Below are 56,592 nucleotides of genomic sequence, written 5' to 3'. Positions count from 1 at the left end.
TCGGTCAGCCTGGGGACCACCGCGCCGGCCAGTTCCTGGGCGATCCGGGAGGCGTCCAGCAGGTCACCGACCCGGGAGCCGAACTCGTTGAGCAGGGACAGCCGACGGCGGGCGTGCTCGACCTTGGCCACCGCGCGATAACGCTCGGTCACGTCCATCACGGTGCCGGAGATGCCGAGGATCTTCCCGGAGCGATCGGTCATCCGGCTGTAGGAGATCGAGCGGTAGCCGGAGCGGGCGGTGACCGGCGAGGCGAGGGTGACGTCGATGACCGGCTCTCCGGTGGCCAGCACCTGGCGCTGGATCGCGGTGATCTCGTCGGCGGCGCGCTCGGGCAGGGTCTCGCCGGTGGTGCGGCCGACGTGGTCCTCCGGGGCGGCGCCGTTCATCTCGGCGAGGGTCCGGTTGACGGCCGTGTAGCGCAGCTCGGTGTCGAGGATCGCGATGCCCAGCGGGGACTGCTCGAAGAGCGCGTCCCGCACCGCGAGGTCGCGCTCCACCGCCCGGACGGCCGCCGCCTCGGCCAGGTTGACCTGGAGGAACGGGTTGCCGTCGCCGTCGACGAGGAGTGAGATCCGGGCGTCCACCAGTACCGGGACGCCCTCCCGGTCGCGCAGCTCGGCCGGACCGGACCAGCGGCCGTTCCGCAGGGTGTCCTGGATCGCGGCCCGGATCCGGGCCACCTGCTCCTCGTCGGGGATCAGGTCGTCGATCCGGCGGCCGACCAGGAGTTCGTTGGGCCAGCCGAGCAGTTCCTCGGCGGCCGGACTCCAGAGCGCCACCCGGCCGGCGGTGTCGAGGATCGCGATGGCCACCTTGACCACGTCGAAGAGGCTGCCGCCGGCGGTCCCGCCGGGGCCGGGGCCGACCCGGCCGGGGGCCTCCGGGAGGGCGCGCGGTCCACCGGGGAACGCCCGGCCCGGGCGGCCCCGGACGCCGGCCGGGCCCGCCTCGTCGGACGCCGCCGGGGACTGCGCGGGCCGGACCGCGGGAGGTCCGGCGTCGGCCCGGGTGTCCGCCGCGGCGCGGTCCGCGCCGCGGCGCAGCCGGGCGCGGGCGGCGGCGCTCCCCCCGGTGCCCGCCCGGCGCGCTCCCCCACCGCCGTACCCGCTCCTCGACACCGACGCGGCCTCCGGCTCTGCTCGGGATCGGTGTCGCCGGCTGGGGCGGCTGACCGATGGTGACGAATAGTGCCGAACAGTGACATACCCAGCTGGGCCAAGGCTATCCCGTTCGCCGCGTCGGCCGTTCGGATTGCCGGGGCACCGCGCCACGCGTCGCGGCCCGGCCCGGCCCGGGGTCGGGGACCGGCGGCGGGGCGGAGTGCGGACGGGCTCGTGGAGCGGGGCCCGGGAGGGACCGGGGAGGCGGGCCCGGAAGGCCGGGCCCAGGATGCCGGGCTCAGGATGCCGGGCTCAGGAGGCCGGGCTCAGGAGGCGGGCGACCTCCGGCAGGACCTCGCGGTCGTGGTCGAGCCAGTCGACGTCGGCCAGCTCGGCGGCCCCGAGCCAGCGCAGCTCGTCGTGCTCCTGGAGCGGGAGCGGGTCGCCGGACAGCAGTTCGGCCGCCCAGAGCCGCAGTTCGAGCCCGGGCCGCACCAGCCACGCGCCGGGCAACCGGGTGAGCGCCCGGGCCCGGACGCCCAGCTCCTCCATCAGCTCGCGCTCCAGCGCCTCGGCCTCGGTCTCACCGGGTTCGGCCTTGCCGCCCGGGAACTCCCAGCGCCCCGCCACCTCGGCGGGCCTGCTGCGCCGCGCGGCGAGCACCCGCCCCCGGTGGATCAGCGCGCCGCCGACGACGATCCGGTTCTCCCCCGCGGGGTCCATGGCCTTGTCCATGGGCCCCGACCCTACGGCGCGCGGTTCAGTCGCGCGGCCCCCGTGCCAGGGAGTCCCCGGCGGACTCGGCCTCGACCCAGTACAACTGCTTGTGGCCGCGCGCCTCGAACTCGGCGGCGAGCTGTTCGGCCGCCTCCCGGCCGATCCCCCCGACGATCCGGAAGCGCTGACCGTTGTCGTCCTGCCGCATCACCCGAAAGGTGTCCATGCGCCCAGGCTAGAACGGCCCGCCCGGACGGCGAAGGGCGGACGGGTACCGGGCGGAGGGGGTACCGGGCCGGGGGCGGACGCACGGCGGCCCCGCCCCGGCCCGCGTGGGGGTCGGGTCGGGGCGGGGCTGGTCGGGACACTACGCCCCCTTTGCTACCGGCCGGTACAGGGACTGTTAACAGCCGGTGCGGCGGTGGCGGGACCGGCTTCCGTCCCCGGCCCCGGAGACCGGGCTCAGACCCGGATCTCCGAGGCGCGCTCGCCGGTCGACAGTCCCAGCGCGCGCCGGATCTCCACGGCCAGCCCGTCGCCCTTGCCTGACAGCGCCTGCGCCTTGCCGACCTCCCGCTCCAGGGCGGCCGGGTCCGTCGTCCTGGCCGCGGTGTCCCAGGCGTTGGCGGCGTCCAGCGTGAGCGCGCCCAGCTCGATCAGCTTGGCCCTGGCACCCTCCGGCCAGTCGATCCCGTTGGCCGACAGCTCGGTGACCTCCTTGCGGCTGGCGGTGGCCATCGTCCTCGCCCACTCGCGGTACTTGGCGGGCGCCACGTCGATGTCCAGGTCCGGCTCGGCGAACAGGGCGTTGTTGTAGGCGAGCACCGCGTCCAGGTAGGTGCGCTGGGCCCGGGTGAGCTTGGTCCGGTCGGTACGGACGCTCCCGGAGTGCGGCTGCTTCTCGTCCTGGAAGGTGCAGGTCACCCGGCGGTCGCCGGTCATCCAGCTCCGGACGCCCGGGTAGTAGTAGTACCCCTCCATCCCGTCGGGGACGAGCCAGGAGTCGAGCGCGTAGTCGTCGCGCACCGGGCCGCAGGACCGCGCGGCGCTGCTGCCCATCTCGGACCGGCTGGGGTACTGGTTGTCCAGGCCCCCGGGGAGGGTGACGGTGCCCGCGACCTCGGCGTGGTGCGGCGTACTGCAGGGCACCACCCGGACCCAGTAGACGCTGGCGGACTCGCTGTCCTGGCCGGGGCTGAACGGCGGCTGGTTGAAGCAGTCGCCGACCCGCAGGTCGTTGACGGCGACCGAGCCCTTCGGCCCGAGCCGGGCGTCGCCGTACCGCTCCTCGTCGAAGCCGATCGCGGCCAGCCCGACGAACGCGATCAGGGAGACGATCAGTGAGAGCACGGCGAGGATCAGGCCGCTGACGGCCAGGCCCCGGCCCTTCTCGTTGCGCCGGGGTATCCGGACCAGCGCGACCACCGCGAAGACGAGCGCCAGGGGCCACAGACAGAACAGGGCGGTGACCAGCGAGGCGATCGCGAAGCCGTTGGTGCGGGTGGGGGCGGCCGGGTAGGGGAAGCCGGGCTGGAAACCGCTCTGGGCAGCGGGGGTGACGGCGGCCCAGCCGGTCGGCTGCGGCGCGGCCGGGTCGGCCGGAGGCGGCACGTCGGCGGGGACGGCCCACGGGTCGGCGGCGGGCGGCGGCACCGGTCCGTCGGCGGGAGCGTCGACCGGTGCGGGCGGAGCCGGTGCGGGCGGAGCGACGGGGGCCGGACCGACCGACGGCGCCGGCGCCGGTTCGGGCGCGGGCTCCGGCGCGGGCGCGGGCTCCGGCGCGGGCGCGGGTGCCGGGACGACGGCAGCGTCGGACTCGGGCTTGGACACGTGCGATCTCCCCCGGCCCGCGGACCGCGGGCGGCAACTCGGCAGGACGACCCGAGGTGCCCGCGGACGGAGTCGACGGCCCGTCGGGTACGGGAACAGGCGCGCGACTCTACCGGATCCCGTGGAACACCCGCCCACGCTTTTCCGCCCCACGAACGACCCCCGCGCCGCACCGCCCGCACCGGGTCCGGCGCCGGTGCCGACACCGGTGCCGACACCGGCGTCAGCGCCGGGCCAGGACCTCCCCGTGCAGCATCGCGAACCACCCGTCCCCGGCCGCCGCCCACTCCCGCCACCCGGCCGCGATCCGGGCCAGTTCGGCCTCGTCCGCGAACCCCTGCGCCACGGCCGCCCTGGCGATGCCCGAGTCCGTGATCCGCTCGGCCCACAGCCCGCCCCACCACGCGCGCTGCTCGGGGGTCGCGTACGTCCAGGTGCTCGACGTCGCGGTGACCTCGGTGAATCCGGCCGCCCGGGCCCAGGACAGCAGCCGCCGGCCGGCGTCCGGCTCGCCGCCGTTGTGCCGGGCGATCCGCTCGTACAGCTCCAGCCAGTGGTCCAGCTCCGGCACCTCCGGGTACCAGGTCATGCTGGCGTAGTCGACGTCCCGGACGGCGACCACACCCCCCTCGGCGGTGACCCGGCGCAGCTCCCGCAGCGCCCCCACCGGGTCGGCCACGTGCTGCAGCACCTGATGGGCGTGCACCACGTCGAACTCGCCGTCCGCGTACGCCAGCCGGTGCACATCGGCGACCTCGAACACGACGTTGGACAGGCCCCGCCCGGCGACGTACCGGGCGGCCTCCGCCAGCACCTCGGCCGAGGCGTCCGCGGCCACCACCCGGCCGGTCGGGCCGACCAGTTCGGCCAGGTCGGCGGTGATGGTGCCCGGTCCGCAGCCGATGTCCAGCACGGCCTGCCCGGACCGCAGGCGGTCGCGCAGATAAGCGGCGGAGTTCTCGACCGTCCGGGAGCGGTGCGAGCGCAGTACGGGCTCCTGGTGGCCATGGGTGTAGACGGCGTTCTTCGGTGCGGTCATGGTGGTCTCCCCCTCGGGATCTGCCGTTCCTCGACGCCTCCGACGCTACTCCTTGTCCCGTATTTCGAGAAGATTTGTCTCACATACCGATCGCCCGGCCGGTCGCCGGACACCCCGGGCCGTACCGTGGACGCACCCGACCGAACCGCCCCACGTGAAGGGCTCGCCACCATGCCCGGCCCCCGCCCGTTCGTCCTGCTGAGTGCCGCCATGTCCCTGGACGGCTTCCTCGACGACGCCTCGCCCGAGCGGCTGCTGCTCTCCGGACCGGCCGACTTCGACCGGGTGGACGCCGAGCGGGCCGCCGCCGACGCCGTCCTGGTCGGCGGCAACACCCTGCGCGCGGACAACCCGCGGCTGCTGGTCAACGACCCCGGACGGCGGGACGCACGGACGGCGGCCGGCCGGCCCGCGTACCCGCTGAAGGTGACGCTCAGCGCGAGCGGCCGACTGGACCGCTCACTGCGGTTCTGGCACACCGGTGGCGAACGGCTCGCCTACACCACGGACACCGGCGCCGCCGCGCTGCGCCCCGAGCTGGCCGGGCTGGCCGAGGTGGTCGCGCTCGGCCCGGTCGTGGACCTGGGCGCGGTGCTGGACGACCTCGGCGCGCGCGGGGTGCGGCGGCTGATGGTCGAGGGCGGCGGCGGGGTGCACACCCAGTTCCTGGCCCAGGGACTGGCGGACGAGCTCCAACTGGTCGTGGCGCCGCTGCTGGTCGGACAGCCGGGCGCGCCCCGGTTCGTCGGCCCGGCGGACTTCCCCGGTGGCCCGGCCCGGCGGATGCGACTGCTGGAGGCCCGTACGGTGGGCGATGTCGTCCTGCTCAGGTACGCCCCGAAGGAGTCAGCCCCGTGACCGAGCCGCGTTCCGCGCCCGACGCCGGTCCCACGACCGACGCCGGCCCCACGACCGACGCCGATCTCGCGTTCCTCCGCCGGGCGGTGGAGCTCTCCCGCCGCTGCCCGCCCTCGCGGACGGCGTTCTCGGTCGGCGCGGTGGTGGTCGCCGCCGACGGCGCGGTACTGGCGGAGGGCTTCAGCCGCGAGACGGACGGCCACGACCACGCGGAGGAGGCGGCCCTCGCCAAGCTCCCGGCCGGCGACCCCCGGCTGCGCGGCGCGACCGTCTACAGCTCGCTGGAGCCCTGCGGACAGCGGGCCTCCCGCCCGGTGCCGTGCGCCGAACTGCTGATCACGGCCGGCGTCCCCCGGGTGGTGGTGGCCTGGCGGGAGCCGTCCACCTTCGTCGCCGAGACCAGGGGCGCCTCGCTGCTGGAGGCGGCCGGGATCCAGGTGGTCGAGCTGCCGGAGCTGGCGGAGGAGGCCCGCGCGGTCAACGCGCACCTGCTGGACTGAGGTCCGGCGGCGGCACCCGGGACGATCTTTTGTATCCTTGTTGAACATTAGGCTCGCATTTCGCGCGCCTCTTCATCATCCCGGACGGAGCCGCCCCGTGCCCACGACCTTCACCCCCCGCGCCCTGCTGCTGGACATGGACGGCACCCTGGTCGACTCCGACGCCGTGGTCGAACGCTGCTGGAGCCGGTGGGCCCGGGAGCACGGCCTCGACCCGGCCGAGGTGCTGCACACGGCCCACGGCCGCCAGGGCCACGCCACCATGGCCGTCCTGCTGCCCGACCGCCCGGTGGAGCTCAACCTCGCGGACAACGCGCGGATGCTCGCCGCGGAACGGGCCGACACCGAGGGTGTCGTCCCGGTTCCCGGCGCCCCCGCCTTCCTCGCCGCCCTGGCCGGTCACCCGCACGCCCTGGTGACCTCCGCCGACGCCCCGCTCGCCCGGGTCCGGATGGCCGCCGCCGGCCTCACCCTGCCGTCGGTCCTGATCACCGCCGAGTCCGTGGGCGCCAGCAAGCCCGACCCCGAGGGCTTCCTCAAGGGCGCCGCCGCCCTCGGCTTCGCCCCCGCCGACTGCCTGGCCTTCGAGGACTCCGGGGCCGGCATCGCCGCCGCCCTCGCGGCCGGCGTACCGGTCGTCGGCGTCGGCCCCCGCGCCGCCGCCCACCACCCCGCGGCCCACGCCGCCACCCTGGAGTCCGTCACCGTCACCCCGGGCCCGGACGGCACGCTCACCGTCACCGTCGCCTGACCGCGGCACGGCGGGGCCGGGCGTCGCCCGGCCCCGCCGCGTCCCCCTGGTCAGCCCCGGCCGTGCGCGCGCTCCGCCAGCCAGCCCGCCATCGCCCGCACCCCGACACCGATCGCCCGCTCGTCCGGCTCGAAGGTCTCGTAGTGCGGGTAGCTCGTCTCGATCCCGGCCCCCGGGGTACGCACCCCGAGGAAGCTGTAGGTGCCCGGGACCCGCTCCAGGAACAGCGCGTAGTCCTCCCCGTTGAACGGGAACGCGGTGCGGTTCACCGTCACCGCGTTCGGTCCGAACTCGCACCGCAGCCGCCGGGCCAGCGCGTTCGCCGCGTCCGGCGGGCAGAGCAGCGCCGGGAACGGGTCGCGCGGATACGTGACCACCGCCCCCGGGTACGTCTGCGCCAGCCGGCGGATCTCCTCCCGGACCTCGGCGTCCCGCTCCGGCGGCCAGCACCGGAACTTCGCCTCGACGACCGGCCGCCCCTCGGCGTCCGGCGCCGGCGCCACCCGGGCGCCGGTCACCAGGAACCGGGCCAGCGGCCCGTCCGGCGTCCGCACGTCCCGGACCATGGCCTCCAGGTCCGCGGGCCCCTGCGGCAGCGGCACCGTGCCGAGCGCGGTGATCGCGCCCACCAGCCGGGCCGCCGTCGCGGCCGCGTCCGGACCGCCGATCGCGATGTTCACCCAGTCCTGACCCGGCAGCCCGCTGCCCGGCGTCACGGCGAACCCGCCGACCGGGTACGGCCCGGTGTGCAGGGCGTGGATCTCCTCGACGCCGGTCCGCTCCAGCCACCCCTGCGCGATCATCGCCCGGGCGCCCACCAGACCCTCCTCCCCCGGCTGGAAGAAGAACACCACCGTGCCGCTCAACCGGTGCCGCAGCCGGGCCAGCGTCAGCGCGACGCCCACCCCGACCGCGGTGTGGATGTCGTGCCCGCAGGCGTGCGCCGCCGGCCGGCCCTTCTTCGGCGGCATGATCCCGTCGCCCGGCACCGCGTCCATGTCCGCCCGGTAGGCCACCGTCCGGCCCGGCCGCGCACCGCGCAGCACCGCGACCACGCCGTACCCGGGCACCGCCGTCCCGTCCGGCGAGGTGGTCCCGCCCACCCCGGCGGTCACCTCCAGCCCCGCCGCCCGCAGCCGCTGCGCGACCTCCCCGGCGGCGTACGTCTCCGCGCCCGTGGTCTGCGGGTTCGCGTGCAGCGCCCGCCGCAGCGCGACCAGCTCGCCGTCCAGCCGCGCCGCCACGGCGTCCACCGCCGCCTGGTCGACCGGGTTCCGGCGCCCCGCCGGCTCCGCCGAGGCCGCCCCACCGGAGGCCATCACCACGGCCCCGGCCCCGGCCGCCGCCACCCCACCGAGCACTGCCCGCCGACTCGGCCCGTAACCCGTCACGTTCTCCATCAGTCCCCCGTGATCCGATCGATGTGACAGTCAGTCAATCAGCCGACCACATGCACCGGTCAAGACCCGCCAGCCCCATTGACAACACCGGCCCCACATGGAACGACACCGCCCGGCCCGCTTGTGCAGCGGGTCGGGCGGCATGCGGGAACGGGGCCGGACCGGCCGCCGAGCGCTCAGTAGCGGTAGCGGGCCGCCAGGATGACGATCTCCCGGTCGGTGACCAGATAGACGAGGCGATGCTCGTCGTCGATCCTCCGCGACCAGGCCCCTGGCAGGTGGTACTTCAGCGGCTCGGGCTTGCCGATCCCGGTGAACGGATCGCGCAGGACGTCCTCGACGAGCCTGTTGATCCTCGCGAGCATCTTACGATCGTTCTTGAGCCAGGACGTGCAGTCCTCCCAGCCCTGCTCTCCGAAGACGAGCCTCACTCGACACCCCGCCCGGCATCAGCCGAGTCGGGGTCGATGAGCGTGCGCTCGGAGAGCCCTACGCCGTTCAGCGCGTTGTCGTACGCCTTGAGCAGGCGACGAGCGTTCGCCGGCGAACGCAGGAGGTACGAACCCTCCCGCAGGGCGGCGTAGTCCTCGGCGGAGACGAGTACGGCATTTCCGTGCTTGGACACGATCTCGATGGCGTCGTGGTCCTCGTTGACCTTCTTGATCAACGGAAAGAGATCCCTGCGGGCTTCGCTCGCGGTGATGGGCACGGCACGTACCCCCTTCGGCGAGTGGTACCGAATACGGTACCACTCAAGGGGCTCGCCGGACGGGTCGACGGGAAGAGGGTCGGACTCCGGGGAGTCCGGCCCTCTTCGATCCACGCACGTGCCAGGTCAGACGTTGAAGCGGAACTCCACGACGTCGCCGTCCTGCATGACGTACTCCTTGCCCTCGATGCGGGCCTTGCCCTTGCTGCGGGCCTCGGCGATGGAGCCGCAGGCGACCAGGTCGTCGAAGGAGATGATCTCCGCCTTGATGAAGCCCTTCTGGAAGTCGGTGTGGATCACACCGGCGGCCTCGGGGGCGGTCGCGCCCTTCTTGACGGTCCAGGCCCGGGTCTCCTTGGGGCCCGCCGTGAGGTAGCTCTGCAGGCCGAGGGTCTCGTAGCCGACCCGGCCGAGGGTGGCCATGCCGGTCTCCTCCTGGCCCATGGACTGGAGGAGCTCCAGCGCCTCGTCCTCGTCCATGCCGATCAGCTCGGACTCGATCTTGGCGTTCAGGAAGATCGCCTCGGCGGGGGCGACCAGGGCGCGCTGGGCCTCCTTGAACTCCTCGTCGACCAGCTCGTCCTCGTCGACGTTGAACACGTAGAGGAAGGGCTTGGTGGTGAGCAGGTGCAGCTCGCGCACCGAGGAGGCGTCGAAGCCCGCCTCGAAGAGGGTCTTGCCGGTCTCCAGGATCTTCTGGGCGGCCTCGGCGGCGGCCAGCGTGGCGGCCGACTCCTTCTTCAGTCGGGCCTCCTTCTGGAGCCGCGGCAGCACCTTCTCGATCGACTGGAGGTCGGCGAGGATCAGCTCGGTGTTGATGGTCTCGATGTCGTCCTTCGGCGAGACCTTGCCGTCGACGTGCACCACGTCGGGGTCGACGAAGGCCCGGATGACCTGGCAGATCGCGTCCGACTCACGGATGTTCGCCAGGAACTTGTTGCCCAGGCCCTCACCGACCGAGGCGCCGCGCACGATGCCGGCGATGTCGACGAAGTCGACGGTCGCCGGGAGGATCCGCTGCGAGCCGAAGATCTCGGCGAGCTTGCCCAGCCGGGCGTCCGGGACGCCGACGACGCCGACGTTGGGCTCGATGGTGGCGAACGGGTAGTTGGCCGCCAGCACGTCGTTCTTGGTCAGGGCGTTGAACAGGGTCGACTTGCCGACGTTCGGCAGGCCGACGATTCCGATCGTGAGCGACATGAAGCGCAGTCCCGGGGGCTTGGAGGAGTTGGGCCGGCCCGCTCGCCGGACCGATCCCCCAGTCTACGGGCAGCGGGTCAGGCGTCGGCCGCCGCCGGGGAGGGCTCCAGGAACTCCAGCCGGTTGCCGAGCCGGTCGCTGGAGTGGAACCTTCGGTACCCCGGCAGGTTGTCGTCCCAGACCACCTCGTGGCCGTGCGCGGCCAGCCGCTCGGCGAGGGCGTCCAGGTCTCCGATCCGGAAGCCCGGATGCCCCTTGCGGGACGGCCGGAACTCCGGCACCACCCCGAGGTGCACCTCCACCCCGCCGCCGCGGAACCAGCAGCCGCCGCGCGCGGCCAGCACCGGGGGCTTCACCAGTTCCGTCATACCGAGCACACCGTGCCAGAAGGCGCGGCACTCGTCCTCCGCCCCCGCCGGGATGTCGAGCTGGACGTGGTGCAGCCGTTCGAAGGTGAATCCGCTGGTCATGCGCTCCCCCTGGGGTGATCGGGCATCGGTCACACCAATACTCCGTCCGAAGACACGGAACAAGCCCCGACGGCCCATTACACAGTGTGGCGATGATCGGACCGTACGTTGGGCGGGTGGAGCAGAGCATCCGTACCCAGCCGCCAGGGCCCAGACGCCGACCGCCGAACGGCGCGGCCGGGGCCGCCGTCCCCGGGCCGGGCCGCGCCCCCGGGAGCACGGGCGGGCCGGCCGTCCGCCCCGCCGCCAAGACCCCCGGCAGAGCGGGTGGGAAGGCCGCCGGACGGCCACCGGGGCGGGGCGCCGACCCCGGTTCCCGACTACGCCCCGTGTCCGGCCCGCCCGTGCTGCGGGCCCGGATGGCGGGGCGGCTGTACGGGCGGCGGCGCAGCGGCCGCCCGACCCGGCTGACCGCCGTCGGCACCGGGGTGGCCGCGCTGGCGGCGACGATCACGGTGGCCGGCCTGGACCGGCTGGTACTCGGCGGGCTGGGGCCGCTGTTCGGCATCGGCTTTCTGCTGATCTGTTTCCAGCTCGCCGTCCGGGTCCGGTACGCGGACCTGCTGGCCGCGCCGATCAGCGGGCCGATCGCCTTCGCCGCCGCGCTGCTGCTGTTCGGTCCGGTCACCTCGTCCGGGGTGACGGCCCAGGTGGTGGCGCTGGCGACCAACCTGGCGACCCGGGCGGGCTGGCTGTTCTCCGGCACCGGGCTGGCCGCGGCGATCGTGCTGGCCCGGTTCGTGGCCCAGCGCCGGATCCACCGCGCGCGCTGAGGGGCGGGAGGCCGACCGGAACGGCCTCCGCCCCTCGGCGCCGACGGCGGAGCGGACCGGGAAGGCGAACGGGAAGCCGGCGGGCCGGCGCGAGGACGCGACGGGCTCAGCCCGAGGCCCGGGCGGCCGCCATGGCCGCGCCGACGATGCCGGCGTCGTTGCGCAGCTCCGCCGGGACGACCCGGGCACCGCGCTCGCGCAGCAGCGGCAGGAACTTCTCGTGCTTGCGGCTCACACCGCCGCCGATCACGATCAGCTGCGGCGAGAACAGCATCTCCACCAGGTCCAGGTACTCGTCCACCCGGCCGGCCCACTGCCCCCAGCTCAGATCGTGCCGCTCCTTGGCCGCCGAGGAGGCCCGCCGCTCGGCGTCCTTTCCGCGCAGCTCCAGGTGGCCCAGCTCGGTGTTGGGCACCAGCGTGCCGTCCACGAACAGGGCGCTGCCGATGCCGGTGCCGAAGGTCAGCACCAGCACCACGCCCTCCTGTCCCCGGCCGGCCCCGTGGGTGGTCTCGGCGAGACCGGCCGCGTCGGCGTCGTTGAGCACCACGGCCGGCAGGTCCAGCGCCTCCCGGAACAGTCCGGCCGCGTCCAGGCCGATCCAGCCCTTGTCGACATTGGCGGCGGTCCTGGTGTGCCCGTCGACCACCACGCCGGGGAAGGTCAGACCGACCGGTCCCCGGTGGTCGAAGTGGCGGACCACCTCGCGGACGGCGGCGACCACCGCCTCCGGCGCGGAGGGCTGCGGGGTGAGGACCTTGTGCCGTTCCTGCGCGAGCACGCCCCGGGCCAGGTCGACGGGGGCACCCTTGATGCCCGATCCGCCGATGTCCACACCGAATACCGCCGTCATCTCGACCGCCCTCCGCCCGAACGTTGTCCACAGACCTGTGCATGGCTGTGCACGGCCGTCCACAAAACTTACGAGAGCCCGCCGGGCCCCGCACAGCGGAGGGCCCGGCGACCCCGCGGGGGCCGCCGGGCCCTCCGGCCGGATCCTGACGCGTTACAGCTTGCCCGCGGCCTCGGCCCGCAGGTCGCGGCGGAGCTCCTTGGGCAGCGAGAAGATCAGGTGCTCCTCGGCGGTCTTGACGGTGGAGACCTCGTCGTAGCCGCGCGCGGCCAGCCACTCCAGCACGCCGTCGACCAGGATCTCCGGCACCGAGGCGCCGCTGGTCAGGCCGACCGTGGTGACGCCGGTCAGCCACTCCTCGCTGATCTCCTCGGCGAAGTCGACCAGGTGGGCGGCCTTGGCGCCGTACTCCAGGCCGACCTCGACCAGGCGGACGGAGTTGGAGGAGTTCTTGGAGCCGACCACGATCAGCAGGTCCGTCTCCGGGGCCATCTGCTTGACGGCCACCTGACGGTTCTGGGTGGCGTAGCAGATGTCGTCGCTGGGCGGGCTGACCAGCAGCGGGAAGCGCTGCTTCAGCTCGCCGACGGTGGCCATGGTCTCGTCCACCGACAGGGTGGTCTGGGAGAGCCAGACCACCTTGGACTCGTCGCGGACCTGCACCTTGGCGACGTCCTCGGCGCCGTCGACCAGGTGGATCCGGTCCGGCGCCTCGCCCATGGTGCCGATGACCTCCTCGTGGCCCTCGTGGCCCACCAGCAGGATGTCGTAGCCCTCGTCGGCGAAGCGCACGGCCTCCTTGTGCACCTTGGTCACCAGCGGGCAGGTGGCGTCGACGGTGGCGAGCTTGCCGGCCCGCGCCTCGTCGTGCACCGACGGGGCGACGCCGTGGGCGGAGAAGACCACGATCGAGCCCTCGGGCACCTCCTCCGTCTCGTCGACGAAGATCGCGCCCTTCTTCTCCAGGGTCTGCACCACGTACTTGTTGTGGACGATCTGCTTGCGGACGTAGATGGGCGCCCCGTACTGCTCCAGGGCCTTCTCAACGGCGATCACGGCGCGGTCGACGCCCGCGCAGTAGCCCCGGGGGGCGGCGAGCAGGACACGGCGCTGCGCGGTGTTGGAGGACATGGCTCCATCGTACGGGCGGAGGGGAGCCGCGCCGACGGGAGTCGCGTTCCGGCCGGAACCGGTCCCGGGTGCTCAAATGTGGAAGCTATGAGCGAGCGAGCCGGGCCGGACGGGCCCGACGACGGCGGGCCCCCGGGCGGGCTGCGGCGCAGCCTCGGCGTCCGCGACCTGGTGGTCTACGGACTGCTGTTCATCGCCCCGATGGCCCCGGTGGGCGTGTTCGGGGTGCTCGACGCCAAGAGCCGCGGCGCGGTCGCGGCCGTCTACCTGGTGGCCACCGCGGCCATGGGTTTCACGGCGCTCTCCTACGCGCAGATGGTGCGGGCGGTGCCGCGGACGGGGTCGGTGTACGCCTACGCGCGGGCCGGGCTCGGCGAGGCGGCGGGCTTCCTGGCCGGATGGATGGCGCTGCTGGACTACCTGTTGATCCCGGCGGTCGCGTACCTGTTCTCCGGGATCGCGCTGCACTCGCTGGTCCCGGACGTCCCGCGCTGGGTGTGGACGGCGCTGGCGGTGCTGGTGACCACCGCGCTGAACCTGGCCGGGGTGCGGACGGCGGCGAGGGTGGGTCTGGCGGTGCTGGTGGCGGAGCTCGCGGTACTGGCGGTCTTCGTGGCCGCGGCCGCGGTGGTGCTGGCGCGCGACGGCGCGCAGCGCGGCTGGGCGACGCCGTTCACGGCCGTCGGCGGCTTCTCCGCGTCCGCCGTGCTCTCGGCGGTCTCGGTGGCGGTGCTGTCCTATCTGGGCTTCGACGCGATCGCGACCTTCGTCGAGGAGGCGGTCGGCGCCTCGGCGGCGGTGGCGCGGGCGCTGGTGTGGTGCCTGGTGGTGTCCGGTCTGCTGTTCGTGGCGCAGACCTGGCTGGCGGCGCTGCTGGAGCCGCTCTCCCCGGCGGAGCTGGCGGCGGATCCGGCGGCGCAGGGGTCGGCGTTCTACGACACGGTGGAGGGCTCGGTCGGGCACTGGCTGCATGTGCTGGTCGCGGCGAGCAAGGCGGTCGGCGCGGCCTTCGCCGCCCTGGCCGGGCAGGCGGCGGCCGGGCGGCTGCTGTTCGCGATGGGCCGGGACGGGCGGCTGCCGCGCTTCCTCGGCGCGGTCGACCCGGGATCGGCGGTGCCGCGCCGGGCGCTGCTGGTGTCGGCGGCGATCACCCTGGTGGCGGCGGTCTGGGCGGCGGACCGGGACGACGGGCTCGACCGGCTGACCTCGGTGGTGGACATCGGCGCCCTCACCGCCTTCACCCTGCTGCACGCCTCGGTGGTGGGCTGGTACGTGGTGCGGCACGGCTCGCGCGACTGGGCCCGGCACCTGCTGGTGCCGGTGCTGGGCGTGCTGGTGATCGGCGCGGTGGTGGCCGAGGCGGCCGGCTCGGCGCAGGTGGTGGGGCTGGTCTGGCTGGCGGTCGGCCTGCTGGTGGTGGCCGTCCGGAGCGGTTCCGCTGTCGGCGGGCGTCGCTAACCTCGTACCCATGGCCAACCCCAGCTCCCCCGAAGCGCCGCTCCCGGTCGGCAAGGTCTCCGCCCTGATCGGCGGCTGGATCGACCGGCTCGGCGCGATCTGGGTGGAGGGACAGATCACCCAGCTGAGCCGGCGGCCGGGGGCGGGTGTGGTGTTCCTGACGCTGCGCGACCCGCAGGCGGACGTCTCGCTGACGGTGACGTGCTTCCGCTCCGTCTTCGACCAGGTCGCGGACTCGGTGCAGGAGGGCTCGCGGGTGATCCTGCACGCCAGGCCGGAGTGGTACGCGGCGCGCGGCCAGCTCTCGCTGCGGGCGTCGGAGATCCGGCTGGTCGGTCTGGGCGAGCTGCTGGCCCGGCTGGAGCAGCTGAAGCGGCGGCTGGCCGGCGAGGGGCTGTTCGCGGCGGAGCGCAAGAAGCCGCTGCCGTTCCTGCCGCAGTGCGTCGGGCTGGTGACCGGGCGCGGCTCGGCGGCGGAGCGGGACGTGCTGGAGAACGCCCGGCGGCGCTGGCCCGCCGTCCGCTTCGAGATCCGCAACGTCCCGGTGCAGGGTGTCAGCGCGGTGGAGCGGGTGAGCGAGGCCGTCCGGGAGCTGGACGAGCACCCCGAGGTGGACGTGATCGTGGTGGCCCGGGGCGGCGGCAGCGTCGAGGACCTGCTGCCGTTCTCGGACGAGGGCCTGATCCGCTTGGTCGCGGCCGCGCGGACGCCGGTGGTGAGCGCGATCGGGCACGAGCCGGACCAGCCGCTGCTGGACTTCGTCGCCGACCTGCGCGCCTCCACGCCCACCGACGCCGCCAAACGGGTGGTTCCGGACGTCGGCGAGGAGCTGGTCAAGGTCCGTCAGCTGCGGGACCGGGCGCGGCGGCACGTGCTGGCCCGGGTGGAGCGGGAGCGGCACGGGCTGGACGGGGTGCGCAGCCGGCCGGTGCTGGCGGCGCCGCAGCGGATGCTGGACGGGCGGGGTCAGGAGGTGGCCGGGCTGCTGGAGCGGTCCCGGCGCACCCTGGGCCACCGGCTGGAGCACGCGCAGAGCGATCTCGGGCACACCCTGGCCCGGGTAGTGGCGCTGTCCCCGGCGGCCACCCTGGAGCGCGGGTACGCGGTGCTGCAGCGGCGGGACGGCACGGTGGTGACCGATCCGGCGCAGGTCGCGGCCGGCGAGGGACTGCACGCCCGGGTGGCGGGCGGCGGCTTCGACGTCACCGCGGACGGCACGGCGGCGGACGGCGGGCCGGACGGCGGCGCGGCGGGCCGGTAGCGGCGGGCGGGGCGCGGTGACGGTCCGGCCCCCTACGCTGGCTCCCATGGCAGACGAGGAGCAGAGCACGGCGGCAGCGGCCGTGGAGACGCCGACCGCGGACGACGCGCTGGGGTACGAGCACGCGCGGGACGCGCTGCTGGAGGTGGTCCGACAGCTGGAGAACGGCGGCACCTCACTGGAGGAGTCGCTGGCGCTGTGGGAGCGCGGCGAGCAGCTGGCGAAGGTCTGCCAGCGCTGGCTGGACGGCGCGCGGGCCCGGCTGGACGCCGCGCTGGCCGCCGAGGAGGACGCTCCGCCGCGGGGGTGACCCAGCTCACACGCACTCCGGGGAACAGTTGAATGTTCACCCATGTTGGGAACGTCTGACCGGCTGCGGCCGGTCACCGCTCCACAGACGACCCCCCAGCTTCTTCCTCCCCCGAGGTGCACAGACATGACCACCGACACTCTGGTTCTCGACGCCGCCGCCCAGGACCTGCTGTTCCGCGAGGCCCGGACGGCCAACTCCTTCACCGACGAGCCGGTTTCCGACGAGCAGATCCAGGCGATCTACGAGCTGGTCAAGTTCGGCCCGACGGCGATGAACCAGCAGCCGCTGCGCGTCGTCCTGGTCCGCTCGGCCGAGGGCCGCGAGCGCCTGGTCCAGCACCTCGGCGAGGGCAACAAGGCGAAGACCGCCGCCGCCCCGCTGACCGCGATCCTCGCCGTGGACAACGAGTTCCACGAGGAGCTGCCGACCGTCTTCCCGCACTTCCCGGCCGCCAAGGGCTACTTCTCCGAGCGCCCGGTCCGCGAAGCCTCGGCCGCGATGAACGGCGCCCTGCAGGCCGGCTACTTCATCATCGGCGTGCGCGCCGCCGGCCTGGCCGCCGGCCCGATGACCGGCTACGACGCCGAGGGCATCAACAAGGAGTTCTTCACCGACGGCGAGCACTCGGTGCTGGCCGTGGTGAACATCGGCAAGCCGGGCGAGAACGCCTGGTACCCGCGCTCGCCGCGGCTGGCCTACGACGAGGTCGTCACCACCGTCTGAGCCACCACCGTCCGCGCCCTCGGCCGATTCACCACCGGCCGAAGGCGCGACCGGCCCCGCCGGACCGGGAACCCCCGGTCCGGCGGGGACAGCGCGAGGGCCCCGCACGCACCGCGTGCGGGGCCCTTCCGCGTCCCGGTCGACCGGCCGCCCCCGGAACGGAGATCTCCGCTCCGGGGGCGGGAACCGGACTACTTCAACGACCGCGCCAGCTCCGCCAGCTCCTCGTAGGAGGCGGTGCCGGTCAGCACGGTGGTGGCGCTGCCGGTCTGCGTGGTGATCGCCCGCGCCTTCGGCCCCTGCACCCGCTCCCACGCCTGCCCGGCGACGTCCTCGGTGCCGTCCGGCTTGCCGTCGGCCACGGTGGCCTTGAGCACGTCGTCACGCGCGATGTCGCTCTGCTCCACGGCCGCGTACTGGCCCGACGGAGTGACGAAGCCCAGGTGCCAGGCATTGCCCTTGCCGTTGTTCATCGCCGCCGCGTTGTACGTCACCGAGGTGGCCCGCCACTTCGGCGACAGGCCGTCCGGGACCAGCAGCGGGTACGGCGCGGCGCGCTTCGCGGTGGCCGCGGCCACCCGGTAGTCGACCGGGCGCACCCCGTCGCCGTCCGCGTCGTGCGGCAGGAACAGGTACCCGACCCAGACCACGACGCCGACGGCCAGCATCGACAGGACCATGTCCCGTACGCTCTGCCGGCCCCTCATGCCCTTGCTCTCTCCAGCCACCCCCACATGGTGACTCATGCCGACGCGGCCGCCCGCACCCGGGGTGGCCGCGTCGGCGCGCCGAGGGGCCGAAGCCGCCCCCTCCGGGCCGTGGAGGGACCCGCGCCACAGACAGTCATGTCGTGGGCAGATACGATCGCAACACCCTCACCACGGCGTTCGACCAGGCAGTAGTCGGGCGCTCACTGGCCGTCGCGTACAGAGAGGTAACGACGATGACCACGCAGTACCCGCACCACCTCCCCAGCTCCCTCGAGGTCGCGCCCGAGGCTCCGGACCGGAACCTCGCGCTCGAACTCGTCCGGGTCACCGAGGCCGCCGCGCTCGCGGCCGGCCGCTGGGTCGGCCGTGGCGACAAGAACGGCGCCGACGGCGCCGCGGTCCGCGCCATGCGCACCCTCGTCTCCACCGTCTCGATGAACGGCGTCGTCGTCATCGGCGAAGGGGAGAAGGACGAAGCCCCGATGCTCTACAACGGCGAGCGGGTCGGCGACGGCACCGGCGCCGAGTGCGATGTCGCGGTGGACCCCGTCGACGGCACCACCCTCACGGCCAAGGGCATGAACAACGCGGTCGCCGTCCTCGCCGTCGCCGACCGCGGCACCATGTTCGACCCGAGCGCCGTGTTCTACATGGACAAGCTGGTCACCGGGCCGGAGGCTGCCGACTTCGTCGACATCACCGCCCCGCCGGCCGTCAACATCCGCCGGGTCGCCAAGGCCAAGGGCATCGCCGTCGAGGACGTCACCGTCGTCGTCCTGGACCGCCCCCGCCACGAGGGTCTGATCCGGGACATCCGCGACGCCGGCGCCCGGATCAAGTACATCTCCGACGGCGACGTCGCCGGCGCCATCATGGCCGCCCGCGAGGGCACCGGCGTCGACCTGCTCATGGGCATCGGCGGCACCCCCGAGGGCATCATCGCCGCCTGCGCGATGAAGTGCATGGGCGGCGTGATCCAGGGCCGGCTCTGGCCCAAGGACGACGCCGAGCGGCAGAAGGCCATCGACGCCGGGCACGACCTCGACCGGGTGCTCAGCACCGACGACCTGGTCAGCGGCGAGAACGTGTTCTTCGTCGCCACCGGCATCACCGACGGCGAGCTGCTGCGCGGGGTGCACTACCGCCAGGAGACCGCCACCACCAGCTCGCTGGTCATGCGTTCCAAGAGCGGCACCATCCGGGAGGTCCACGCGACCCACCGGCTGTCCAAGCTCCGGGCCTACAGCGCGATCGACTTCGACCGCGCCAACTGAGCGACCCCGTGACCGGGCCGCCCACCGGCGGCCCGGTCCACGGAACGGTCACGGCGAAACCCGCGGCCTCGGCGAAATCCCCCTTCGCCGAGGCCGCGGGCGTGTGCGGCGGGCGCGTGCCGACGCCCCGGGCCCGGCGCCGGGGATCAGCCCGCGATCCGGCCCCTCGCCCCCGGCACCCGGACCGGCTCGCACAGCTCGACGTCCCGCCGCCGGCGGCGCGCCAGCACCACCCGGCGCTCGGCCGCCGTCAGCCCGCCCCAGACCCCGTAGGGCTCCGGCTGCGCCAGCGCGTGCTCCCGGCAGTCCAGCAGCACCGGGCAGCGGGCGCACACCTGCTTCGCCTGCTCCTCGCGCGACAGCCGGGCCGCGGTCGGCTCCTTGGACGGTGCGAAGAAGAGGCCCACCTCGTCCCGCCGGCAGGCCGCGGCGGTGTGCCACGGACTGTCCTCGCCCGCCGGCTGCGCCGGGGGCCGCTCCAGCAGCTGCGCCGCGGCCACCGGCGAGGCGGCGGCCGACGGCCGGCCGACCGGCGACGGGGCGGCCGGCGAAGGGGCGGCGGACGGGGTGGTGCGGGACTCGATCGGATGCAGCACGGCCGTACTCCTGACGAGGCTCTCGGACACGGGGAAGCTCGCTCCCCTGCCCGGCTGCGGGGTCCCCGTTCACACCCGGGCCGGCCTCAGGCCGCCTCCGGTACGCAGCCGTACAAGAAGCGATGTGCCAGAGGAACTACCCCACGCCGCCGGGATTCATGCACACTGCACGCAACCGACTACAGCGTGCACCCGACACAACGACGAGTGCCCGGCCGGGAGTTGCCCCCGACCGGGCACCGGACCGACCGCCGGGCGGCGGAGTCCGTTGTTCCGGATGTCGACCCGCGGTCGGCCGGGACGTCCCGGCCGACCGCGGCACGCCCGCTCAGTCGGTACCGAGCTGCTTGCGCACCCACTCCTTGAGCTTCTTGCCCCGGCGCGGCTTGGCCTCGCAACCGCCGAACACCGCGGTGCCCTTGACCCGCACCACCGGCGCGTAGGGGTCCGCCGCGGTCTGCTCCTTGACGTCGAAGCCGCCGAAGATCCCGACGCCGCCCCCGTGCAGGCTGACGTTCTCCGGCACCTTGATCTCCACTCCGCCGAAGATCGCCACCACGTCGATCACCACCTCGGGCGACTCGAACACGGCGTCCGTCAGATCGATCTCGACCCCGCCGAAGATCGCCACCGCGCGCAGGTTCGACCCCACCCGCCACCGGCCCTTGCGGGACGAGCCGCCGAAGACCGCCAGCATGGTCGGCGCCTCGTTACGGGCCGGCAGCCGCACCGGGCCGTCCGGACGCGGGGCCGCCGACGGGTCGCCCAGCGGCGGCTTCTCGAAGGAGATTTCGCGGTGCACCGGAAGGTCCCGGGTCAGCGGCACGAGGTCGCCCAGGGTCTTGGCCGCGTACGCCGCCTCGATCCGCTCGGCGTGCTCCTCGACGTCCAACCGCCCCTCGGCGTAGGCGTCGCGCAGCAGCTCCGCCACCCGTTCGCGGTCGGCGTCCGAAGCCCTCAGTTCGGCCTCCGCCACCGGGGCGTGCGCGGGTCGGACGGGCGGCGTCGCCCCCGGCTTGGTCATCGGTACGGCCCCCCGGCCCTGATCGTCCAACTGCTGGTCCTGCGGGTCCTTCGACGGCGAGTTCTCCACGGGGCCAGCCTAGTCAACCGGGCAAGCCCCGTCCCCACCGCGGGTGACCCCGGTCACGCAGGCTGACCTTCCCGCGTGCGCGATTCCCGCGCGTCCTACCCTTGAGGGTGCTTTCGCCCCTCCAGGGTGCTTCGCCGACGCAGCCGGAACACTGGCAACACTGGACACCTAAGGACCGCCCCCATGGCTCCCACGCCGGACTTCGAGTACAGCGACCTTCTCCCCCTGGGCGCTGACCCGACCCCTTACCGCAAGCTCACCTCCGAGGGTGTCTCCACCTTCGAGGCCGGCGGCCGGACCTTCCTCCGGGTCGAGCCCGAGGCCCTGCGGCTGCTCACCGCCGAGGCGATGCACGACATCTCGCACTACCTGCGCCCGGCCCACCTCGCCCAGCTGCGCCGCATCCTGGACGACCCCGAGGCCAGCCCCAACGACCGCTTCGTCGCGCTGGACCTGCTGAAGAACGTCAACATCTCCGCCGGCGGCATCCTGCCGATGTGCCAGGACACCGGCACCGCGATCGTCATGGGCAAGCGCGGCCAGAACGTGCTGACCGAGGGCGGCGACGAGTCCGCGATCGCGCGCGGCGTCTTCGACGCGTACACCAAGCTCAACCTGCGCTACTCCCAGATGGCCCCGGTCACCATGTGGGAAGAGAAGAACACCGGCAACAACCTGCCGGCCCAGATCGAGCTGTACGCCACCGACGGCGACGCCTACAAGTTCCTCTTCATGGCCAAGGGCGGCGGCTCGGCCAACAAGTCGTACCTGTACCAGGAGACCAAGGCCGTCCTGAACGAGGCCAGCATGCTCGCGTTCCTGGAGCAGAAGATCCGCTCGCTGGGCACCGCCGCCTGCCCGCCGTACCACCTGGCCATCGTGATCGGCGGCACCAGCGCCGAGTTCGCCCTGAAGACCGCCAAGTACGCGTCCGCGCACTACCTGGACCAGCTGCCGACCTCCGGCGACGCGAAGACCGGCCACGGCTTCCGGGACCTGGACCTGGAGGCCAAGGTCACCGAGCTGACCCAGAAGATCGGCATCGGCGCCCAGTTCGGCGGCAAGTACTTCTGCCACGACGTGCGCGTGGTCCGCCTGCCCCGCCACGGCGCCTCGCTGCCCGTCGCGATGGCCGTCTCCTGCTCCGCCGACCGCCAGGCCCTGGGCAGGATCACCGCCGAGGGCGTCTTCCTGGAGCAGTTGGAGACCGACCCGGCGAAGTACCTGCCGGACACCACCGACGACCACCTCGACGACGACGTGGTGCGGATCGACCTCGACCAGCCGATGTCCGCGATCCGCGCCGAGCTCTCCAAGTACCCGGTGAAGACCCGGCTCTCGCTCACCGGCACCCTGGTCGTCGCGCGCGACATCGCGCACGCCAAGATCAAGGAACGGCTGGACGCCGGCGAGGGCATGCCCAAGTACCTCCAGGACCACCCGGTCTACTACGCGGGCCCGGCCAAGACCCCCGAGGGCTTCGCCTCCGGCTCCTTCGGCCCCACCACGGCCGGCCGGATGGACTCCTACGTCGACCAGTTCCAGGCCGCCGGCGGTTCCATGGTGATGCTCGCCAAGGGCAACCGCTCCAAGCAGGTCACCGACGCCTGCGCCGCGCACGGCGGCTTCTACCTCGGCTCCATCGGCGGCCCGGCCGCCCGCCTCGCCCAGGACTGCATCAAGAAGGTCGAGGTGCTGGAGTACGCCGAGCTGGGCATGGAGGCGGTCTGGCGGATCGAGGTCGAGGACTTCCCGGCCTTCATCGTGGTCGACGACAAGGGCAACGACTTCTTCCGCGAGACCACCGAGGGACCGCTCATCACCAGCCTGCGGGTCCGCTCCAAGGAGTAGCGCCCGCGGGGGCGGTCGGCCGCTCGCCGGTCGTTCCCCCGTCCTCGTTCCCCGCGGTTCCCCGCGACCCACCGCCCCGGCCGCCGCCCGCGTCCGGGGCGGTGGCACGTCCTGGCGTCGGCGCGTCAGGCGTGCGGTCAGGCGTCGAAGTCGTATTCGAGGACGTACGAAGCCGCGTCCAGGATCATCTCGTTCAGCTCGACGACCTGGCCCTCGTCGGCGAACGCGGTCCGGCAGATGAGGATCACCGGAGTGCCGGCGGAGAGTTCCAGCCGGAGGGTCTCCTCGGCGGCCGGCATCCGGGAGCGGACCTCCTCGCGGAAGTGCACCGGCTTGGCGCCGATCTCGGCCAGCCGCGCGTAGGTGCCGCCCGGGCCGGTGTCCTCCCGGGTGATGGCCGTGCCGGCCACGAGTCCGGCCGGCAGGTAGGAGGTCGACAGCAGCACCGGCTTGCCGTCCAGCACGAAACGCCGGTGCCGCACGCACATCGGCTCGCCCGGGTCGACGCCCAGCACCCGGGCCACGTGCTCGGGCGCGCCCTGCTCGGTGACCGACACCTGGTCGACGACCAGGGTGCGGTTGTCGATGTCGGCCGACCATATGGACCGGCCCGAGCCCCACTGCCCCTGGGCGAGCCGCTGGATGCCGCGCCGGCGCAGCGGCCGGAAGTCCCGGACGAAGACACCGGCCCCGCGGCGGGCCTCGGCGATGCCCTCGCTCTGCAGCACGCCGAGTGCCTGGCGGGCGGTCATCCTGGCCACGCCGTAGGCGTCCATGAGGTCGTTCTCGCCGGGCAGCCGGTCGCCCGCCCGGTACTCGCCGGCGTCGATGGCCGCCTTCAGGGTGTCGGCGATCCGTTGGTACTTGGGCTGCTTCTCGCCGCTGCTGCTGCCGACCATCGCCTTCTCCCTCGTCCTCTCGGAAATCGTAGGCGCGCCCGCGGCCGCCGGTAAGCCGATAGGACCGGCTGGACCGTTGACATCTCTAGAGATATTAGCTTCTCTAGAGATGCTGGGTAGTCGCCGAGCAGAGCCGAACCACAAAGCCAAGCCACGACAGCGACCAGGGCCGGCCACCACCGTCGCCGCGCCCGCACCGGAGCAGCAAGGAGCAGCGCGGTGAGCATCCGAAAGCGCGCCGCCGCGGCCTACCGGCCGCGCGTGGGGGAATCCGTCCTCGACACCAGGACCGGACGGACCGGCATCTACATGGACACCATCGGCGGGGAGCACTACATCCGCCCGCCCGAGGGCGGTTGCGAGTGGACCGCCCGCCCCGAACACGTCGGCCCGGCCGGACCCACCGGACCCACCGGACCCACCGAGGACGGGGGCCCCGGCGCCGCCGACGCCGACCCGGACCGCCCCGCCCGACCCACCGCACCGGCCGGACCCGGCAGACCCGCCGACCCGGCACCGGCCGGCCCCGCCCGGGCGGCCTGACCCCTCGCCCGGCAGGGCAACCACGACGGCGAATTCCGGCCACCGGGTCACCCGCGCGGGCCGCTCGCCGCCGCGGCGGACGGCCCGCGGGAGGATCGTGCGGACATGTGCCGGAGGCAATTGCCGACATTCTCGGCAAAGGCTCCGGCGGCCGCGGCCGTACAACTCGTGAACGCGACAACGGGGAGATCGACTCGTATACACATGGGCGATTTCCGCCGATATCAGTACCGAATTGGCGCCGGGAATCCCGCCCCGCGAAGCGAAGGGCCGCCGGCGGCCCGACACGCGAACGCCCCGCACCGCCGGTGGCGGGATGCGGGGCGCTCGGGTGGCGTGTGGGACTACGGGTGGCCGGCAATGATTCCGGCAGCGGCGCCGGTGGCGGTCACGAGGTAGCCGGTGGTCACCACGATCGTCGAGACGGCGACGACCGCGAGGCGACGGAAGTGCTTCACGGATGTTCCCCCCGGAACTACTGATCGACGCGCTTACGGGTGCGCGGCGATGATGCCCTGCGGCTCGCGCTTCTGGCCGGGCTCGGCACCGTCGGCCTGCTGGGCCTCCACGATGTACTGGCCTTCGTCGCCGAACTCGTCGTCCAGCAGGTCGGCCTTGTGCTCGGCGGTGGGCTCGGCGTACTCGGCCGGGTCCGAGGTCGCCGCGATCGCGCCCTCGACGGCCTGGCCGGCGACGGCCTCGACGGCCGGCTCGGTCGACACGGGGGTCTCGCTCTCGTTGTTGGCCATGGGCGGGCCGCCTTTCGGTCATCAAATGTCGTGTGCCCCACCGGCTCGGCGCGGGCACGGAGTCAGTATCGTAGGGTTGATTAAATGTCCGATAAACATCGTGCGACCGACCGTGCCGTCCGGCAGAGTCGGCCCCCCGCCTAAGCTGAAGCCACCACAACGGCGGAACCGCCGAGCGCCCTACCGGGAAATCGACACCAGGCCATCGGGGGACTACATGGAGTTTCGGGAGACGCCGCCTGCTCCGGCGCTGCGCTTCCAGGTACTCGGTCCGGTCCAAGCCTGGCTCGACGGCAGGCAGCTCGCCCTCGGCTCCCCGCAGCAGCAGGCCGTCCTGACCATGCTCCTGCTCCACGCCGGCCGCCCCGTCACCACCCAGGACCTCGTCGACGGACTCTGGGGCGACCGGCCGCCCACCCAGGCGGTCGCCGCGCTGCGGACCTACGTCTCCCGGCTGCGCACGGTCATCGAACCCCGCCGCGAGGTGCGCCGACCCGCCGAGTTCCTGGTCTCGGTCGCCGACGGCTACGCCCTGCACATCCCCGGCGAGTCCCTCGACATGACCGTCTTCGAGCAGCTCGCGGTCGAGGCCGCGACCGCCCGCGGCGCCGGGGACCTCGACAACGCCCACCACCTGCTGGTGCGTTCGCTGGCCCTGTTCAGCGGCCGGCCGCTCACCGGCGTCCCCGGACCGTACGCGGACTCCCAGCGGCTGCGGCTCGCCGAGCGCCAGGTGTCGGTGGCCGAGGAACGCTGCGCGGTCGCGCTCGACATCGGCCTGCACGCCGAGGTGGTCGGCGAGCTGAACACGCTCACCGCCGAGCACCCGCTGCGCGAGCGGCTGCGCGAACTGCTGATGCTCGCGCTGTACCGCTGCGGCCGGCAGGCGGAGGCGCTCGGGGTCTACACCGACACCCGGAAGCTGCTGATCGACGAGCTGGGCGTCGAACCGGGCACCGGCCTCTCCACGATGCACTCCCGGATCCTCGCCGCGGACCCGGCGCTGGTGCTCCCGGCCGTCCCCGCGCCGATGCCCGCCGCCCGGGAGGAGAACCCGGCGCCCCCGCCGGCCCCGGCCCAACTCCCGGCCGACGTTTCCGACTTCAGCGGCCGGGCGGAGATGGTGGCCGACCTCTCGGCCGTCCTGATGAGCGCCACCGGCCAGGCCGTGGTGGTCACTTCGCTGGCCGGTATCGGCGGCGTCGGCAAGACGACCCTGGCCGTGCACGTCGCCCACCGGGTCCGCACGGAGTTCCCGGACGGACAGCTCTACGTCGACCTGCGTGGCGCGGGCGCCTCGCCGTCCGACCCCGCCGTGGTGCTCGGCGACTTCCTGCACGCGCTCGGCGTCACCGAGAACCCCGACTCGCTGGAGCAGCGCGCCGCTCTCTACCGGTCGCTGCTCGCCAGCCGACGGATGCTGATCCTGCTCGACAACGCCCAGGACGCCGAGCAGATCCGCCCGCTGATCCCCGGGGTCTCCAGCTGCGCGGTGCTCGCCACCAGCCGCTCCCGGCTGGCCGGCATCCCCGGCGCGCACCTGGTGGACGTCGAGGAGCTGACCCCGGAGGAGGCGCTGGCACTCTTCTCCACGATCGTCGGCGAGCAGCGGGTCGCCGCCGAGCCCGAAGCCGCCATGGCCGTGGTGACCGCCTGCGGCTTCCTGCCGCTCGCGGTCCGGATCGCCGCCGCCCGGCTCGCCAGCCGCCCCCGGTGGAGCGTCTCGGACCTGGCCCGTCGGTTAGCCGATCAACGGCGGCGCCTGGACGAGCTCCAGCTCGGCAACCTCGCCGTGGAGACCACCATCGGGCTCGGGTACGGACAGCTGTCCCCCACCGAGGCCCGGGCCTTTCGGCTGCTCGCACTGATCGACTCGCCCGACTTCCCGCTGGCCGCGGCCGCCGCGCTGCTGGGCACCGACGAGCGGACGGCCGAGGATGTCGCCGAGGCGCTCGTCGAGGCCAACATGCTGGAGTGCTTCACTCCGGGTCGCTACCGGTACCACGACCTGCTGCGGCTCTACGCCCAGCGCCAGAACGAACGGGTGGGCGACACGGAGCAGCAGCACGCCGCGGTGCGGCGGCTGCTGAACCTGCTGCTGCCCACCATGTACAACGCCGCCCGGGCGATCGAGCCCGACGACCAGTTGCCCGAGCCGTTGAGCCCGCCGGACGGTCCCGGGCTGCCCCTGCCGACGAGCGACGCCGCCCGGGAGTGGCTCCGGTCCGAGAACGCCGTCCTGCTCAGCTCGGTGGAGACCGCGGTCGGCGGGCCGAGCGAGCTGCGACGGCCCGCGGTGGACCTGTTGATCCTGCTGTACAGCCTCGGCGCCGACCCCACCCAGGGCCCGCGGGTCCGCTCGATCCTGGAAGTGGCGGACCGCAACGCCCAGGTGGCCGACGACACCGCCGGACTCGCGCGGGTGCATTTCGCGATCGGCACCCTGCAGTCCGTCACCAATGACTTCCAGGGCGCCGAACGCTCCCTGCGCCGGAGCCTGGAGTTCCAGACGAGCGGCGACATGACGGTCCTCCGTTCCGCCGCCACCAACACCCTCGGCATCATCCTCAGCATCGGGAACCGCCCCGCCGAGGCCCTTCCGTTCTTCGAGCAGGCGCTCGCGATCAGCCGGGTGGTCGGCGCGCCGATCGGCGAGGCCAGGCTCATCAGCAACATCGCCCGCGTCCAGCAACGCCTGGGGATGACCGAGGTCGCCGTCAGCTCCGCCAGTGAGGCGGTGGCGGCCGCGCGCGCGTCCAAGAACGGGCCGTGCCTGGCCGACACGCTCTACCAACTCGGCGTCGTCCTCGCTTCCGGCGAGGCGGTCGACCATCTGCGGGAAGCGCACAAGCTGTACCAGGCCCAGCAGAACCCGCTCTGGGAGGGCTACACCCTCGCCCGGCTCGCCTCCTCGCTGCTGGCCGCCGGTCAGCAGCCCGAAGCGGCGGAGACGGCCGAGGAGTCACTCGCGATCGGACTGGAGATGGACTCCGCCTACTGCCAGGGCCTGGCGAACGCCGCACTGGGCGAGGCGTTGCTCGGTCTCGCCCAGCCGGCCCGTGGACTGGCGTGCCTGCGCGAGGCGCACGCCGTCTTCACGCGGCTCGGTGTGCCCGAGTCCTCCCCCGTGGCGGAACTCATCTCCCAGCAGCACACCGAGCCCTTCCCTCCCCCCGCGCCGTAGGCCCCCGTTCCCCCGTGCTTCCCCCCTGGAGGCCCTCCCCCGTGAGCGTTCGGTGTTCCCGCAGCCCCCCGGCTGCGGGAACACCTTCAACGCTTCCCCGGCGCTGGACTCCACTGTGCACCGCGCCGATTGACGTTCGATAAACGCCGGCTTGTCGGCCCTCGGAGCGACAGAACCGCAGGTCGGCGGGGTCGAATCGGCCTCCCGAACGGCGTGCGCGCCCCGGACGCACCACCTCCGCCCGCGCCCCGTGCTTCCGGGGAGGGGGATGCCGTCGGCCAACCGCCACGAGTTGGCCGAAAACGGACCCCATGGCGGAGTGATCACGCATATTCTCGGATTCCAGTACACACACAAGTGCACTTCTCCGGTGGAGCATCCGGCAAAAGTCAGCGCGGCGGCGCCCCCGCAGTGCAGAGTGTCCCTGTGCAAAGAGTCTGTGCAAAGTGTCAGAGTGCAGTCAGCGTGGCAATGCAGTCAGTGTGACGCGGGGAGCGTGACGTACCGCCACCGGCAGCGGGCCGGCGGGGCAGCGCGGGCGCCGGGAGGAGACGGCGGTCCTGCCCCGCGCCTCGTCCAGCCGACCGGAGGCCCGGCCGAAAGGTGCCTCTCAATCGTGACGACCGGACAGATATCGGATCCGTTCCCCATCGACGAGGACGCGGGCGGCGGTCCCGACGTCCTGCGCCGCCGGGCCGCGCGCGCCCTCCAGGCGGTCGCCTTCGACACGATCGGCACCGGTTACGCGGAGGCGTTCCCCTCCAAACACGGCCAGCTGGCCTGCGGGCGCCGGCTGCTGGCCCGGCTGGAGCCGGGGGCCACGGTCCTGGACGTCGGCTGCGGCAGCGGCGAACCGACCGTCCGCCAGCTGGTCGCGGCCGGGCTGCGGGTCACCGCCGTGGACCTGTCGGACGTGATGCTGACGCTGGCCCGGGAGGCCCACCACCCCGGCCCGCACCCGCCGGCCCTGCACCGCATCGACATGTACGACCTCGCGGACGAGCGCGCCGACTCGGCCTGGAACCTGCCGCAGCTCGGGCCCGCCGGGCGGGGCACCTTCGACGCCGTCACCGCCTTCTTCTCCCTGATCCTCCTCCCCCAGGACGAGATCCCGACCGTGCTGGCCCGGCTGCGCGCCCTGCTGCGGCCCGACGGACTGCTGGCGCTGGGTATGGTCGAGGCGGACCTGGACCACGTGCCGCTGCCCTTCCTCGGGCGGGAGCTGCGGATCAGCGGGTACCTGCGGGAGGATCTCGAACGGGTCCTGCTGGACGCCGGGTTCGTGATCGAGGAGCAGGAGGGACGTCCCTACGCGCCGGCCAGCACCACGCTGCCGCCGGAGGAGCAGCTCTTCCTCCGCTGTCGGCGGGTCGGCTGACGGCCGGTCGGCACGCGCCGGACCCCGGCGGCACCGACGGACCGGAGCACGACCGCACACCACAGACCAGATACAGGCCCCAGACCGTACCGATCCCAGGACAGGCACCCGTGCGCGACCAGCTCAATCCCGAGGCCGGACAGCCGCCTGCCCTGCCGATCCCGCGCCGTCCGCCGTCGCCCCCGTCCCCACCCCCGGACCCGGCCGGGTCCGCGCCGCAACCCGGGCCCGAGCTCCGGCCGGAGCCGCAGCCCCGGCCGCCGGACCGGGTCGCCGAGCGCCTCGCCTACCTCGACTCCGCGACCCGGCGGATCAACAGCGCGCTCGACCTGGCCGCCACCCTGCGCAACGTCGGCCGGGTGCTCGTCCCCGCGCTCGCCGACGCCGCCGTCGTCCACCTGCGCGACCCGCTGCCCAACGTCGAACGCGAGCCCGGCTTCCCCGAGCAGCTGCGGATCCACCACAGCCAGGGCACCCGGCTGGGCCGGCGCGGCCGCCCGGCCGGCGACGACCAGCGCGACCGCTACGGCGACCGCTACGGAAGCCGGTACGGCGCGCGTTCCACCGCCGACCCCGGCCCGGCCACCCCGGTCACCCGCGGCGGCGCCCTCGCCCACACCCTGCTCAGCCGCCGCCCCGCCGAACCGGTGGTGCTCGGCTCCGCCGAGGACGGCGGCAATGCCCGCACCACCGAGCTGCTGCGCGAGCTGTACGGCGCCCGGGGACTGGCCAGGCTCAGCCCGGGCACCTCGGTGCTCGCCCTGCCGCTGCGCGGCCGCAAGGCCGTGCTCGGACTGCTGGTGCTGATCCGGCGCCCGGAGGAGAAGAGCGGCCGGCCCGGCTTCGACGCCACCGACACCGCGACCGCCACCCACCTCGCCACCCAGGCCGGACTGGCCGTGGACACCGCGCTGCGGTACGCCCGGGAGTGGGAGATAGCCAACGAGCTCCAGCGCAGCATGCTTCCGCTGCGCCTGCCGCAGCCGCACGGCGTCCGGCTCGCCCAGCGCTACCTGCCCGGGGAACGCGGCGCCCAGGTCGGCGGCGACTGGTACGACGCGGTGCCGCTGCCGGGCAACCGGGTCGCGCTGATCGTCGGCGACGTGATGGGCCACTCGCTCACCTCGGCCGCCATCATGGGCCAGCTGCGCACCAGCGCGCAGACCCTGGCGGCCCTCGACCTGCCGCCGCACGAGGTGCTCTACCACCTGGACGAACAGGCCCAGCGGCTCGGCCGCGAACAACATCTGGCAACCTGCGTCTACGCCGTCTACGACCCGATCGCCAACCGGGTGGTGCTCGCCAACGCCGGGCACGTACCGCCGGTGCTCGTCCAACCGGACGGCACCGCCGAGCTGCTCGACCTGGAGGCGGGCGCGCCGATCGGCGTCGGCGGAGTGGACTTCTCCTCCGTCGAACTGCCCGCACCGCCGGGATCGGCCCTGCTGCTGTTCACCGACGGCCTGGTGGAGACCCGCAGCCGACCGCTCAGCGACGGTCTCGAACTGCTCCGCGCCCGGCTCTCGGGCGCCCTGCGGCACGCGCCCGAACACCTCTGCCAGGAGGCGCTGCGGATCCTGCCGCCCGGGGACCGGGGCGACGACATCGCCCTGCTCGCCGCCTGCTTCGACGGCATCCCGGCCGGGGACGTCGCCCACTGGTACCTCCAGCCGCGCAACGAGACGCCGGGGCGGGCGCGCCGGCTGGCCGCGCACACCCTGCGCCGGTGGGGGCTGGAGGAACTGTCCGAGGCCACCGAGCTGATGGTCAGCGAGCTGGTCACCAACGCCGTCCAGCACGCCACCCGCCCGGTGACGCTGAGCCTGGTCCGCACCACCCGGCTGCGCTGCGAGGTCGGGGACGACAGCCCGCTGCTGCCCCGGCCGCGCCGGGCCGGGCCGGACGACGAGCGCGGACGGGGCCTGCAGATCGTGGCCCGGTGCGCCGAACGCTGGGGCGCGACCCGGCTGGGCACCGGCAAGGTGGTCTGGTTCGAGCAGCGGCTGCCGTAGCGGACGAGGGGCCGCCCCGGCACGGTACGCCGGTGCGGCCCCTGGCCCTGGCCCCGCCTCTCAGACCCGCTCCGGCACCTGCCCCCCGGCCCGCTCGGCGTCCGCGCCGGTCGCCGGCTCCAGCCGGGCCATGAGCCGCTCGCCCTCCATGTCGACCCGCGGCACCACCTTGTCCAGGCTCTTCGGGAACCACCAGGCCGCCCGCCCGAACAGCGTCATCGCGGCCGGCACCAGGGCCATCCGCACCACGAAGGCGTCCACCAGCACGCCCACCGCGAGCGCGAAGCCGATCGGCTGGACGATCGGGTCGTGGCCGAAGACGAACGAGCCGAACACCGCGACCATGATCAGCGCGGCCGCCGTGACCACCCGGGCGCCGTTCTTCACCCCGGCCACCACCGCCTCGCGCGGCTCCGCCCCGTGCGCGTGGTGCTCCTTCATCCCCGAGACCAGGAACAGCTCGTAGTCCATCGCGAGCCCGAACAGCACCCCGATCAGCAGGATCGGCACGAAGCTGACCACCGGGCCGACCTTCGGCACGTCGATCAGGCCGTCCAGCCAGCCCCACTGGTAGACCGCGACGACGGCGCCGAGCGAGGCCGTGATGGAGAGCAGGAAGCCCGCCACCGCCTTCAGCGGCACCAGGATCGAGCGGAAGGCGAGCGCCAGCAGCACCAGCGCGATGCCCACGATCACCGCGACGAACGGCGGCAGCGCGTCGCTCAGCTTGGCGGAGACGTCGATGTTGGCGGCCGTGGTGCCGGTGACGTCGATCCGCGCGCCGGTCTCCGTCTCCAGCGCGTCGCGCTGGTCGCGGATGTCGGTGACCAGCTGCCGGGTGTCGGCGTGGTCCGGGCCGGTCTTCGGAATGACCGGGAGGAGCGCGGTGCGGCTCGGACCGTCCAGCTGCGGCGGGAGCAGCGTTTGCACGCCGGGCAGCGCGCCGAGCCGCCCGGCCACGCCCTGGACCGCCTGCTCCGGCTGCGCGGCCCCGGCGGCGTCGACCACCACGACCAGCGGCGCGTTGAAGCCGGGGCCGAAGCCGTGGTCGACGAGGTCGTACGCGGTGCGGGCGTCGGTGCCCTTGGCCTGCGACCCGCCGCCCGGCAGGCCGAGGGTGAGGCTCGCGGCCGGCACGGCGAGCGCGACCAGGGCGGTGAGGCCCACCAGCAGCACGGCGAGCGGACGGCGCACCACGAAGCCCGCCCAGCGCTCGCCGATCGTCGTGCGCCCGGTGGTCCGGCGCCGCCGTACCGGCAGCCGGTCGATGCCCCGGCCGACGAAGCCGAGCACGGCGGGCAGCAGGGTGACCGCCACCAGGACCGCGACCACCACCGCCGCCGAGGCGGCCAGGCCCATGACGGTCAGGAACGGCACCCCGGCGACGGCCAGCCCGGCCAGGGCGGCGACGACGGTGAGGCCGGCGAACACCACCGCGCTGCCGGCGGTCGCGTTGGCGCGGGCGGCGGCCTCCTCCGGCTCCAGGCCCTCGGCGAGGTGACGCCGGTGCCGGGAGAGGATGAACAGGGCGTAGTCGATGCCGACCGCCAGGCCGACCATCAGCGCCAGCACGGGCGCGGTCGAGATGACCTCGAACGAGCCGGCCACGGTGAACACCCCGGCCATCGCGATCCCGACCCCGACCAGCGCGGTGACCAGCGGGAGTCCGGCCGCGACCAGCGAGCCCAGGGTGACCACCAGGACCAGCCCGGCCACGATCAGACCGATCACCTCGCCGCCGTCGACCTGGGCCATCTTGTTGTAGGCGTCACCGCCGAAGGCCACCGTGACGCCCGCCGCGCGGGCCGGGTCGGCCGCCGCCCTGACCGCGTCGCGCTGCTGGTCGGTGATGTCGCCGAGCTTGCTGTCGAAGGAGACCAGTCCGAGCGCGACCGTGCCGTCCGGGGAGAGCGCGCCGGAGGCGTACGGGTCGGGGATGCCCGCGACACCGGGGACGGCGGCGATCCGGGTGACCGCCTCGCCGACCGCCCGGGCGGCCCCGGGGGCGGCGATGCCGCCGGGCGCGTCACTGCGGAAGACCACCTGGGCGGAGCCGTGGCCCTGGGCCGGGAAGGTGTCCTTGATCCGGTCCAGGGTGGCCTGGGCCTCGGTCCCGGGGACCTTGAACTCCTCGGTGGTCCCGCCCCCGAAGGCCGCCGCGCCGCCGCCGATCGCGATCAGCAGGGCGAGCCAGACGGCGAGGACGGTTCGTCTCCGGCGGAAGCAGAGGCGGCCCAGGCGGTACAGGTACGTGGCCATGCGTGCACCTTCGATCGGGTCGTTCGGGCAGGCGGACGTGCGGTGCGCGATCGTCCCGCCCACCGTACGCGCAACCTTGTCACCTGACAAAGTCGAGCGACGCGAACATGCGACGAGATCATTCGATCCGGTTGTCCGAACATGGCGATACCCTGGCCCAATGGCTCATGTCCCGGCCGCCGAACGGCGCCCCCAACTGATCCAGGCCGCGATCGACCTGATGGCCCGCGAGGGGATCGCCGCGGGCAGCACCCGCGCGATCGCGGCCGAGCTGGGCGTGGCACAGGCGACGGTGCACTACACCTTCGGCACCAAGAAGGACCTCTACCGGGCCGTCGTCGAGCAGCTGACCGCCGAGTTCATCGGCCAGGTCCGGGCCTCGGCCCCCGCCGAGGGCCCGTTCGGCGAGCAGGTCCGGACGATGGTCCACGCCCTCTGGAACAGCGCCGTCGGCGAGGACGGCAAGTGCGCGCTGATCACCGAGTTCTCGGCGATGGCGCTGCGCGACCCGGACCTCCAGGAGACCATGCGGGCGCTCCAGCACGAGATCGAGGACACCGCCGCCGCGCTGCTCACCGGGCTCGCCGCGGCACACGGGCTGGCACTGCCGCTGCCCGCCCGGGAGGTCTCGGTGTACTTCCTGGCCGGCTTCAACGGCCTGACCGACCGCTACCTCGTCCTCAAGGCCGCCGGCGAGGACCCCGAGGCGGAGTCCCGCCGGACGCTCGACCTGCTCGTCGCCACCACCGTCGGCCTCTGCCTCGGCGCGGCCGCGCGGCCCTGAGCGGAGCCGGCGACCACAGGGGCGGCCACCGGCCGCAGGGGCGGTCACCGGCTCCGTCAGGGCTGGACGATCCGGACCGGCAGCTCGGCCAGCACCTCGCGCAGCGAGGCCGCGAAGCGGTCGTACTCCGCACTGCGGGCCGAGCCCGGCCGGGCGGCGAGCCCGATCCGGCGCCCGGGCGCGGGCGCGGCGAAGCGCACGGCGGCCAGCCGGTCGGCCCGCCCCGCCTCGACGTCCAGCGCGGTGGCGGGCAGCAGGGTGACCCCGAGACCGCCGGCCACCAGCTGCACCAGGGTGGACAGTCCGGCCGCCCTGGTGGTGGAGCCGCCGGGGTCGGCGCCGACCTCGCGGCAGATGTCGAGGGCCTGGTCGCGCAGGCAGTGGCCCTCCTCCAGCAGCAGCACGTCCAGGTCGAGCAGCACGTCGCGGGCCACGTCCACCTGCCCGGCCAGCTCGTGGTCGGGCGGGGTGACCAGGACGAAGTCCTCGTCGAAGAGCGGGATGTCCCGGGTCGGCGAGGACCCGCCGGCCGGCAGCGCGAGCAGCAGGACGTCCAGCCGTCCGGCCGCCAGCCCCTCCAGCAGCGAGGGCGTCCGTTCCTCGTGGACGTGCAGCTCCAGCTCCGGGTAGCGGCCGCGGACCAGCCGCAGCACGGTCGGCAGCAGGTACGGGGCGACGGTCGGGATGACGCCCAGGTGCAGCGGCCCGGTGAAGGGCCGGCGGCCGGCCTCCACCTCCTCGGTGAGGGCCTGCAGCGAGGCGAGCACCCGGCGTGAATGTTCCAGCACACGCTCACCCAGGGGAGTGATCATCACCCGGCGCGTCGTACGCTCGACGAGCTGCGCGCCCAGCGACTCCTCCAGCGCCGCGACCGCCCCGGAGAGGGCCGGCTGACTCGTACCGGTGGCCGCCGCGGCCTCCCGGAAGTGCCGGTGCTCGGCCACCGCGACGAAGGCCCTGAGCTGGGCCACCGTCGGCGAGCGGGGGGCGCGCGAGGTGGCGTTCCCCACAGCCGCGTCGGGTTTACGGGCGGGAGCCCTGCGCCGGACGGGGCGGGAGGGGGGCGTGGGGCTGTTGATAACTCTCTCCGATCAGTCACATCGAGTGTAGCTATTTCCCTGATCAGTCCACGATGTGGAATGGTGGAGACCGTTCCGCAAACCGGACAAACTCCCCTCAGTCTCACTTCAGGAGAAGCGAACGTGCTCACGATCGGTGACAAGTTCCCCGAGTTCGAACTCAACGCCTGCGTCGACCTGGACGCCGCGAACGCCTTCGCCGAGATCAACCACAAGTCCTACGAGGGCAAGTGGAAGATCGTCTTCTTCTGGCCGATGGACTTCACCTTCGTCTGCCCGACCGAGATCGCCGCGTTCGGCAAGCTGAACGACGAGTTCGCCGACCGCGACGCCCAGATCCTCGGCGTCTCCGGCGACTCCGAGTTCGTGCACCACGCCTGGCGCAAGGACCACAAGGACCTCCGCGACCTGCCGTTCCCGATGCTGGCCGACGTCAAGCACGACCTGATGCGCGCCTGCGGCGTCGAGGCCGCGGACGGCACCGCCCAGCGCGCCGTCTTCATCGTCGACCCGAACAACGAGATCCAGTTCGTCATGGTGACCGCCGGCTCCGTCGGCCGTAACCCGAAGGAGGTCCTGCGGGTGCTGGACGCCCTGCAGACCGACGAGCTGTGCCCCTGCAACTGGACCAAGGGCGAGGACACCCTCGACGCCCAGGCCCTGCTGGCCGGCTGACCCATGGCTCTCGACGACCTGAAGTCCGCCCTCCCGGACTACGCCAAGGACCTCAAGCTCAACCTGGGCTCGGTCATCGGCAACTCCGACCTCCCCGCCCAGCAGCTGTGGGGCACCGTGCTCTCCTGCGCGATGGCCACCCGCAGCCCCGCCGTGCTGCGCGAGCTGGAGCCCGAGGCCAAGGCCAACCTCTCCCCGGAGGCGTACAACGCCGCCAAGGGCGCGGCCGCGGTCATGGGGATGAACAACGTCTACTACCGGACGCTGCACCTGCTCTCCGACAAGGAGTACAGCAGCATGCGGGCCGGTCTGCGGATGAACATCATCGGCACTCCCGGCGTCGAGAAGGTCGACTTCGAGCTCTGGTGCTTCGCGGTCTCCGCGATCAACGGCTGCGGCCAGTGCCTCGACTCGCACGAGGCCGTCCTCCGCAAGGCCGGCGTCGACCGCGAGGTCGTCCAGGCGTCGATGAAGATCGCCGCCGTGCTCCAGGCCGTCGCCGGGGTCCTCGACTCCGAGGCCGCCCTGGCGGGCATCACCGCCTGACCCGCACCACCCTCGAACGGGCCCCGTGCCCCGGACTCACGTCCGGAGCGCGGGGCCCGTCGTGGTAGGTCAGGGGGTGGGGGGATGGGGGCGGGTGGCGGCTTCGCGGGCGGCTTCCAGGGCGGTGAAGACGGCCTGGCCGGCCTCGTTGCGGCGGCGGAGGTGGGTGACCACGGTGTTGGTGACCGCGATCAGGGGGACGGCGACGATGGCGCCGCCGATGCCGCCGATGATCGATCCGGCTGCCACGCCGAGGACCACGCCGAGCGGGTGGACCCGGACGGCGCGGCCGAGGATCAGCGGCTGGAGCACATGGCCCTCGATCTGCTGGACGGCGATCAGCACCACCAGCACCATCAGCGCCGTCCACGGTGTCGTGGTGACGAGCGCGATCAGGACCGCGACGGTGCCGGTGACCAGTGCGCCGACCAGCGGGACGAAGGCGCCGAGGAAGATGATCACGGCGAGCGGCAGTGCCATCGGGACGCCGAGCAACTGGATCCCGACCCCGATGCAGACCGCGTCGATGAACGCCACGCAGACGGTGCCGCGGACGTAGGCGGTGAGCGTGGCCCACGCCTTGGGGCCGGCCCCGGCCATCGCGTACCGGGAGTGCCTGGGCAGGCCGCGCAGGGCCCAGTTCCAGATCCGCTCGCCGTCGTAGAGCAGGAAGAAGGTGGTGAAGAACGCCAGCAGGACGGCGGTCAGCACCTCGACCGCGATCTGCGCGCCGGTGAGGCTGGCGGAGGTGATCTGCTCGCTGTTGGTGCTGATCGCCTTGGTGATCTGGTTGGCGAAGTCGGTGATCTGCTGCTCGGTCAGGTGCAGCGGCCCGGTGATCAGCCAGTCCCGGAGCTGGTCGACACCCGCCTTGACCTTGCTGGTGACGGTCTCCAGGTTGGTGGTCACCTGCCAGACCACGAACCAGCCGACCAGCCCGATGCCGGCCAGTCCGCTCATGAACACACCGCCGGCGGCCAGTGAGCGCGGGACCCCGTGCCGGCGCAGCCAGGAGACGGTGGGCTCCAGCAGCGCCGAGATCAGCAGCGAGGCCAGCACCGCGAAGGCGACCAGCCGCAGCATGTCGACGATGTAGAAGACGACGTAGAGCGCGGCGCCGAGCAGCAGCAGCCGCCAGGTGGACTCGGCGGCGACCCGCAGGCCCCACGGCACCGCCTCGGCGGGGGTGGCGGGCCGGCCGAAGTGGCCGTGCGGGGGCAGCGGGGCGGCGGCGGGGCCGGGGACCGGGGCGGCCGCGGCGACGGGAGCCGCCACCGGCGCGGGGGCGGGCGCGGCGGCCACCGGGACCGGCGCGACGGCACCGCGCGGCCCGGGCAGCGGCCGGTCGGCCGCGGCCGGCGCCGGATCCACCTGGTCGATCCGGTCCTGTTCCAGCCGGTGCGTCCGGTGCGGAGGTTCGTGGAAGTCGGCCGCCATCGCGGCCCGTCGGCGCCGCTCGATGACGGCGGCCGCGCTCGCCACCACGGCCATGCCCTTGGCCACGGCCTTGAATGCCTTTCCGCCCCGCGCCATGCTCGCTACCACTTCTCCCCGCCGGAGCCGCCCGGTGCGGCGGCACGCCGTGGTCACGCCACGGCCGTCAGGGATAGACGCTACCCGGCCGCGGTGCGATGAGTCCGCCGGGTGAGCGGGATCCGCGCGGGTTCTTGCGGCGGGGCGCCGGACGGCCGGGGGGTGGTTCCGGGGCGAACCGGGAGGTTCCGGGTGGTTTCAGGCACGGGACAGTGGGGAGGAGTCGGGCGGGAACCAGGAGCCGCCTGTCGGCGGACCGGCCGGGCGGGGAGTCACCAGGACCCCTCCCCGTCCCCGCGTCCGCACCAGGACCGCACCGCCCGTGGGCGCACTGGTCAGCGCGTCCGGGCGGCGCGGCCCGCCCGGACGAGAGCGGACGAGACCGACCCGACGGCGGCGCTCGGACAACAGCGGTCGGACGGCAGCGACCGAGCACACCGGTCCCCGAAGGCAGCGCCGCACGACAGAACGCCGCGGCCCCCGATGGTGATCGGGGGCCGCGGCGGACGTTCGTGGTACCGGTCGGCCTAGTACCAGTGGTGCGACTGCCAGAACGACCAGGCGCCACAGGGGCTGCCGTAACGGCTGTTCATGTAGCCGAGACCCCACTGGATCTGGGTGGCCGGGTTGGTGCGCCAGTCGGCGCCGGCCGAGGCCATCTTGGAGCCGGGCAGCGCCTGGACCAGGCCGTACGCGCCGGAGCTCTTGTTGGTGGCGGTGTAGTTCCAGCCGCTCTCGCGCTTCACGATCTGGCTGAAGCACTGGAACTGCGCGTCACTGCCGATGATCTGCTGGGCCAGCTCCTGCACCGAACCGGGGCTGACCGAAACCGGCGGCGTCGACGGGGTGCTGTCGGTGGCGGCCATCGCCGAACGCGCCTTGGAGCGGTTGGCGGCGGCCTCGTCGGCCTTCCGCTTCTCCTCGGCGGCCTTCGCGGCCTTCTCCGCCTCTGCCTTGGCGGCCGCGTCGGCGGCCTCCTTGGCGGCGGCGTCGGCCTTCGCCTGCGCCTCGGCGGCGGCCTGCTGGCGCGCTGCCTCTTCGGCGGCCTTCTGCTCGGCGGCGGCCTTGGCGGCGGCGTCGGCAGCGGCCTGCTGGGCGGTCGCCTGCGTGCCGATGTTGTCGCTGATGGTCTGCGCCTGGGCGCCGGAGGGGACTTCGGCAAGCAGCGTCGCGCCGGCGACATCGACCGTCTGCGTCGTCTTTGCCTCGCTGCCCGCGCCCATACCAACCACGGCGCCGACAGCGGTGACGGCGGTGGCGGAGGCGACAGCGACTCCCCGGACCGAGATCCGAGTCACATGGATTCCTTCCAGCATCGCCCACGCGTGACCGTACGGGCGCAACATGCCCCTTGGCGCTGCCCTCCGTACGGTGCTGGTCACGGGAGGTGCTGACCCGGCGTCCGGCCGAGGTGAGGCGGCTGGGCGTTGTGATCGGGCGGCGTACGGCTCAGGTCTTCAATTGTGCGTCCACTGACCGGAGTTGGTGGACCGTCCGGGCCGGACCCCCGGTCTCCCGGAAGCCCTGCCATGCCGTACGCGGGGCCTGACAGAACCCTCACCATGCCGCACCGGGCACTGTCGACGCAATTCCCTGTTGCGTGGCGGATGTCACATTCACCGTACTGGCGTTCACCGGACAGAAAGCACGCGATGTGATGAATGGGACAGGGGCCCGCTCCGTCAGAAGCGGGCCCCGAACCGGGAATTGACTGTTCTGTCACCAATTGCCCAGGAACGTCCGGATAGTCCGGATCAGGGCTGGACGTCCTCCAGCATCTCCGTCACCAGCGCCGCGATCGGCGAGCGCTCCGAGCGGGTCAGCGTGATGTGCGCGAACAGCGGATGCCCCTTCAGCTTCTCCACCACCGCGACCACGCCGTCGTACCGGCCGACCCGGAGGTTGTCCCGCTGCGCCACGTCGTGGGTGAGGACCACCCGCGAGCCCTGGCCGATCCGGGACAGCACCGTCAGCAGGACGTTGCGCTCCAGCGACTGCGCCTCGTCCACGATCACGAAGGCGTCGTGCAGGGAACGCCCTCGGATGTGGGTGAGCGGCAGGACCTCCAGCATCCCGCGGGAGATGACCTCCTCGATCACGTCCGGGGTGGTGACGGCGGACAGGGTGTCGAAGACCGCCTGGGCCCAGGGGCTCATCTTCTCCGACTCGGAGCCCGGCAGGTAGCCGAGCTCCTGGCCGCCGACCGCGTACAGCGGCCGGAACACCATCACCTTGCGGTGCTGCTGGCGCTCCAGCACCGCCTCCAGGCCGGCGCACAGCGCCAGCGCGGACTTGCCGGTACCGGCCCGGCCGCCCAGCGAGACGATGCCGACCTCCGGGTCGAGCAGCAGGTCCAGCGCCACCCGCTGCTCGGCGCTGCGCCCGCGCAGGCCGAACGCCTCGCGCTCGCCGCGCACCAGCCGGACCCGGCCGTCGCCGGTGACCCGGCCGAGCGCCTTGCCGCGCTCGGAGGTGAGCACCAGTCCGGTGTGCACCGGCAGCTCGTCGACGCCCGCGACGTCCACCCCGGCGTCGTGGCCGGCCGCGAACAGCGCGTCCACGTCGTCGGCGGGGACGTGCAGCTCGGCCATGCCGGTCCACCCGGAGGTGATCGCGAGCTCGGCCCGGTACTCCTCGGCGAGCAGGCCCACCGAGGACGCCTTGATCCGCAGCGGGAGGTCCTTGGAGACGACGGTGACGTCGTACCCCTCGGCCTGGAGGTTGCGGGCCACCGCCAGGATCCGGGTGTCGGCCTCGCCGCCACCGACCCGGTAACCGGCCGGCAGTATCGAGGTGTCCGAGTGGTTGAGCTCGACCCGGATCGAGCCGCCGAGCTCGCCGACCGGGATCGGCTCGTCGAGGCGCCCGAACCGGATCCGGTAGTCGTCGAGCAGCCGCAGCGCCTGGCGGGCGAAATAGCCCAGCTCCGGGTGGTGCCGCTTGGCCTCCAGCTCGGTGACCACGACCACGGGGAGGACGACCTCGTGCTCCTCGAAGCGGGTCATGGCGAGCGGGTCCGCCAGCAGCACGCTGGTGTCGAGAACGTACGTGCGCCGGTCTGGTGTCCGGCGGCTCTTGGAACTGACCACTAGGCCTCCAGGGCGGATGACCCTGCGTCATCCGCGGCAAGCCGGCCCCGCTGCCCCGGTGGCCTCGGAGCCGGTCTGATCGGAGTATTCCCAGGCGGGGGGCGGTGCATTCGCGCCCCCGGAGAACTGACGGATCATTGCGGATGAACGTTTGGCCTCGCCCTGCCACCGGGTAGGCCAGCTCTTACGGCGGTCAATCCCGGGCACCCCCCGCGGCGCCGTTCCCCGCAGCGAGGAGCACCGCTCCCGCCACCCGCCCGCGCCCTCCGTCAGAGGCCGAGCCGCCGGTTGCGCTGCTCGAAGGCGCGCAGCGCCCGCAGGAAGTCCACCTTGCGGAAGGCCGGCCAGTACGCCTCGCAGAAGTAGAACTCGCTGTGCGCGCTCTGCCAGAGCAGGAAGCCGGACAAGCGCTGCTCGCCCGAGGTGCGGATGACCAGGTCCGGGTCGGGCTGCCCCTTGGTGTACAGGTGTTCGGCGATGTGCTCGACGTCCAGGACCTCGGCCAGCTCCTCGATCGAGGTGCCCCGGCCGGCGTGCTCCTGGAGCAGCGAGCGGACGGCGTCGGCGATCTCGTGCCGGCCCCCGTAGCCGACGGCCACGTTGACCGTGATGCCCTCGATGGCCGCGGTCTCGTCGGCGGCGCGCTTCAGGACGTCGGCGGTGTGCTGCGGCAGCAGATCCAGCGCTCCGACCGGGTTGACCCGCCAGCGGCGGGCGGCGGCCAGGCCGGTGACGGCGTCCTCGATGATGCCGAGCAGCGGGACCAGCTCGTCGGCCGGACGGGAGAGGTTGTCGGTGGAGAGCATCCACAGGGTGACGACCCTGACGTGGGTCTCGTCGCACCAGCCGAGGAACTCGCTGATCTTGTCGGCGCCGCGCTGGTGGCCGTACGCGGTGGAGCCGCCGGTCGCCTTGGCCCAGCGGCGGTTGCCGTCGAGGATCACCCCGATGTGGTGCGGGGTCCGGGCGAGGTGCACCTCGACCCGGCGACCGTAGAGGCCGTACATCCCGTCCAGCAGGACGCGCAGACCCGGCGTGCGTTCGACGACATCGCGCAGACCCATGGTTTTCGGCCCCTCCGTGCTCACTTCAGCGGGTGCTTCAGAACCCCCGGCGCAGCCTACTCCCGCGCTGTGGCGGCAGGGAAAGCCGCAGGTCGCGGGAGGGTCACGGTCATGTGCGGACTCTGTCGCCGCCGGCCCGGCGCGGGTGGCCGGAAGGTACCCGCGCGGCGCCCCGGGGTCGGCCGGGGGAACGCCCGGCGGCCGGATACGGAACGGTCTCTGCTTCCTTAAGGAATCCGTAAGCCGACGGTTCAATGCTTGACGACCCCCAATGGTCTAGTCCAGCTTTTGTGCCAGGGCGGAACGGAGTACCGGAACCGCCCCTCCCAGGCAGTACTGCGGACCTCCCCTCCCCCACACGCGGCCGCCGCGCCCCCCACCGCGGCGGCCGCTCCTCCCCCACAGGAGCGCACCTCCATGGCCCGTACGCTGAACCGCCCCGCGTCGCACAAGCGCCGCCGCGGCCCCGTCCCGGCCCTCGCGGCCGGCGCCACCGCCCTGGCCCTGGCCGGCACCGGCCTCGCCCTCTTCGCCGGTGGTGCCAACGCGGCCGCCGGGAACCTCGTCGCCAACGGCGGCTTCGACGGCTCGCTGGGCGGCTGGACCTGTACCGGCTCCGCGAGCGCCGTCACCACGCCGGTCCACTCCGGCTCGGGCGCGCTGCAGGCCACCCCGGGTGCGGCGGACACCGCCGAGTGCACGCAGACCATCAGCGTGCTGCCCAACACCAGCTACACCCTGAGCGCCTGGGTCCAGGGCCCCTACGTCTACCTCGGCGCCCGCGGCACCGGCGGCACCGACCCGAGCAGCTGGTCCAACCAGAACAGCTGGAACCAGCTCTCCTCCACCTTCACCACGGGCGCGAGCGCCCGCAGCGTCACCGTCTACCTGCACGGCTGGTACGGGCAGAGCGCCTACCTCGCCGACGACGTGGTGCTGAGCGGCCCGGGCGGTACCCCGAGCCCGACCGCCACCCCCACGGTCACCCCCACGCCGACGCCCACGGCGACCGCCACCCCCACGGCGACCACGACCCCGACCGCGACCGCCACCCCCACGGCGACCGCCACCCCGACCCAGACCGCCACGCCGACCGCGACCCCCACCGCGACCAGCACCGGCAACCCCACCACCGGTCTGCCCAAGCACGTCGTCACCGGTTACTGGCACAACTTCGACAACAAGGGCAACAACCTCCAGAAGCTGAGCGACGTCCAGAGCGCCTACGACATCATCGCGGTGTCCTTCGCCGACTCGGTCGCCAACCGCCCCGGCGCCATCACCTTCAAGCTGGACGCCGAGCTCTCGACCGGTCTCGGCGGCTACACCGACGCCCAGTTCCGCGCCGACGTGAAGGCCAAGCAGGCGGCCGGCAAGAAGGTCATCCTCTCCATCGGCGGCCAGAACGGCGCGATCTCGGTCAACGACGCGGCGGCCGCCCAGTCCTTCACCGACACCGCCTACGCGGTGATCAAGGACTACGGCTTCGACGGCATCGACATCGACCTGGAGAACGGGGTCAACGCGACCCACATGGGCAACGCCCTGCACAGCCTCCAGTCCAAGGTCGGCCCCGGCTTCGTCCTGACGATGGCCCCGGAGACCATCGGGATGTACTCGACCGCGGGCGCCTACTTCCAGCTGGCGCTGAACACCAAGGACATCCTGACCGTCGTCAACACCCAGTTCTACAACTCGGGCGGCATGAACGGCTGCGACGGCAAGGTCTACACCCAGGGCACCATCGACTTCATCACCTCGCAGGTCTGCACCCAGATCCAGGGCGGCCTGCGGCCCGACCAGGTCGGCATCGGCGTCCCGGCCTCCAGCAAGGCGGCCGGCGGCGGCTACGTCGCGCCGAGCGTCGTCAACAACGCGCTGGACTGCCTGGCCACCGGCAAGAACTGCGGCAGCTTCGTCCCGCCGGCCAAGTGGCCGACCATCCGCGGCGCGATGACCTGGTCCACCAACTGGGACTCCGTCAACGGGAACTCCTTCTCCAACACGGTCGGCCCGTTCGTCCACCAGATGCCGTAACCCCGAGGACCTCCCCCCACGGCGCGCCTCCCCTTGAGGGTGGGGCCGGCGCGCCGCGCCGGGCCCGCCGTACCCGACCGGTACGGCGGGCCCGTCCGCTTTCCTCCGATGGGCCCGGCCGCTCTCCTCCGGCGGGGACGGACGGGCCCGCCCCTCGCCTCAGCCCGAGTACCCGAGCACCGCCACCAGGGTGCCGAGCAGCAGGAACGGACCCAGCGGGACCTCCCGGCCGCGCACCGGCCGGCGCCGCACCAGGGCCACCAGCAGGACGCCGACCGACCAGAGCCCGGCCAGCAGCACGAAGGCGGCCAGCCCGGCCAGCGCGGCGGACCAGCCGTAGCGGCCGAGCAGCGCCCCGAGGCCGAGCGCGAGCACGGTGTCCCCGGGGCCCATTCGCCCCAGCTGCACCGGGATTTCGAACAGCGCCCCGGCGGCGAGCGCCACCAGCAGACAGCGCAGCAGCGTCCCCGGGCTGCCGTCGGCCAGCTCCAGCACCGTCAGCAGCAGCGCCAGGCCCGCCGCCAGCGTCCAGGTCAGCGGGTAGGGGAGCCGGTGCACCCGGGCGTCGGTGAAGCCGAGCACCACACCGGGACCGGCCAGCCAGAGCAGCAGCACCGCGTCCGCCGGGTGGGCCGCGGTGAGGGCGGCGGCGGCCGCCGCGGCGGTGACCGCCTCCACCCGCCAGGGGCCGGGGCCGAGTCCGGTCCGGCAGCCCGGGCAGCCGCCGGTCGGGGGCAGACCGCGCAGGGCCCGCCCGCAGGCCGGACAGGCCAGGCACCACGGCTGCTCCTCGGGCACGGCGTACCGCACCACGAGCCCGCGCAGGGCCGGTGCGACCAGCACCCCGGCCAGGACCGCCCCCAGCACGATCGCGATCACGGCTTGCCCCCTCCTCCTCCGGTGACGGTACGATCCGGCAGGTTCCGCTCCGGAACCGGCCGGACACCGTCCGCGTCCGACACTGACGGCGGCTCGGATCCTCGGTTCCGCGGCGCCGCACCGACCACATCATCCACGGGGGAGATACACCATGACGAAGCTTCGGCACACTCTGCGCGCGGCCGTTCCGGTGGCCGCGCTCGCGCTCGCGCTGACCGCCTGCGGTCCGGAGAACAGCGACCCGGCGGTCACCGCCGCCCCGACCGGCGCCCCGGCGGGCGGCGGCACCGCCGCTCCCACCGGTGCCGCTCCCACCTCGGCCCCGGCCGGCGGGATCACCGCGGCCCCGACGGCCGCCGCCCCGACCTCGGCCCCCGCGGGCGCCGCGGCCGGCGGCGCGACCGGCGGCGCGACCGGCGGCGGCAGCCCGACCGCGGGCGGCCTGCCCTCGGCCGCGACCAGCGGCAACCCGATCGGCGGGGCGAGCGGCGGCGGCAGCAAGATCACCTTCGACAACCCGCTCGCGCTCACGGCCACCGGCAGCTACCTCGGCAAGACCAAGGCCGACGTCACCCCGGTCTCGGTGGTCAAGGGCACCGCGGCCGAGATCGCGTCGTACAACTGGAAGCCGGCCGACACCGCGGGGAAGACCCCCTACTACGTGACGGTCAACTTCACCAACAAGACCGGCGCCCCGCTGCAGGACGAGTACTTCATGATGCGGTTCAAGGTGCAGACCGAGCCCAAGGGCACCGGCATCCTGTCCGCCCCGACCATCCTGCGGTCGATCCCGCAGTGCGACAGCGGCAAGAAGCCGGGCACCCTGGCCGACGGCGAGACCCAGCAGCAGTGTGCCGTCTATCTCGTTCCGGACGGCACCCCGCCGCAGTTCCTCGTCTTCGGGAGCGTTCTGGACACCCAGCCGCTGATCTGGAAGGCCAGCTGACATCTCCGCCTCCCGATCGAAGGGGTAGCGGAACCGCGACGTCCGGGCGGTCCGGCGGGTGTCCCACGACACGCGCCGGGCCGCCCGTTCGTGCCCCTAAAGTAGGCAGGCATGCAGGTCATCCAGTCCAGCAAGCTCGCCAATGTCTGCTACGACATCCGCGGTCCGGTGCTCGACGAGGCGATGCGGCTGGAGGAACAGGGCCACCGCATCCTGAAGCTGAACACCGGCAATCCCGCGCTGTTCGGCTTCGACGCACCGCCGGAGATCCTCCAGGACATCCTGCGCAACCTCTCCTCGGCGCACGGGTACGGAGACTCCAAGGGCCTGCTCTCCGCCCGCCGCGCCGTGGTGATGCAGTACGAGGAGCGCGGGCTGCACGGCCTGACGGTCGAGGACGTCTTCCTCGGCAACGGCGTCTCCGAGCTGATCCAGCTCGCGATGACCGCCCTGCTGGACGACGGTGACGAGGTGCTCGTCCCCGCGCCGGACTACCCGTTGTGGACGGCGTCCGTCTCGCTGGCCGGCGGCACCGCCGTCCACTACCGCTGCGACGAGCAGTCCGACTGGTACCCGGACCTCGCCGACGTCGAGGCCAAGGTCACCGACCGGACCAGGGCACTGGTGGTGATCAACCCGAACAACCCCACCGGCGCGGTCTACCCGCGCGAGGTGCTGGAGGGACTGGTCGGGATCGCCCGCCGGCACCAACTGGTGATCTACGCGGACGAGATCTACGACAAGATCCTCTACGACGACGCCGAGCACGTCCCGCTGGCCACCCTGGCCCCCGATCTGTTCTGCGTCACCTTCAACGGCATGTCCAAGGCGTACCGGGTGGCGGGCTTCCGCTCGGGCTGGATGGTGCTCTCCGGGGACCGCTCCCGGGCCCGCAGCTACATCGAGGGCCTCACCGTGCTGGCCTCGATGCGGCTGTGCGCCAACATGCCGGCCCAGCACGCGGTGGCCGCGGCGCTCGGCGGGCGGCAGTCGATCAAGGACCTGGTGCTGCCCGGCGGGCGGCTGCTGGAGTCCCGGGACGCCGCGTACCGACTGCTCAACGAGATCCCCGGGGTCAGCTGTGTGAAGCCGAGGGGCGCGCTGTACGCCTTCCCCCGGCTGGATCCGAAGGTGTTCAAGATCAAGGACGACGCCCGGATGGTGCTCGACCTGTTGCGCGCCGAGCGGATCCTGCTGGTCCAGGGCTCCGGCTTCAACTGGCCCGAGCCGGACCACTTCCGGCTGGTGACGCTGCCGCGCGCGGAGGAGATCACCGACGCGGTCACCCGGATCGGCGTCTTCCTGAGCGGCTACACCCAGCCCTGACCGGCTGCACCCGGCCCTGACCCCGCCGCACCCGGCCCTGGTCGGGCCGCGCTCCGGGGTGTCCGGGAAAGGGCTACGGCCGGAGTCCCGGTCGGGCGATCTCCTTGGTCGGGGAAAGATCGTCCGTCGGGGCTCCGGCCGTCCTGTCGCTGACCGGTGCGCTCGTTTCGTGCGGCGCGCCGGTCTCTCTACCGCTCCTGCTGAGGCTCAGGCTCAGCCGAGGCGGGCGACCAGGCTTCGGTACTCGTCCCACAGCTCGGCGGGCGTGTGCTCACCGAACATCTCCAGGTGGGCCGGGACGAGCGCGGCCTCCTGACGCCAGATGTCGGCGTCGACGGTGAAGAGCAGGTCGATGTCCTCCTTCGACAGCTCCAGACCCTCCAGGTCGAAGCCCTCGACGGTCGGCAGCACGCCGATCGGCGTCTCGACGCCCGCGCCGTCGCCCTCCAGCCGCTCGACGATCCACTTGAGCACGCGGCTGTTCTCGCCGTAGCCCGGCCAGACGAACTGTCCGTCGGCGTTCTTGCGGAACCAGTTCACGTAGTAGATCTTCGGCAGCTTGGCGGCGTCCGCCGCGGCGCCGATCTTCAGCCAGTGCGCGAAGTAGTCGCCCATGTTGTAGCCGCAGAACGGCAGCATCGCGAACGGGTCGCGACGCAGCTCGCCGACGGTGCCCTCGGCGGCGGCGGTCTTCTCGGAGGCGATGTTGGCGCCGAGGAAGACACCGTGCTGCCAGTCGAAGGACTCGGTCACCAACGGGACGGCGGTGGCCCGGCGGCCGCCGAACAGGATCGCCGAGATCGGCACACCCGCCGGGTCCTCCCACTCGGGAGCGATGGTCGGGCACTGCGCGGCCGGGACGGCGAAGCGGGCGTTCGGGTGCGCCGCCGGGGTGCCGGACTCCGGCGTCCAGTCGTCGCCCCGCCAGTCGATCAGGTGGGCCGGCTTCTCGTCGGTGAGGCCCTCCCACCACACGTCGCCGTCGTCGGTGAGGGCGACGTTGGTGAAGACGGTGTTGCCCCAGAGGGTGTCGATCGCGTTGGCGTTGGTGTCGACACCGGTGCCCGGCGCGACGCCGAAGAAGCCGGCCTCGGGGTTGATGGCGTACAGGCGGCCGTCGGCGCCGAAGCGCATCCAGGCGATGTCGTCGCCGATCGTCTCGACCTTCCAGCCCGGGACGGTGGGCTGGAGCATCGCCAGGTTGGTCTTGCCACAGGCCGACGGGAAGGCCGCGGCCGCGTACTTGACCTCGCCCGACGGCGGGGTGAGCTTCAGGATGAGCATGTGCTCGGCCAGCCAGCCCTCGTCGCGGGCCATGGTCGAGGCGATGCGCAGCGCGTAGCACTTCTTGCCCAGCAGGGCGTTGCCGCCGTAGCCGGAACCGAAGGACCAGATCTCGCGGCTCTCGGGGAAGTGCGAGATGAACTTGGTGCTGTTGCACGGCCACGGCACGTCCGCCTGGCCCTCGGCCAGCGGGGCGCCGACGGTGTGCACGGCCTTGACGAAGTCGCCGTCCTCGCCGAGCTGGTCCAGCACCGCGCGGCCCATGCGGGTCATCACGCGCATCGACACCGCGACGTAGGCGGAGTCGGTGATCTCGACGCCGTAGGCGGCCAGCGGCGAGCCGACCGGGCCCATCGAGAACGGGACGACGTACATGGTGCGGCCCTTCATGGCGCCGCGGAACAGGCCCTGCTGCCCCTGGAAGATCTCCCGCATCTCGGCGGGGGCCTTCCAGTGGTTGGTCGGGCCGGCGTCCTTCTCCTGCTCGGAGCAGATGAAGGTGCGGTCCTCGACCCGCGCCACGTCCGTGGGGTCGGAGGCGGCGTAGTAGGAGTTGGGTCGCTTGTCCTCGTTGAGCTTCTTGAAAGTGCCCTGGGCGACGAGCAGGTCCGCGAGGCGCTGGTACTCCTCCTCGGAACCGTCGCACCATTCGACGCGGTCCGGCTGGGTGATCTCCGCGATCTCGCGCACCCACGCCAGCAGGCGCTGGTGGCGGGTCGGCGCGGCGCTGAGAGCAGCCGAGTTCTCGTTCGACACGATCGCTCCGTTTCACGCCATCCCGGCGGGGAGACGGCGTAGCGGGGGTTGAGGGTGCTTGCAGCGTAGCTCCGCACCTTGGGCCGGAACGCGGCAAGAAGGCAAAGTTGACGCATCTTTTACTACAGTAAGGATGATTACCAGCCAGTAGCAGGATGCTTCGAAGGGCTTCGGACCCCCTCGACCCCCTCCGCCAATACTCCAAAACGTCCAAGTCGTGATGAGCGCCACTTCCTACGGCCGGGTAACCTACGGATCCGTAGGTAGCGGGTAGCATGCGGCTCATGACTGCTGAGCTCCTGGAGAGCGCGGAGCCTGCGCCGGTCAAGCCGAAATGGCGCGGCTGGCTGCACGCCGGAATGTTCCCCGCCACGGTGGCCGCCGGGATCGTGCTGATCTGCCTGGCCGAACCCGGGCCCGCGAGAGCCGCGTGCGCGATCTACTCGGCCAGCGCCTGGCTGCTCTTCGGGGTCAGCGCGGTCTACCACCGGTTCACCTGGGGCCCGCGCGGCGACGCCGTCCTGCGGCGGCTGGACCACGCGAACATCTTCCTGATCATCGCCGGCACCTACACACCGTTCACCATCCTGCTGCTGGACGGCGCCGCCCGGCAGGTGCTGCTCTGGGCGGTCTGGGGCGGTGCGCTGGCGGGAATCGCGTTCCGGGTCTTCTGGGTCGGCGCGCCGCGCTGGCTGTACACGCCGGTGTACCTCGCGCTGGGCTGGGCCGCCGCGTTCTACCTGCCGGACTTCCTGCACAAGGGCGGCGTCGCGGTCCTGGTGCTGATGATCGTCGGCGGGGTGCTCTACAGCATCGGCGGGGTGGTGTACGGGCTCAAGCGGCCCGACCCGTCACCGCGCTGGTTCGGCTTCCACGAGGTGTTCCACGCCTTCACCCTCGGGGCCTTCATCACCCAGTACATCGGCGTCTCACTGGCGGCCTACAGCGCGGCCGGCTGAACCCGGCGCCCCGTGGCGGGCGGTCGGCCGGTCGTGCGACCGGACGGCCGCCCGTTCCGCCGTCCACTCCCGGACCGGGCGCTCGCGCGTCCCGCGGTCGTGCGGCGCCCACTCGTGCGACCCGCGCTCGTGCGGACCCTCGCGCCGGGGCTCGCGCGGCCGGTCATGGCGGTCGTGCGCGCGGGGGGTCCGCGACTGGCGCCCGGCCTGTCGCGCGTCGATCGCCTCCCGGGCCCGGCGGCAGCGCTCGCAGTGCGCGGCGTCCACCAGGCCGTTCGCCGTCCGGTGGGCCTTCGGCGCCGCCCGGCGGTCCGGCGCGGGCGCCTGGCGCAGCAACTGCCAGCGCTGGCCCACGTACACCATCAGCAGCAGCACCTCGACCCCGGCGACCACCAGCACCAGCGCGGCGCCGTTGATCAGATAGGCCGCGACCACGGCCAGCGCCGAGGCCACCACCACTGCGGCGCCCCAGATCTGGGCACCCGACTCCCGATCGGCCATTACGGCTTCCCCTTCCTGCGCCGGGCTCGTGGTCGGCCCGTGCCGCCCCACCCCTTCTCCGCTCTCGGCACGCACCGGCCCGCACTGACCGACGGCCACATGGTATCTACCGACAGTCACCCGTAACCGCACGAAAGCGGCGAACGACAGATCAACGTTGCGTCAATTCCCCGTGCGGAACGCGCACTTCCAGGACACATCACAGAGAGTAGCCGACTCGGCGCCATGGTTCGGCATTGACGGCGGGCATCTTTTGAGAGTTACTGTCATTTGACAGCGACTCCCTTCGCCGGCCTCCGGAGGTACCCGTGTCCACCCCGCCCACCGACCAGGCGGCCCCACCCGGGCCGGACCCGCGGCGCTGGCTCGCCCTGGTCGCGGTCGCCCTCAGCGTTCTGGTCATCAGCTTCGACATGACGGTCCTGAACGTGGCCCTGCCCACGCTCGCCTCGCAGCTCCAGGCCACCACCGGGCAGCAGCAGTGGATCGTCGACTCCTACACCGTGGTGTTCGCCGCCGTGATGCTCCCGGCCGGGCTGATCGGCGACCGCTTCGGCCGCCGCTTCACCCTCACCCTGGGCCTCGCCCTGTTCGGCATCGCCTCGGCCGTCGGCATGCTGGCCGACAGCCCCGGCACACTGATCGCCGCCCGGGCCTCGATGGGCCTCGCCGGCGCACTGGTCATGCCGATGTCCATGGCGGTGATCCCCGGCCTCTTCCCGCCCGCCGAGCAGCGCCGCGCCACCGCGATCCTGGCCGCCGCGCTGGCCGTCGGCACCCCGCTCGGACCGCTGATCGGCGGCTTCCTGCTCCAGCACTTCTGGTGGGGCGCGATCTTCGCGATCAACCTGCCGCTGGTCGTGATCGGCATCACCGCCTGCACGCTGCTGCTGCCGGAGACCCGCAACCCGGCCGCGCCCCGGATCGACCTGCCCGCCACCCTGCTCGGCGCGGCCGGACTGGCCGCGCTCACCTACGGCATCATCGAGAGCCCCGAACGCGGCTGGGGCGACCCGCTGGTGCTCGGCACCGTCGGCGGCGCGCTGGTCGCGCTCACCGCGCTGGTCCTGCGCAGCCGGACCAGGCCGGACCCGATGCTCGATCTGGCCCTGCTCGCCGACGGCGGCTTCCGCTGGTCGACCGTGGCCGCGACGCTGGTGTCCCTGGTCCTGTTCGGCGCCTTCTTCGTCCTCCCGCTGTACTTCCAGAGCGTGCTCGGCGCCGACGCCTTCGGCACCGGCCTGCGGCTGATGCCGATGATGCTCGGCCTGATGGTCGCCGCCCGGCTCAGCGACCGGCTCGTCGCCAGGACCGGCCCCCGGACGGTGATCGTCCTGGGGCTGGCGCTGCTGGCCGGCGCGCTGCTGCTCGGCAGCCGCACCGAGGTCTCGGACGGCTACGGGCTCGCCGCCGTCTGGCTCACCCTGCTCGGGGTCGGCATGGGCCTGTCCCTGATCACCGCGCAGGCCACCGCCCTGCTCACACTGCCGCCCGCCCGGGCCGGTGTCGGCTCCGGGCTGCTGCAGACCTTCCGGCAGGTCGGCGGCGCGATCGGGGTCGCCGTCTTCGGCAGCCTGCTGGCCGACTCCTACCGGGGGGCGCTGGACACCGGCGGGCTCGGGGAGCACCTCGCCGAGCTGGCCGGGCGCTCGGTGGTGGCGGCCGACGCGGTCGCCGCCTCGACCGGGGACTCCGCCCTGGCCGCCTCGGCGCACGGCGCCTACGTGCACGGGATGACGGTCGTGCTGCTGGTCTCCGGGGTGATCGCGGCGCTCTCGGCGGTGCTGGTGGCGCTGCGGATGCCGGCCGCCGAGCCGACCGGGGCCGCCGGGGAGGCCGGGACCGCGGTCGGAGCCGCCGGAGCCGCCGCGTCCGCGCCCGCCGGAGCGCCGGGAGGGCCCGGTGAGCCGTCGGGAGGGCCCGGGGAGGCCGTCGTGCCCGCGACCGATCACGGATAATCGAAGACATGAACGCACCGCAGTCGGCAACGGCACCTCCGACCGGACCGGGCAACCCGATCCAGGCGATGCTGGAGGCGCCGTTGTCGCTGCGCGAGCGGAAGAAGCTGAAGACCCGCCAGACCATTCGCCGCGAGGCTTACCGGCTGATCGCCGAACAGGGCTACGAGAACACCACGGTCGACCAGATCGCGGCCGCCGCCGAGGTCTCCCCGTCCACCTTCTTCCGGTACTTCGCCACCAAGGAGGACCTCGTCCTCACCGACGAGTACGACCCGGCGATGATCGAGGCCCTGCTCGCCCGCCCCGCCGACGAACCGTTCCTGCGGTCCTGCCGGGAGGCAGTCATCGGGCTGATCCGGCAGCTGCTGGAGCACGAGCGCGAGGAACTGCTCGTCCGGATGCGGCTGACCAGGGACGTGCCCGCGCTGCGCGCCCGGATGATCGACACCGGCAACGAGCCGCAGCGGCTCTACCTCACCGCGCTCACCCGGCGGGCCGGAGTGCGGGAGCCCACCTTCGCGATGCGGATCACCGCCGCCGCGATCGGCGCGGCCACCACCGAGACCGTGCTGCAGTGGGCCGAGGGCGGCGGCGCCGAGGACATCGCCGAACTCGTCGACCGCTCCTTCGCGATCCTGGAGGACGGCTTCGCCGGGTCGTGACGCACGGCAGGACCGGCGGCGGGGCTCGATGCCCCACCGCCGGTCCACCGCCCGGGCCGATCCGCAGCCCGGACCGTTCGGCTACCCGCGCCGAGCCGCCACCCGCACCGCGACCCGGCGCCGGAACGCCAGGCCCGCGCCCGCGAGCGCGGTGACGCCCAGGGCCGCGCCCGCCGTCACGGCCGGCAACGCGGTGCCGCCGTCCGCCGGAACGCCGGCGGCCTGCGGGGCGCCCGGCTCGTAGCCGCCGCCCTTGCCCGCCCGGTCGTACGCCGAGCCGGGCAACTTGTCGCCGTACCGCTGCCGGACCAGCCCCTGGTACCCGGCCAGGCTCACCCCGGCCGCGCCCACCGACCGGCGCGCCTCGTCGTCCAGCGGCAGCACCCGGCCGTCCCGCAGCACGTACCAGGCGTTGATCTGCGGCTCGCGGAACGCCGTCCCGCCTCCACCGGCCGCCGCCCGCGCCGCGTAGTCGCTCTCGTCGCCGCCGGTGGCGATGTTGACGACCCGCCAGTCACCGTTCTGCTCGACCGTCCAGACCGAGGCGACCCGACCGTCCGCCGCGACCACCTTGCTCGCGGTGAACTCGGCCCGGGCCACCGGGGCGCCCGGGGTGCCGGACACGAAGTCCGCGTCCAGCAGGTACACCGGCACGGTGTCACCGGCCAGCCTGGGCGCGGCGGCGGCCGCCGCCGACGCCTCCTCGGCCGCCCCGACGGCGAGGTCCTTGCCCGCCGGAGCGCCCTTGCGGGCGAAGAACCGGCCCAGCTGGTCCAGCACCGCCGGTGCCTGCACCGCGCCCCTGGCCCGGGCCAGCTCCGCCGCGGGCACCGGTTCCGGCACCCCCGCGGGTCCGGCCGCCGAGGCGGCCGGGGCGAGGGCCAGACCGAGGCCGGCCGCCAGCAGGACGACCGCCGCGCCGCGGACGGCCGCGGCATCACGCATGCTGCTCATGTCGCCCCTCACGCGCCGATCCGGTACAGGGAGTGGGTCCAGGAGAACGTGCCGTTCGACACGTAGTAGTTGAAGTCCGCCCAGTTGTAGCGGTTGTTGGACGGCCACGGGTCGCCCCAGTAGACCCAGTTGTTGGAGGTGTCGAAGCCGTAGAGCACGTGCATGTGGCCACCGCCGGAGCTCCACTGGATCCGGGTCTCGATCGGCCGGTTGGCGTTCACCTCGGTCTGCACCGTGCTGTAGCGCAGGTAGCCGGTGACGTAGGAACCCGGGTTGATGCCGATCCAGCTCAGGCCGTTCTGCACATCGCCCAGCGTGGCCTGGCTGTTGGGGCAGCTGGAGTTGATCGAACGGCCGAACGCGGCGTTGCAGAACTGGTTCTGGCTGTAGGTGTAGCCGAACCAGGTGGCGATGGTGTTGCCGCTCGCCGCCCAGCACCAGTTGGTCTGCTGTTGCTGCTGCATGGTGATGTTGAGCTTCTTGAACGTGCCGGCCAGATCGGCCGTGGCGCCCGTGGCGGCGGGTTGCACCCGCTGGGCCCGGGTCTGTGCGGAGGCGGACCAGGCCGTGGGGGTGGCCTGGGCCGGAGTGACGGCCGCGACGCTGAGCGCCGGACCGAGGACGCCGAGTGCGAGCACCGAGACGGTGCGGCGCAGGCGTGTCCGTGCGACTGACATGGGGGATTTCCTCCTTGCGACAGGCAGAGGAGTCGAGAGACGTGGGGGTGCGGTCCGGATCGCGCCACTGAGCATCGCGCTGTTGACATGGCCGGTCAACGCCCCTCGGAACCCCTTCCCCCGGGTGTGAACGGGCCCGCCCCACTGTGAACGCCGGCCCGGAAACCCCCGGCCGTCACGCCCCGACCGGTGACAAACCCCCCTCCACATGTGAATATTCACGACCGACCGGGCCCGCCCCGTCCGCCACCCGAGGAGGCCGCATGCAGCGGACCGACCACCCCGACCTCGCCACCGCGCTGCGGACCGGCCCGTTCCACCTCGCCCTGCGCACCGCCATCGCCGTCCGGGGACTCGCCCTGCACCGGGTCCGGGACCACCTCGCGCTGCGCGGCGTCCACATCGGGGTCACCAGCCTCAGCTACTGGCAGCAGGGCCACCGCCGCCCCGAGCGGCCGGAGTCGCTGCGCGCGGTGAGGGAGTTGGAGCGCGTGCTGGACCTCCCCGCGCACTCCCTCACCAGACTGCTGGGCCCCCGGCGCGGCGCACCCGCCGAGCCGGCCGGCCCGCCCGTCCGTCCCTACCGCGACCTCATCAGCCCGGCCGCCGCCGTCGACGACCTGCTCACCGCGCTGTCCAGCCCGCGTGACACCGGCCTGCACACCATCACCCACATCGAACGGATCCGGATCGGCGCCGACCGCCAGTTGCGGCGCCGCGACTCGCAGCACGCGCTGCGCGCCCACCGCGACGGGATCGACCGCTACCTCGCCATCCACCAGGGCGACCCCGGCAGCGACATCACCCGGGTCGGGGTCCGCGCCGAGGAGAACTGCCGCCCCGGCCGCATCCGCCGCGACCAGGCCCACGACCTGCTGCTCGCCGAACTCCTGCTGGACCGCCGGCTGCGCGCGGGCGACACCCATCTGCTCGGCTACGGCTTCGACGACGCCCCGTCGCCCACCCCCAGCTGCGAGTACGTCCGGGGCTTCAACTCGGGCGCCGGGCAGTACGTCCTCCAGATCACCTTCCACCCGGAGGCGCTCCCGGTCCGCTGCCACCGCTTCGCCCGTCGCTCCCCCGCCGAACGACCCTACGAGACGGAGGAGTTGACCCTCGACGGTCACCACTGCGTCCACCTGGTCGCGACCGCCCTGCGGCCCTGCATCCTGGGGATCAGCTGGGACTGGGAGTAGAACGGGCCGACTGCTCCGGTAGCCGGTCGTACCGACTACCGACTACC

50 protein-coding genes and 1 pseudogene (1 of these 51 cut by a window edge) are annotated in these 56,592 nt (G+C 73.2%); 23 read left to right on the top strand and 28 right to left on the bottom strand.

Annotated features, from left to right (window positions below; translation table 11 throughout):
• The 5 genes from ACIQ9P_RS21015 to ACIQ9P_RS20995 form a co-directional block, all read right to left on the bottom strand.
• Window positions 1-1,121 carry the start of a SpoIIE family protein phosphatase gene (locus ACIQ9P_RS21015; RefSeq protein ID WP_402357932.1) on the bottom strand. Its footprint begins 1,615 nt before the window's first position, so 1,121 of the gene's 2,736 nt are visible here — the first part of the coding sequence; the start codon lies at window positions 1,119-1,121; the stop codon falls past the left edge of the window.
• A gap of 294 nt (window positions 1,122-1,415) precedes the next feature.
• Window positions 1,416-1,838 carry a (deoxy)nucleoside triphosphate pyrophosphohydrolase gene (locus ACIQ9P_RS21010; protein WP_402357929.1) on the bottom strand — a complete coding sequence of 141 codons (423 nt, stop codon included), beginning with the start codon at window positions 1,836-1,838 and terminating at the stop codon, window positions 1,416-1,418.
• A gap of 25 nt (window positions 1,839-1,863) precedes the next feature.
• On the bottom strand, window positions 1,864-2,046 hold the full coding sequence (locus ACIQ9P_RS21005; RefSeq protein WP_402357926.1) for an SPOR domain-containing protein: 183 nt from the start codon (window positions 2,044-2,046) through the stop codon (window positions 1,864-1,866).
• Between the two features lie 236 nt (window positions 2,047-2,282).
• Complete coding sequence (locus ACIQ9P_RS21000) at window positions 2,283-3,650, bottom strand: DUF4190 domain-containing protein (RefSeq protein ID WP_402357923.1); 1,368 nt, start codon at window positions 3,648-3,650, stop codon at window positions 2,283-2,285.
• 223 nt (window positions 3,651-3,873) lie between these two features.
• The gene (locus tag ACIQ9P_RS20995) at window positions 3,874-4,689 is read right to left on the bottom strand and encodes a methyltransferase domain-containing protein (protein ID WP_402357920.1); all 816 of its coding nucleotides are present in this window, start codon (window positions 4,687-4,689) and stop codon (window positions 3,874-3,876) included.
• 171 nt (window positions 4,690-4,860) lie between these two features.
• Here ACIQ9P_RS20995 and ACIQ9P_RS20990 point away from each other — a divergent pair.
• Window positions 4,861-6,047: pseudogene (locus ACIQ9P_RS20990) on the top strand (dihydrofolate reductase family protein).
• Window positions 6,048-6,144: 97 nt separating this feature from the next.
• Window positions 6,145-6,798: an HAD-IA family hydrolase gene (locus ACIQ9P_RS20985; RefSeq protein WP_402357917.1), complete on the top strand. Its 654-nt coding sequence runs from the start codon at window positions 6,145-6,147 to the stop codon at window positions 6,796-6,798.
• Between the two features lie 50 nt (window positions 6,799-6,848).
• Here ACIQ9P_RS20985 and ACIQ9P_RS20980 read toward each other — a convergent pair whose 3' ends face one another.
• The 5 genes from ACIQ9P_RS20980 to ACIQ9P_RS20960 all read right to left on the bottom strand — a co-directional run bounded on the left by ACIQ9P_RS20980 (window position 6,849) and on the right by ACIQ9P_RS20960 (window position 10,577).
• The gene (locus tag ACIQ9P_RS20980) at window positions 6,849-8,198 is read right to left on the bottom strand and encodes a M20 family metallopeptidase (RefSeq protein ID WP_402357914.1); all 1,350 of its coding nucleotides are present in this window, start codon (window positions 8,196-8,198) and stop codon (window positions 6,849-6,851) included.
• A gap of 176 nt (window positions 8,199-8,374) precedes the next feature.
• The gene (locus ACIQ9P_RS20975; RefSeq protein ID WP_402357911.1) at window positions 8,375-8,629 is read right to left on the bottom strand and encodes a Txe/YoeB family addiction module toxin; all 255 of its coding nucleotides are present in this window, start codon (window positions 8,627-8,629) and stop codon (window positions 8,375-8,377) included.
• On the bottom strand, window positions 8,626-8,907 hold the full coding sequence (locus ACIQ9P_RS20970; protein WP_402357908.1) for a type II toxin-antitoxin system Phd/YefM family antitoxin: 282 nt from the start codon (window positions 8,905-8,907) through the stop codon (window positions 8,626-8,628). Before ACIQ9P_RS20970 ends, ACIQ9P_RS20975 begins: the two co-directional genes overlap by 4 nt.
• A 126-nt stretch (window positions 8,908-9,033) precedes the next feature.
• Window positions 9,034-10,107, bottom strand: a complete 1,074-nt coding sequence (ychF, locus tag ACIQ9P_RS20965) for a redox-regulated ATPase YchF (protein WP_402357905.1) — start codon at window positions 10,105-10,107, stop codon at window positions 9,034-9,036.
• Window positions 10,108-10,184: 77 nt separating this feature from the next.
• On the bottom strand, window positions 10,185-10,577 hold the full coding sequence (locus tag ACIQ9P_RS20960; RefSeq protein ID WP_402357902.1) for a VOC family protein: 393 nt from the start codon (window positions 10,575-10,577) through the stop codon (window positions 10,185-10,187).
• A gap of 329 nt (window positions 10,578-10,906) precedes the next feature.
• Between ACIQ9P_RS20960 and ACIQ9P_RS20955 the strand changes: the two genes are divergently transcribed.
• Window positions 10,907-11,350 (top strand): DUF6542 domain-containing protein, encoded by a 444-nt coding sequence (locus ACIQ9P_RS20955; RefSeq protein WP_402357899.1) that lies wholly within the window; start codon window positions 10,907-10,909, stop codon window positions 11,348-11,350.
• Window positions 11,351-11,456: 106 nt separating this feature from the next.
• Here the strand turns inward: ACIQ9P_RS20955 and ppgK are convergent, their stop codons facing one another.
• A complete protein-coding gene (gene ppgK / locus ACIQ9P_RS20950; RefSeq protein ID WP_402357896.1) occupies window positions 11,457-12,203 on the bottom strand; it encodes a polyphosphate--glucose phosphotransferase in 747 nt (248 codons plus the stop codon).
• Between the two features lie 153 nt (window positions 12,204-12,356).
• Window positions 12,357-13,334, bottom strand: coding sequence for a 4-hydroxy-3-methylbut-2-enyl diphosphate reductase (locus tag ACIQ9P_RS20945; protein ID WP_402357893.1), 978 nt, complete (start codon window positions 13,332-13,334; stop codon window positions 12,357-12,359).
• 87 nt (window positions 13,335-13,421) lie between these two features.
• On the opposite strand from ACIQ9P_RS20945, the gene ACIQ9P_RS20940 reads away from it, so the two are divergent.
• The 4 genes from ACIQ9P_RS20940 to ACIQ9P_RS20925 all read left to right on the top strand — a co-directional run bounded on the left by ACIQ9P_RS20940 (window position 13,422) and on the right by ACIQ9P_RS20925 (window position 17,089).
• Entirely contained in the window at window positions 13,422-14,792 is a 1,371-nt protein-coding gene (locus ACIQ9P_RS20940; RefSeq protein WP_402357890.1) for an APC family permease, read from the top strand.
• 10 nt (window positions 14,793-14,802) lie between these two features.
• Window positions 14,803-16,053, top strand: coding sequence for an exodeoxyribonuclease VII large subunit (gene xseA / locus ACIQ9P_RS20935; protein WP_402357887.1), 1,251 nt, complete (start codon window positions 14,803-14,805; stop codon window positions 16,051-16,053).
• 46 nt (window positions 16,054-16,099) lie between these two features.
• Window positions 16,100-16,363 carry an exodeoxyribonuclease VII small subunit gene (locus tag ACIQ9P_RS20930; RefSeq protein WP_402357884.1) on the top strand — a complete coding sequence of 88 codons (264 nt, stop codon included), beginning with the start codon at window positions 16,100-16,102 and terminating at the stop codon, window positions 16,361-16,363.
• 126 nt (window positions 16,364-16,489) lie between these two features.
• Window positions 16,490-17,089, top strand: a complete 600-nt coding sequence (locus ACIQ9P_RS20925; RefSeq protein WP_402357881.1) for a malonic semialdehyde reductase — start codon at window positions 16,490-16,492, stop codon at window positions 17,087-17,089.
• A 191-nt stretch (window positions 17,090-17,280) separates the two neighbouring features.
• Here the strand turns inward: ACIQ9P_RS20925 and ACIQ9P_RS20920 are convergent, their stop codons facing one another.
• Complete coding sequence (locus tag ACIQ9P_RS20920; RefSeq protein WP_402357878.1) at window positions 17,281-17,817, bottom strand: DUF4245 domain-containing protein; 537 nt, start codon at window positions 17,815-17,817, stop codon at window positions 17,281-17,283.
• 215 nt (window positions 17,818-18,032) lie between these two features.
• Here ACIQ9P_RS20920 and glpX point away from each other — a divergent pair, with 215 nt between their 5' ends.
• On the top strand, window positions 18,033-19,073 hold the full coding sequence (gene glpX / locus ACIQ9P_RS20915; RefSeq protein WP_402357875.1) for a class II fructose-bisphosphatase: 1,041 nt from the start codon (window positions 18,033-18,035) through the stop codon (window positions 19,071-19,073).
• A 146-nt stretch (window positions 19,074-19,219) separates the two neighbouring features.
• On the opposite strand, the gene ACIQ9P_RS20910 is transcribed toward glpX, so the two are convergent.
• A complete protein-coding gene (locus ACIQ9P_RS20910) occupies window positions 19,220-19,573 on the bottom strand; it encodes a WhiB family transcriptional regulator (RefSeq protein WP_402358031.1) in 354 nt (117 codons plus the stop codon).
• Between the two features lie 424 nt (window positions 19,574-19,997).
• A complete protein-coding gene (locus ACIQ9P_RS20905) occupies window positions 19,998-20,762 on the bottom strand; it encodes a DUF1707 domain-containing protein (protein ID WP_402357872.1) in 765 nt (254 codons plus the stop codon).
• Window positions 20,763-20,945: 183 nt separating this feature from the next.
• On the opposite strand from ACIQ9P_RS20905, the gene ACIQ9P_RS20900 reads away from it, so the two are divergent.
• Window positions 20,946-22,613: a fumarate hydratase gene (locus ACIQ9P_RS20900; protein WP_402357869.1), complete on the top strand. Its 1,668-nt coding sequence runs from the start codon at window positions 20,946-20,948 to the stop codon at window positions 22,611-22,613.
• A 137-nt stretch (window positions 22,614-22,750) separates the two neighbouring features.
• Here ACIQ9P_RS20900 and ACIQ9P_RS20895 read toward each other — a convergent pair whose 3' ends face one another.
• Complete coding sequence (locus tag ACIQ9P_RS20895; protein ID WP_402357866.1) at window positions 22,751-23,512, bottom strand: GntR family transcriptional regulator; 762 nt, start codon at window positions 23,510-23,512, stop codon at window positions 22,751-22,753.
• Between the two features lie 219 nt (window positions 23,513-23,731).
• On the opposite strand from ACIQ9P_RS20895, the gene ACIQ9P_RS20890 reads away from it, so the two are divergent.
• Window positions 23,732-24,055, top strand: a complete 324-nt coding sequence (locus tag ACIQ9P_RS20890; RefSeq protein ID WP_402357863.1) for a hypothetical protein — start codon at window positions 23,732-23,734, stop codon at window positions 24,053-24,055.
• Window positions 24,056-24,546: 491 nt separating this feature from the next.
• Here the strand turns inward: ACIQ9P_RS20890 and ACIQ9P_RS20885 are convergent, their stop codons facing one another.
• Window positions 24,547-24,804, bottom strand: a complete 258-nt coding sequence (locus tag ACIQ9P_RS20885; RefSeq protein WP_402357860.1) for a hypothetical protein — start codon at window positions 24,802-24,804, stop codon at window positions 24,547-24,549.
• A gap of 217 nt (window positions 24,805-25,021) precedes the next feature.
• On the opposite strand from ACIQ9P_RS20885, the gene ACIQ9P_RS20880 reads away from it, so the two are divergent.
• From ACIQ9P_RS20880 to ACIQ9P_RS20870, 3 genes are all read left to right on the top strand, one after another.
• Entirely contained in the window at window positions 25,022-27,988 is a 2,967-nt protein-coding gene (locus ACIQ9P_RS20880; protein WP_402357857.1) for an AfsR/SARP family transcriptional regulator, read from the top strand.
• Between the two features lie 649 nt (window positions 27,989-28,637).
• On the top strand, window positions 28,638-29,366 hold the full coding sequence (locus ACIQ9P_RS20875; protein ID WP_402358028.1) for a class I SAM-dependent methyltransferase: 729 nt from the start codon (window positions 28,638-28,640) through the stop codon (window positions 29,364-29,366).
• Between the two features lie 110 nt (window positions 29,367-29,476).
• Window positions 29,477-31,378, top strand: coding sequence for a SpoIIE family protein phosphatase (locus ACIQ9P_RS20870; protein WP_402357854.1), 1,902 nt, complete (start codon window positions 29,477-29,479; stop codon window positions 31,376-31,378).
• A gap of 60 nt (window positions 31,379-31,438) precedes the next feature.
• Here the strand turns inward: ACIQ9P_RS20870 and ACIQ9P_RS20865 are convergent, their stop codons facing one another.
• Window positions 31,439-33,637, bottom strand: a complete 2,199-nt coding sequence (locus ACIQ9P_RS20865) for an MMPL family transporter (RefSeq protein WP_402357851.1) — start codon at window positions 33,635-33,637, stop codon at window positions 31,439-31,441.
• Window positions 33,638-33,797: 160 nt separating this feature from the next.
• Between ACIQ9P_RS20865 and ACIQ9P_RS20860 the strand changes: the two genes are divergently transcribed.
• A complete protein-coding gene (locus ACIQ9P_RS20860) occupies window positions 33,798-34,421 on the top strand; it encodes a TetR/AcrR family transcriptional regulator (protein ID WP_402357848.1) in 624 nt (207 codons plus the stop codon).
• Between the two features lie 56 nt (window positions 34,422-34,477).
• Here the strand turns inward: ACIQ9P_RS20860 and ACIQ9P_RS20855 are convergent, their stop codons facing one another.
• Complete coding sequence (locus tag ACIQ9P_RS20855; protein WP_402357845.1) at window positions 34,478-35,431, bottom strand: LysR substrate-binding domain-containing protein; 954 nt, start codon at window positions 35,429-35,431, stop codon at window positions 34,478-34,480.
• A gap of 192 nt (window positions 35,432-35,623) precedes the next feature.
• On the opposite strand from ACIQ9P_RS20855, the gene ACIQ9P_RS20850 reads away from it, so the two are divergent.
• Window positions 35,624-36,175: a peroxiredoxin gene (locus ACIQ9P_RS20850; RefSeq protein ID WP_030397082.1), complete on the top strand. Its 552-nt coding sequence runs from the start codon at window positions 35,624-35,626 to the stop codon at window positions 36,173-36,175.
• 3 nt (window positions 36,176-36,178) lie between these two features.
• A complete protein-coding gene (locus ACIQ9P_RS20845; RefSeq protein ID WP_266271271.1) occupies window positions 36,179-36,721 on the top strand; it encodes an alkyl hydroperoxide reductase in 543 nt (180 codons plus the stop codon).
• A gap of 69 nt (window positions 36,722-36,790) precedes the next feature.
• Here ACIQ9P_RS20845 and ACIQ9P_RS20840 read toward each other — a convergent pair whose 3' ends face one another.
• From ACIQ9P_RS20840 to ACIQ9P_RS20825, 4 genes are all read right to left on the bottom strand, one after another.
• The gene (locus ACIQ9P_RS20840; protein WP_402357841.1) at window positions 36,791-38,254 is read right to left on the bottom strand and encodes an AI-2E family transporter; all 1,464 of its coding nucleotides are present in this window, start codon (window positions 38,252-38,254) and stop codon (window positions 36,791-36,793) included.
• 527 nt (window positions 38,255-38,781) lie between these two features.
• Window positions 38,782-39,552, bottom strand: coding sequence for a transglycosylase SLT domain-containing protein (locus ACIQ9P_RS20835; protein WP_402357838.1), 771 nt, complete (start codon window positions 39,550-39,552; stop codon window positions 38,782-38,784).
• A gap of 456 nt (window positions 39,553-40,008) precedes the next feature.
• Window positions 40,009-41,343 carry a PhoH family protein gene (locus tag ACIQ9P_RS20830; protein WP_402357835.1) on the bottom strand — a complete coding sequence of 445 codons (1,335 nt, stop codon included), beginning with the start codon at window positions 41,341-41,343 and terminating at the stop codon, window positions 40,009-40,011.
• Between the two features lie 269 nt (window positions 41,344-41,612).
• The gene (locus ACIQ9P_RS20825) at window positions 41,613-42,407 is read right to left on the bottom strand and encodes an isoprenyl transferase (protein ID WP_402357832.1); all 795 of its coding nucleotides are present in this window, start codon (window positions 42,405-42,407) and stop codon (window positions 41,613-41,615) included.
• Between the two features lie 417 nt (window positions 42,408-42,824).
• Here ACIQ9P_RS20825 and ACIQ9P_RS20820 point away from each other — a divergent pair, with 417 nt between their 5' ends.
• Window positions 42,825-44,444: a chitinase gene (locus ACIQ9P_RS20820; RefSeq protein ID WP_402357829.1), complete on the top strand. Its 1,620-nt coding sequence runs from the start codon at window positions 42,825-42,827 to the stop codon at window positions 44,442-44,444.
• 159 nt (window positions 44,445-44,603) lie between these two features.
• Here the strand turns inward: ACIQ9P_RS20820 and ACIQ9P_RS20815 are convergent, their stop codons facing one another.
• The gene (locus ACIQ9P_RS20815; protein WP_402357827.1) at window positions 44,604-45,323 is read right to left on the bottom strand and encodes a prepilin peptidase; all 720 of its coding nucleotides are present in this window, start codon (window positions 45,321-45,323) and stop codon (window positions 44,604-44,606) included.
• Window positions 45,324-45,474: 151 nt separating this feature from the next.
• Here ACIQ9P_RS20815 and ACIQ9P_RS20810 point away from each other — a divergent pair, with 151 nt between their 5' ends.
• Window positions 45,475-46,269 (top strand): hypothetical protein, encoded by a 795-nt coding sequence (locus tag ACIQ9P_RS20810; protein WP_402357824.1) that lies wholly within the window; start codon window positions 45,475-45,477, stop codon window positions 46,267-46,269.
• Window positions 46,270-46,380: 111 nt separating this feature from the next.
• Window positions 46,381-47,595, top strand: coding sequence for a pyridoxal phosphate-dependent aminotransferase (locus ACIQ9P_RS20805; protein ID WP_402357821.1), 1,215 nt, complete (start codon window positions 46,381-46,383; stop codon window positions 47,593-47,595).
• A gap of 213 nt (window positions 47,596-47,808) precedes the next feature.
• Here ACIQ9P_RS20805 and ACIQ9P_RS20800 read toward each other — a convergent pair whose 3' ends face one another.
• Window positions 47,809-49,635: a phosphoenolpyruvate carboxykinase (GTP) gene (locus ACIQ9P_RS20800; protein ID WP_402357817.1), complete on the bottom strand. Its 1,827-nt coding sequence runs from the start codon at window positions 49,633-49,635 to the stop codon at window positions 47,809-47,811.
• Between the two features lie 275 nt (window positions 49,636-49,910).
• Here ACIQ9P_RS20800 and ACIQ9P_RS20795 point away from each other — a divergent pair, with 275 nt between their 5' ends.
• The gene (locus ACIQ9P_RS20795) at window positions 49,911-50,594 is read left to right on the top strand and encodes a hemolysin III family protein (RefSeq protein ID WP_402357814.1); all 684 of its coding nucleotides are present in this window, start codon (window positions 49,911-49,913) and stop codon (window positions 50,592-50,594) included.
• Here the strand turns inward: ACIQ9P_RS20795 and ACIQ9P_RS20790 are convergent.
• Window positions 50,565-51,095 carry a hypothetical protein gene (locus ACIQ9P_RS20790; RefSeq protein ID WP_402357811.1) on the bottom strand — a complete coding sequence of 177 codons (531 nt, stop codon included), beginning with the start codon at window positions 51,093-51,095 and terminating at the stop codon, window positions 50,565-50,567. The two genes, ACIQ9P_RS20795 and ACIQ9P_RS20790, sit on opposite strands and share 30 nt — an antisense overlap.
• A 308-nt stretch (window positions 51,096-51,403) precedes the next feature.
• On the opposite strand from ACIQ9P_RS20790, the gene ACIQ9P_RS20785 reads away from it, so the two are divergent.
• Window positions 51,404-53,053, top strand: a complete 1,650-nt coding sequence (locus tag ACIQ9P_RS20785; protein WP_402357808.1) for an MFS transporter — start codon at window positions 51,404-51,406, stop codon at window positions 53,051-53,053.
• An 8-nt stretch (window positions 53,054-53,061) separates the two neighbouring features.
• Window positions 53,062-53,718 (top strand): TetR family transcriptional regulator, encoded by a 657-nt coding sequence (locus ACIQ9P_RS20780; protein WP_402357805.1) that lies wholly within the window; start codon window positions 53,062-53,064, stop codon window positions 53,716-53,718.
• 81 nt (window positions 53,719-53,799) lie between these two features.
• On the opposite strand, the gene ACIQ9P_RS20775 is transcribed toward ACIQ9P_RS20780, so the two are convergent.
• Window positions 53,800-54,672: a hypothetical protein gene (locus ACIQ9P_RS20775; protein ID WP_402357802.1), complete on the bottom strand. Its 873-nt coding sequence runs from the start codon at window positions 54,670-54,672 to the stop codon at window positions 53,800-53,802.
• A gap of 8 nt (window positions 54,673-54,680) precedes the next feature.
• Window positions 54,681-55,349 (bottom strand): papain-like cysteine protease family protein, encoded by a 669-nt coding sequence (locus ACIQ9P_RS20770; protein WP_402357799.1) that lies wholly within the window; start codon window positions 55,347-55,349, stop codon window positions 54,681-54,683.
• 263 nt (window positions 55,350-55,612) lie between these two features.
• On the opposite strand from ACIQ9P_RS20770, the gene ACIQ9P_RS20765 reads away from it, so the two are divergent.
• Window positions 55,613-56,545, top strand: a complete 933-nt coding sequence (locus tag ACIQ9P_RS20765; RefSeq protein ID WP_402357796.1) for a hypothetical protein — start codon at window positions 55,613-55,615, stop codon at window positions 56,543-56,545.
• The last annotated feature ends 47 nt before the right edge of the window (window positions 56,546-56,592 follow it).

The organism is Kitasatospora sp. NPDC094019 (assembly GCF_044764505.1).
Taxonomy (GTDB): Bacteria; Actinomycetota; Actinomycetes; order Streptomycetales; family Streptomycetaceae; genus Kitasatospora.
This window is presented reverse-complemented; position numbering and strand designations above follow the sequence as displayed.

Bases quoted from the DNA above. Each gene is read 5' to 3' on its own strand.
- ACIQ9P_RS20960 (WP_402357902.1), bottom strand. From the start codon at position 10,577: ATGACCAGCGGATTCACCTTCGAACGGCTGCACCACGTCCAGCTCGAC.
- ACIQ9P_RS20795 (WP_402357814.1), top strand. From the start codon at position 49,911: ATGCGGCTCATGACTGCTGAGCTCCTGGAGAGCGCGGAGCCTGCGCCG.
- ACIQ9P_RS20900 (WP_402357869.1), top strand. From the start codon at position 20,946: ATGGCTCCCACGCCGGACTTCGAGTACAGCGACCTTCTCCCCCTGGGC.
- ACIQ9P_RS20930 (WP_402357884.1), top strand. From the start codon at position 16,100: ATGGCAGACGAGGAGCAGAGCACGGCGGCAGCGGCCGTGGAGACGCCG.
- ACIQ9P_RS20765 (WP_402357796.1), top strand. From the start codon at position 55,613: ATGCAGCGGACCGACCACCCCGACCTCGCCACCGCGCTGCGGACCGGC.
- ACIQ9P_RS20810 (WP_402357824.1), top strand. From the start codon at position 45,475: ATGACGAAGCTTCGGCACACTCTGCGCGCGGCCGTTCCGGTGGCCGCG.
- ACIQ9P_RS20925 (WP_402357881.1), top strand. From the start codon at position 16,490: ATGACCACCGACACTCTGGTTCTCGACGCCGCCGCCCAGGACCTGCTG.
- ACIQ9P_RS20825 (WP_402357832.1), bottom strand. From the start codon at position 42,407: ATGGGTCTGCGCGATGTCGTCGAACGCACGCCGGGTCTGCGCGTCCTG.
- ACIQ9P_RS20945 (WP_402357893.1), bottom strand. From the start codon at position 13,334: ATGTCCTCCAACACCGCGCAGCGCCGTGTCCTGCTCGCCGCCCCCCGG.
- ACIQ9P_RS20805 (WP_402357821.1), top strand. From the start codon at position 46,381: ATGCAGGTCATCCAGTCCAGCAAGCTCGCCAATGTCTGCTACGACATC.
- ACIQ9P_RS20980 (WP_402357914.1), bottom strand. From the start codon at position 8,198: ATGGAGAACGTGACGGGTTACGGGCCGAGTCGGCGGGCAGTGCTCGGT.
- ACIQ9P_RS20865 (WP_402357851.1), bottom strand. From the start codon at position 33,637: ATGGCCACGTACCTGTACCGCCTGGGCCGCCTCTGCTTCCGCCGGAGA.
- ACIQ9P_RS20885 (WP_402357860.1), bottom strand. From the start codon at position 24,804: ATGGCCAACAACGAGAGCGAGACCCCCGTGTCGACCGAGCCGGCCGTC.
- ACIQ9P_RS20840 (WP_402357841.1), bottom strand. From the start codon at position 38,254: ATGGCGCGGGGCGGAAAGGCATTCAAGGCCGTGGCCAAGGGCATGGCC.
- ppgK (WP_402357896.1), bottom strand. From the start codon at position 12,203: ATGACGGCGGTATTCGGTGTGGACATCGGCGGATCGGGCATCAAGGGT.
- ychF (WP_402357905.1), bottom strand. From the start codon at position 10,107: ATGTCGCTCACGATCGGAATCGTCGGCCTGCCGAACGTCGGCAAGTCG.
- glpX (WP_402357875.1), top strand. From the start codon at position 18,033: ATGACCACGCAGTACCCGCACCACCTCCCCAGCTCCCTCGAGGTCGCG.
- xseA (WP_402357887.1), top strand. From the start codon at position 14,803: ATGGCCAACCCCAGCTCCCCCGAAGCGCCGCTCCCGGTCGGCAAGGTC.
- ACIQ9P_RS20790 (WP_402357811.1), bottom strand. From the start codon at position 51,095: ATGGCCGATCGGGAGTCGGGTGCCCAGATCTGGGGCGCCGCAGTGGTG.
- ACIQ9P_RS21005 (WP_402357926.1), bottom strand. From the start codon at position 2,046: ATGGACACCTTTCGGGTGATGCGGCAGGACGACAACGGTCAGCGCTTC.
- ACIQ9P_RS20940 (WP_402357890.1), top strand. From the start codon at position 13,422: ATGAGCGAGCGAGCCGGGCCGGACGGGCCCGACGACGGCGGGCCCCCG.
- ACIQ9P_RS20820 (WP_402357829.1), top strand. From the start codon at position 42,825: ATGGCCCGTACGCTGAACCGCCCCGCGTCGCACAAGCGCCGCCGCGGC.
- ACIQ9P_RS20780 (WP_402357805.1), top strand. From the start codon at position 53,062: ATGAACGCACCGCAGTCGGCAACGGCACCTCCGACCGGACCGGGCAAC.
- ACIQ9P_RS20995 (WP_402357920.1), bottom strand. From the start codon at position 4,689: ATGACCGCACCGAAGAACGCCGTCTACACCCATGGCCACCAGGAGCCC.
- ACIQ9P_RS20770 (WP_402357799.1), bottom strand. From the start codon at position 55,349: ATGTCAGTCGCACGGACACGCCTGCGCCGCACCGTCTCGGTGCTCGCA.
- ACIQ9P_RS20860 (WP_402357848.1), top strand. From the start codon at position 33,798: ATGGCTCATGTCCCGGCCGCCGAACGGCGCCCCCAACTGATCCAGGCC.
- ACIQ9P_RS20895 (WP_402357866.1), bottom strand. From the start codon at position 23,512: ATGGTCGGCAGCAGCAGCGGCGAGAAGCAGCCCAAGTACCAACGGATC.
- ACIQ9P_RS20845 (WP_266271271.1), top strand. From the start codon at position 36,179: ATGGCTCTCGACGACCTGAAGTCCGCCCTCCCGGACTACGCCAAGGAC.
- ACIQ9P_RS20880 (WP_402357857.1), top strand. From the start codon at position 25,022: ATGGAGTTTCGGGAGACGCCGCCTGCTCCGGCGCTGCGCTTCCAGGTA.
- ACIQ9P_RS21010 (WP_402357929.1), bottom strand. From the start codon at position 1,838: ATGGACAAGGCCATGGACCCCGCGGGGGAGAACCGGATCGTCGTCGGC.
- ACIQ9P_RS20775 (WP_402357802.1), bottom strand. From the start codon at position 54,672: ATGAGCAGCATGCGTGATGCCGCGGCCGTCCGCGGCGCGGCGGTCGTC.